This is a genomic window from Nonomuraea turcica (assembly GCF_030718205.1).
In the GTDB taxonomy this organism is placed as follows: domain Bacteria; phylum Actinomycetota; class Actinomycetes; order Streptosporangiales; family Streptosporangiaceae; genus Nonomuraea.
The window spans coordinates 225,354-282,371 of sequence record NZ_JAUZQF010000008.1 but is presented as its reverse complement, the minus strand read 5'-3'; the positions used below and the strand labels follow the sequence as shown (position 1 = coordinate 282,371).

The following is a 57,018-nucleotide window of genomic DNA, read 5'->3' as shown; positions in this document are numbered from 1 at the left end:
ACCGACGAGGGCCTGCGGGCGGCGCTGCGGGTCCGCCAGGCCCGCCCGGACTTCCCCATCCTGGTCCTGTCGCAGTACGTCGAGGAGCGCTACGCGGGCGACCTCATCGGCAAGGCCGTCGGCTACCTGCTGAAGGAGCGGGTGGCCGACGTGGCCGAGTTCCTGGAGGCGGTGCGGCAGGTGGCGGCGGGCGGCACGGTCATCGACCCCGAGGTGGTCGTGCAGCTGCTCAGCCGCCAGCGCCGCGGCGCCCCGCTCGACACGCTCTCCCCCCGCGAGCGCGAGGTCCTCGCGCTGATGGCCGAGGGCCGCTCGAACACCGCCATCGCCGCCCGCCTCGTCGTCACCGAAGGGGCGGTCGAGAAGCATATTTCCGGCATCTTCGCCAAGCTGGCCCTCGGGCCGGCGCCCGAGGACCATCGGCGTGTGCTGGCCGTGCTGACCTATCTCGGCCGCTAGTTACCTGACGTCCACGAACTCCTGGGGCGACAGCGAGCTCCGCGTCGTCTTCGTGCCGGGCACCCTGACCCGGAAGTAGCCGTCCTTCTTGGCCGTGTACGTCTTGGCGTACTTGCCGGTCGAGGTGGCCTTGGCGAAGCCCATGAGCTTGTACGTCTTGGTGCCCTTGGCCTTGAAGTACACCTCCACGATCTTGCCCTTGTACGCCTTCGTGCCGCGGTAGACCTTGCCGTACACCTTGAACGTCTTGCCCTTGGTCACCTTGTTCGGCGCGGCGATCGTGACCCGCGACTTGGCCTTCTTGGACGCGCCGCCCTCGGGCGCCACGACCGTGAACGCCGCCACGCCCTTGAGCGTCTCGCCGCCCTTGTGCGCGTACACCTCGAGGGTCCAGTCGCCGGGGGTGCTGTCGTCGGCGAAGTACGTGCTCCCGCGGTAGCGGCCGTCCGCCTCCTTGGCCAGGTCGCCCAGGTCGTAGAACTCGCCGCCCGCGTCGCTGACGAGCTTGGCCGACACCGTGGTCGCGTCCTTTACCGACGCCTCCACCGAGACCTGGACGTCCTTGCCCTTGACGAGCTGGACGGGGTTCGGGCTGACCTTCGCGCCGGTGATCCCCTGCTTGCCGGAGACCTTGACCACGAACGGCGTGGTATTGGCGCCGGTGTCGCGGGTGACGACGACGCTCAGTTTCCACTCGCCGGCCGGGTCGTCCTTGCTGATCGGCCACTTGCCGGTGAGCTTCTGCGTCGCCGCGGTGTCGCCCGTCCTGAAGTCGAACGTCACCGTTTTCGCCGCCTTGCCCGGCGGTTCGATGGAGCCGGTGACGCCGGAGACCTTGGACGGCTCCTTGAGCGTGAGCGTCACGACGCCTTCGACGTCGTTCTGGAGCGGGATGGACGCGCTGGCGGAGGCGTCCCCCGTGAAGTCGTCGGCCATCGTGGCGGCGGCGCTCACACCGGTGCCCGCGAGGAGAACGGCGGCCCCCATGGCGATCGCGAGCAGCGATCGCACCCTTCTCTTCATGCCTGGGATCCTTACCAAAGTGAGGGATGGTGGCAGGGAGCCTAATGTGACATTCGGACCTCTGCTGCGTAGATCGCGGGGAATGTCCGATGGCCTGGGATGGTTCGACGATCTGGCACACTGGTAGCTGACCGTTTTGCGGTTCCGGTTCCCGCCATGCATGAAGGCGACCCGGCGGCCGCGCCCCGAAAGGACAGCGATGAAGCCCGACATCCACCCTGACTACAACGTGACGCAGGTGACCTGTTCCTGCGGCAACACGTTCACCACGCGCAGCACCGCCAAGAACGGCGTGATCCACGCCGACGTGTGCTCTGCCTGCCACCCGTTCTACACCGGCAAGCAGAAGATCCTCGACACCGGCGGCCGGGTGGCGCGCTTCGAGAAGCGCTTCGGCAAGAAGGCCACGGGCAAGTAGCTTCACTCACGCCGGCCCGGACGCTCGAGCGAGCGCCGGGTCGGCGTTGTTGGTGAAGAACCCGAAACGACTGAAGGACGCACGGTGAACCTCGACGAGTTGCTCAAGGAGTATTCCGAGCTGGAGCTGCAGCTCGCCGACCCCGCCGTGCACGCTGACCAGAGCAAGGCCCGCACCCTCGGCAGGCGCTACTCCCAGCTCACGCCGATCGTCGGCACCTACCGCGAGCTGGAGTCCGTCCGCGAGGACCTGACCGCAGCCAAGGAGCTGGCCGGCGAGGACGAGTCGTTCGCGGCGGAGGCCGCCGAGCTCGAAGGGCGCGTTCCTCAGCTGGAGGAGCGGCTCAAGCACCTGCTCATCCCGCGTGATCCCAACGATGACAAGGACATCATCATGGAGATCAAGGCGGGCGAGGGCGGCGAGGAGTCCGCGCTGTTCGCGGGTGACCTGCTGCGGATGTATCTGCGCTACGCCGAGCGTCTCGGCTGGAAGACCGAGGTCATCGACTCCCAGCCGTCCGACCTGGGCGGATACAAGGACGTCACGGTCGGCATCAAGGCCAAGGGCGACGAAGGCGTGTGGTCCAGGCTCAAGTTCGAAGGCGGCGTGCACCGCGTGCAGCGGGTGCCGGTCACCGAGTCACAGGGCCGCATCCACACCAGCGCCGCGGGCGTGCTCGTCTACCCGGAGGCGGAGGACGTCGACGTCCAGATCGACCCCAACGACCTGCGCATCGACGTCTACCGCTCCAGCGGCCCCGGCGGCCAGAGCGTCAACACCACCGACTCCGCGGTCCGCATCACCCACCTGCCCACCGGCGTGGTCGTCTCCTGCCAGAACGAGAAGAGCCAGCTGCAGAACAAGGAGTCGGCGCTGCGCATCCTGCGGGCCCGGCTGCTGGTCATGGCGCAGGAGGAGGCCGACGCCGCCGCGCAGGCGGAGCGCAAGTCCCAGGTGCGCACGGTCGACAGATCGGAGCGCGTCCGCACCTACAACTTTCCGGAAAACCGCATTTCCGACCATCGTGTCGGCTTCAAGGCGTACAACCTCGACCAGGTTCTCGACGGCGAGCTCAACGCCGTGACGCAGGCCCTCATCGACGCCGAGATGGCGGAGAAGCTCGCACAACACTCATGACATTTCTGCTGGACGAGATCGCCCTCGCCACCGCGCGGCTGGCCGAGGCTGGCGTGCCCTCACCGCGCACCGACGCGGAGGAGATCGCGGCCTTCGTCCACGGCGTGCGCAGGAGCGAGCTCCACACGGTCAAGGACGGCGACTTCGACGCGTTGTTCTGGGAGGGCGTGGCCAGGCGCGCGGCCCGGGAGCCGCTGCAGCACATCACCGGGCACGCCTACTTCCGCTACCTGGAGCTCTCGGTCGGGCCGGGCGTGTTCGTGCCGCGGCCGGAGACCGAGGTGATGGCCGGCTGGGCGATCGAGACGCTGCGCGAGATGGACGTGACCGCTCCGCTCGTGGTCGACCTCGGCACCGGGTCCGGCGCCATCGCGCTCTCGATCGCCCAGGAGGTGGCGCTGGCCGAGGTCCACGCCGTGGAGGTCGACCCCGCGGCGTACACGTGGGCCAAGCGCAACATCTCCGAGCACGGCCAGGGCCGTACGCACTTGCACCCCGAGGATCTCGCCGAGGCGCTACCCGAGCTCAACGGCAAGGTGGACCTGGTGATCTCCAACCCGCCCTACATCCCGCCCGGCGGGATCCCGCGCGACCCCGAGGTGCGCGACTACGACCCCACGCGGGCGCTCTACGGCTCCGGCGACGACGGGCTCGGCGAGGTGCGCGCGGTCGAGCGCACCGCCCGCCGCCTGCTGCGACCCGGTGGCTGGGTCGCCGTCGAGCACGCCGACGAGCAGGGCAGGGCCGTCTATCTGACTTTCCCCGAGGACAACGGCTGGCGCGACGTGCGGCTACGCCAAGACCTCACGAGAAGAGATCGTTTCGTCACCGCAAGGCTGGGCCAGGAATAGGATTCTTGCCGTGGGAAGACGTTTTGACTGCTCAGACCCCGAGCAGCGGGCCGAGGGCCTGCAGGAGGCCGCCGCTGCCGTGCGCAGGGGCGAGCTCGTGGTGCTGCCGACCGACACCGTCTACGGCATCGGCGCCGACGCGTTCACGCCGTCGGCGGTGACCGCGCTGCTGGACGCGAAGGGGCGCGGCCGTGACATGCCGCCGCCCGTTCTCGTCGGCACCGTCAGAGCCGCCACAGCGCTCATAGACGACATGGGAGCCTACGGCCAGGACCTGATAGACGCCTTCTGGCCTGGGCCGCTCACGCTCGTCTGCAAGGCCAACAGGGCCCTTTCCTGGGACCTGGGGGACACCAAGGGCACGGTGGCCGTGCGCATGCCGCTCGACTCGGTCGCGCTCGAGCTGCTCAAGGAGACCGGGCCCATGGCGGTCTCCAGCGCCAACCGCTCCGGCGCCCCGGCCGCCACGACGGCTGAGGAGGCCGAGGAGCAGCTCGGTGAGTCGATCGCGGTCTACCTCGACGGCGGCAAGACCACCGACAACACGCCGTCCACCATCCTCGACCTGACCACGGCCGTGCCCAGGATGTTGCGTCGCGGCGCGATCCCGGTGGAGAAGCTCCGCGGCATCATCGGCTACGTCGCCACTGACGACTGATCGGTTGACCCGGCAGGCCGACGTATACCGTCTGCTTATCCCGGCTGCGGCCGCGCTCCTCCCAAGATTACGGTGAGGCCCGGAGCGGCTATTGGTCCGGGGAGTGGTTCATGGGCAAGTTCGATGGCATGGATCCCAAGCTGGTCCGTGATCTGCTGTCCGAGGTGAAACACGCGGCCACGCAGATGCGTACGGCCGAGGATCGGGTCAGGTTCGAGTTGAACCGGGCCGGGTTGTCCGCCCAGACCACGCACCGTCCCGTCCAGATCGCCGACGCGGCCGAGGAGATGGTCAGGGATGTGAACAAGCGGCTCGAGGTCCTGGAGAAACGGGTCGACGAGCCGCGGGGGACAGGGGACGCACCTCGGTCCGGGGGCGGGGCCACGGACGACGACGAGCCCAAGGACGTGCGCGGGGAGCAGGACAGGTACGAAAATCCGCGCGCCGGTGAGAAGCCCGACGAGGTGACCCCCAAGGACGATGACGTCAAAACGGGCGAGGAACCCAGGACCGGGTCGGACGGCAAGACGGACGCCGACGGTAAGACGGGTTCGGACGGCAAGACCGATGCCGACGGTAAGACGGGTTCGGACGGCAAGACCGATGCCGACGGCAGGACGGGCTCGGACGGGGAGACCGGCTCCGACGGGAAGACGTGCGACGACGCCGACGACACTGGGATCGGCAAGGACACGGGGACGGGCAAGGACACCGGCGTGGACGCGGACTCCAGGAGCGACGGAGGCGTAGGCACTGGCGGGGACGCGGGCACCGGTGGGGACGTCGGCACTGGCGGCGACACTGGCACCGACGACATTGGGACTGGTGGGGACGTTGGCACCGGTGGGGATCCCGGGACTGGCGGGAATATCGGTGAACAGCCCGCCGATCAGCCCAAGGATGACGATCTGGACAGTCGGCGCGAGCGCGGGGCCGAGGCGGACGGCGGTGGGACGGACACGGGTGCCGCGGCGGACACCCCGGCCAAGGACCACCCCGACGACACCGATGCCACCAAGCCGCAGGTCGTGGTGGTGGACGGCGTCAAGGTCCTGCAGATACCCCTCGACCCGCCCACGGCCGAGCAGATAGAAGACCTGCTGGAGAACACCGACAAGGTCCAGCCGGCCGAAATGCCGAAGATGCCGGCCGACGCCACCGCCGCCTCGAACGTCAACGCCTGGGCCAACGACGGCAGCGACGTCGTCTCCGCCGACGCCACCCCGCCCAACCTGGACGCGCTGAAGACGGTGATCGAGAACCACCGCGACATCCCACCCCTGGACATGCCGGGGGTGGAGGTTCCGGCGGGTGAGTACGGCAAGGGCCAGTGGGCCGAACGCGAAATCCGCCCGGACGGCGACCCGGGCTCCATCGCCCACGGCGGGCCGCCCACGGCCATGGGCGACCAGGTGACCCTCCCGCCGACGTCATCGGCCTCGGACGGCACCGGCCTGACGGCCACATCGGGCGCAGGCGGCTCCGGTCCGTCCGCCACGGGCGGCGGCACGACGGGCGCCTATCCGGCGGACGGGTACGGTTCGGTGGGCATCACGCCGATCGATGATCCCTCCTCGGCCTCGCAAGCCGACGATGCCTGCGACTCCGCCGCGGGCACCACGCCGGATGGCACGGGCACCACGCCCGACGGTAAGGGCACCACGCCCGACGGTAAGGGCACCACGCCCGACGGTAAGGGCACCACGCCCGACGGCAAGGACACCACGCCTGGGGCCACGGGCACACGGTCCGGGGATGCGGATGGCACACCGGGCGGCACCGGGACGACGCCCGGTGGCACCGGCGCGACGCCGGGCGACACCCCGTCGGACAGCGACACCGGCGTACGGATCCCGCCCACGCCACCCGCTGGCGATGCCGGCGCGAACCCGGGAGCCGCCGGCGACGCCCCCGGCGCGGGGACAGCCGATGAGCCCCGCACCACGACACCGGACATGCGGCCCGATGCCGGTGGCACCACGCCGAGCGGCGCTCACGGCACCACGCCGGACGGCATCTACAGCGGTGGGCCGGATGGGGTGCACGGCGCCACGCCGGACGGCATCTACAGCGGTGGGCCGGAGGGCGTTCACAGCGGTGCGCCGGATGGCGTGCACGGTGGCGCGGTGGCCGACGCTTACGGTGACCGGCGCGCCGAAGCCGATGGTGCGATGTCGGCGGGCGGGTACGACGTGGCGGCCGTCGCCGAGGCAGGCGGCGAGGCCGAGAGCCGGTCGGGGGTCGAGGCGTGGGCGAGCGACGACAGCGACGTGGTCTCCATAGACGTCCCCCCACCCCACCTCGAAGCCCTGACGACAGTGATCGAGAACCACCGCGACATCCAGCCGCAGGAGATGCCCTCTGTGCAGATCCCGCCCGGCGAGTACGGCAAAGGCGAGTGGGCGCCTGAGGACATCCGCCCGGACGGCCCGCCGGGTGCGGTCGATCCCAGCACGCCGGAAAGGAGCTCCTGATGTACGTCGATCCTCCTGCCCCCAAGGCCTGGACCAACAAGTCCCGCCCTCCGGAGGAGACCGCCGGATCGCTGGCGACCCCGCCGGGCGCCCACCGGTACAACCCCGAGTACGAGCGGCTGGTCGACGCATGGAACGCCGTCATGCCCCAGCTGAATGCGCTCAAAACGGCCCTGGACAAGGCCTACAGCCTGGCCAGGAGCCCCCAGACGTGGGACGCCCCGGTGGGCGAGCGCTATGTCCAGGACATCCGCGAATGGCGCACCAGGCTGGCGGCCTACCGCCATGCGGTGCTGACGGCGATCAGCGACCGCGCGGCGGACACTCCACAGTGGCTGCCGGCCTCGGCAGTCATGCCGCGCTACCCCGGGTAACCCCACCTTGTGGGCGAACCGGACATCAGGGCGTACATTGGGGAAATGGGTACGCCACCCTATTACGGCCCGGATTTCGGGCTGCTGCAGAAGCAGGATCCCGAGCTCGCGCAGGTGCTGCTCGACGAGCTCGACCGCGTGCGTGGCGGGCTCCAGCTGATCGCGAGCGAGAACTTCACCTCGCCCGCCGTCCTGGCCGCTTTGGGTTCCACGCTCACCAACAAGTACGCCGAGGGCTACCCAGGCCGCCGCTACTACGGCGGCTGCGAGGTCGTCGACCGGGCCGAGCGGCTGGCGATCCAACGCGCGAAGAAACTCTTCAACGCCGAGCACGCCAACGTCCAGCCGCACTCGGGCGCCTCCGCCAACCTGGCCGCCTACGCCGCGCTCCTGCAGCCCGGCGACACGATGCTGGCCATGGCACTGCCGCACGGCGGCCACCTCACCCACGGCTCGAAGGTGAACTTTTCGGGAAGATGGTTCGACGTCGTGTCGTACGGCGTGCGCCGCGACACCGAACTCATCGACTACGACGAGGTCAGGGATCTGGCCCTGCGGCACCAGCCGAAGCTGATCGTGTGCGGTGCGACGTCGTACCCGAGGCTGATCGACTACGGGACCTTCCGCGGCATCGCCGACGAGGTGGGGGCGTGGCTGATGGCCGACGTGGCGCATCCGATCGGGCTGATGGCGGGCGGCGCGATCCCCTCGGCGGTGCCGTACGCGGATGTCGTGACGTTCACCACCCACAAGGCGCTGCGGGGGCCGCGTGGCGGGGCCATCCTGTGCACGGAGGAGCTGGCCAAGAAGATCGACCGGGCGGTGTTCCCGTTCGTCCAGGGCGGGCCGCTGATGCACGCGGTGGCGGCAAAGGCGGTGGCGTTCGGGGAGGCGATGCGGCCGGAGTTCGCCGACTACGTCAACAAAGTGATCGTGAACGCCCGGGCCCTGGCCGAGTCGCTGAGCGGGGAGGGGATGCGGGCCGTCTCCGGCGGCACGGACACGCACCTGGCGCTGATCGACCTGCGTGACGTGGGGGTGTCGGGCGCCGAAGCGGAGCAGCGGTGCGCGGCGGCGGGGATCACGCTCAACCGCAACGTGATCCCCTACGATCCGGAACCGGCGTCCATCACGTCAGGTATCCGGGTGGGCACACCGTGTGTCACTACGCAGGGGATGGGGCCCCAGGAGCTCAAGGAGGTGGGGACGCTGGTGACCAGGGCCGTGCGCCATCCGGGGAGCGCGAGGGAGGTCAGGGAAAGAATTGCGGCGCTTCTGGCCATCCATCGGCCATATCTCAGCGAATATTAAGCTGGTCTGTGTCGTTTTCCGGTCACAGTCGGCCGGAGCATCCGGGAAACTAGGTCCGTGCGCGAATACCTGTTCATGGCGCTCATCTCGGCAGCCGTGACCTATCTGCTGGTTCCGCTGGTGCGCCGCTTCGCCATCCGCATCGGCGCCATGCCGGAGGTTCGCGCGCGTGATGTGCACACCACGCCGACGCCCAGACTGGGCGGTCTGGCGATGTACGGCGGCCTGGTCGTGGGCCTGCTGGTGGCCAGTCAGCTCACGCACACGGGCAAGGCGCTGACGCACACCGAGGCCGACGCGGTGACGGCGCTGATCGTGGCCGGCGGGCTGATCACGATCACCGGGTTCCTGGACGACTGGTGGGGCATGGACGCCTTCATCAAGCTCGGCGGGCAGATCGCGGCGGCAGGCGTGCTGGTCTTCTTCGACCTGCGGCTGCTCTACATCCCGCTGCCGCAGGACTGGGGCGGCTCCACCAGCCTCGACTACACCCTCAGCACCGTGATCACCATCATGGTCGTGGTCGTGACCATCAACGCGGTCAACTTCGTCGACGGGCTCGACGGCCTGGCGGCCGGGATCGTCTGCATCGCCGGCATGGCCACCTGGGCCTATTCGATCTTCCTCGCCGAGAACATCAGCGGCGGCCGCATCACCACCACGGCGGCCATCGCGGCCATCCTCATCGGCACCTGCCTGGGGTTCCTGCCGCACAACTTCCACCCGGCGAAGATCTTCATGGGCGACACCGGGGCCATGCTGATCGGGCTCGTGCTCGCCTCCTCCATCGTCACCGTGACGCCGGTCGACCCCGGGATCATCGAGGGCATGAACAAGGTCCCGGTGCTGCTGCCGCTGCTCCTGCCGGCCGCCGTGCTGATCCTGCCGCTGGTCGACCTGATCACCGCCGTGGTGCGCCGCACCTCACGCGGCCTGTCGCCGTTCGCGCCCGACCGCGGTCACCTGCACCACCGGCTCATGGATATCGGCCACTCGCACCGCAGGTCCGTGCTGATCATGTACGCGTGGGCGTTCCTGTTCGCCTTCGGCATCGTGGGCATGTCCACGATCGGCGTGCCGGTGCTGCTGTTCCCCGTGGTCATCCTGCTCGCCCTGGCCGTGCTCGTGCTGATGGCCCTGCCGCGCTGGCGGGGCAGGGGCGGCGCGCACGCCGCCTCGCGCGGCAAGCAGCCCGACGACGACGGCCCGCCCACCGGGCCCATGCCGCCGATTCCGCCGGAGCCCGAGGTCAGACGACGGATGCCACCGGGGGACGGCCCTTCGCGCGAACGTGCATCGGCCGAGGGAAATCCGGTCATTCCAGCCTTTCCTAGCCGTTCTTGATCGCGAACTAGAAACGGCAGGTAAAAGCGGTCTTCCGTGAGCTTGTGATATCTTTCACGAGCAGGGACCTTCAGACGCAGATGCTCTGGGGGTAGCAAACGCTCGCTTGATAACACGCTGATGGAGCACCAATGCAGGCCAACGACGTGCGCGTACTCAAGAGCGCCGCGATTCCGACCCTGACGGTCGGGGTGGTCGCCGTGGTTGTCTCGCTCCTGATGGCAGGCGGCAAGGGAGCTCTGGGCGCCGCGCTCGGCACCTTGCTGGTCGGGGTTTTCTTCAGCATCAGTGTGGTAGCGGTGTCCTATGCCGCACGGGTGTCTCCCCAGATGATGGCGATCGCGGCGATGGTGAGCTATCTCGTCAAGGTCGTCGCCATCATGATCGTGCTGACCGCGTTCCGCGACACCACGGTCTGGAACACGCTGGCGTTCGCCTGGTCGGTCGTGATCTGCACGCTCGTGTGGACCGGCTTCGAAGTGCGCGCCTTCATGAAGACCAAGATGCTTTACGTCGACCCTGAGGCCCGAGTCCCCGGAAAGGGCGACTCATGAGGCTGGTGTACGGGCAGGGTCCGATATGACTAGTCCTCTACTCGCCTGCTATCGTCAGGGCCGCGATGAGCGCACAGGAACGCCGACCGGAAGAAGACGGTCGCGACTTCGCCGATGCCATGTGGTCGGTCCCCAGCTATCTGCTCGCGGGGATGGTCTTCTACGGCGGTCTCGGCTGGTTGCTGGACCGCTGGTTGGACATGTCCGCGTTCTTCCCCATAGGCGTCGTCCTGGGGGTCGTGCTCGGTGGCTATCTGGTCTACCGGAAGTTCGGTCGCTAGCCGACGCAGCGATCGCTTCGCTGAGGAAACCCTTGTGAACTACTACGACGTTGAAGGGAACGCCGCGTGAGTGCGCTGACGCTCCTCGCTCCACCAGCCGACCAGTTCGGGGCGCCTACGCCTGAAGAGCTGTTCAACCTGCCGCCCATCATTCCCGGGGTCGAATGGTTCACGAAGCCGGTTCTGCTCGCGCTGCTGAGCGCGGTGTTCGTGATCGGCCTGTGCTGGGCAGCCTTCGCCAACCCCAAGGTCGTCCCAAGGGGTGTGCAGAACGTCGTCGAGTACGGCTACATGTTCGTCCGCGACCAGGTCGCCCGGCCCTTCCTGGGCAAGGACGCCGACCGGTGGATGGGCCTGCTGGTGACGCTCTTTTTCATGGTCCTGGTCTGGAACCTCATGGGCGTCATCCCGGTGCTCCAGTTCCCGGTGGCCTCGCACATCGCCTTCCCGGCCGTGCTGGCGCTCTCGATCTACGTGCTCAAGGTCTACCTGGGCATGAAGCACCAGGGCCCGTGGGGCTACTTCAAGAACATGATGTTCCCGCCGGGGCTGCCGAAGCCGATCTACGTGCTGCTGTCGCCGATCGAGTTCCTGTCCAACCTGATCATCGCGCCGTTCACGCACGCGGTCCGACTGTTCGCCAACATGTTCGCCGGCCACATGCTGCTGGCCTTCTTCAGCATGGTCGGCTTCTGGTTCCTCTTCGAGAAGCTGTCGCCGCTGGGCGCCCCTGTGGGTGTCATCGGCGTGGTCATGACGATCATCCTCACGGGCTTCGAGATGTTCATCCAGTTCTTGCAGGCCTTCCTGTTCGCGATGCTGGCCGCGATGTACATCGGCGGCTCGCTGCACGCGGAGCACTGAGAACCACATACCGGAATATCCATGACCGGTGACACCCGAGTCGCCGGCCGTCCAGTAAAGGAATAACAGCAATGGGCATTCTCGCTGAGGTCTCCGGCAACGTCACCGCCATCGGTTACGGTCTTGCCGCCATCGGCCCCGGCATCGGCGTCGGCATCATCTTCGGTCAGGGCGTGCAGGCCATTGCGCGCCAGCCCGAGGCCTACGGCCTGATCCGCCAGAACATGCTCCTCGGCTTCGTTCTTACCGAGGCCCTCGCCCTGATCGGTCTGGTCGCGCCGTTCATCTTCCAGGGCATCTGATAGACCGCCCTTCTGACGAAAGGCTGCACTCATGACGTACATGGCAGCTACGCTCCTCGCCGCGCCGGAAGAGCACGCCAATCCGCTCATCCCGCACACGTACGAGCTCGTCGTCGGCATCTTCGCGTTCGCCGTCGTCTTCTTCGTCGTGGGCAGGATGCTCATCCCGCGTATCCAGAAGACGCTGGCCGAGCGGACCGACGCGATCGAGGGCGGCATCAAGAGGGCTGAGGAAGCCCAGGCCGAGGCCCAGGCTCTGCAGCAGCGTTACGCCGAGCAGCTGGAGGAGGCCCGTCGGGACGCGGCCAGGCTGCGCGAGGAGGCTCGCGAGCAGGCCGCGCAGATCAAGGCCGAGCTCCGTGAGGAGGCGCAGGCCGAGGCCCGCCGCCTCGTCGAGGCCGCGCACGCGCAGATCGAGGCCGACCGCCAGGCGGCGTTCGCACAGCTCCGCGCCGAGATCGGCCGCCTGTCGACCGACCTGGCCGGCCGCATCGTCGGCGAGTCCCTGCAGGACGAGGTCCGCCAGAGCCGCATCGTGGACCGGTTCCTCGACGAGCTGGAAGCCGGCAGCGCGCAGGCGGTGCGCTGATGCGTGGTTTGAGCAGGACGTCGCTGGCCGAGGTCGAGGAGCGATTCAACGCGGTCGCCGGCAGTGCCGACCTCGGTGCGCTCTCCGACGAGCTGTTCGCGGTCACGGATCTGCTCGACCGTGAGCACGGCCTGCGCCGGGCCCTGTCCGACCCTGCCAGGTTCGCCGAGCAGAAGACGGGCACGGTGGGCGCGCTGCTCACCGGCAAGGTCGCTCAGGCCACGCTGGACACCGTCGAGGCCGCGGTCTCGGCCAAGTGGTCGCGCGCGGGTGACCTGCCCGACGTGCTCGAACGGCTCGGCGTCGTCGCCGCGGCGGCGGAGGCCGAGAGCCAGTCCAGGCTCGACGAGGTGGAGGACGAGCTCTTCCGCTTCGGCCGCATCGTCGCCGCCAATGCCGACCTGCGTCTCGCGCTGACCGATCCGGCGGCGCCCGAGGAGGGCAAGCGGCAGCTGCTGCGCGACCTGCTCGGCGACAAGGTCGCTCCGACCAGCCTGCGCCTCATCTCGCAGCTGGTTGCGCACCCGCGAGGGCGTAGCCTGGAAACAGGCCTGGAAGAGGTCGGTCAGCTCGTGTCCGCGCAGCGCCAGCGCCTTGTGGCGGTGGTGCGCAGCGCCGTCGAGCTGACCGAGGAGCAGAAGCGCCGCCTGACGGCGTGGCTGCGCACCTCATACGGTCGCGACGTGCACCTGAATGTCGAGGTGGACAAGCGAGTGCTCGGTGGGTTCTCGGTCCGCATCGGCGACGAGATCATCGACACCACCATTGTGGGACGAATCGAAGAAGTCCGCCGCCGGTTGGCCGGCTAAGGCGAATAGGGAGACAGAGTAGAGATGGCGGAGCTTACGATCCGGCCGGACGAGATCCGGGACGCGCTTGAGCGCTTCGTCCAGGCGTACGAACCGGAAGGCGCCGCGCGCGAGGAGATCGGGACCGTCGTCGACGCCGGCGACGGCATTGCCCATGTCTCCGGCCTTCCCTCGGCGATGGCGAACGAGCTGCTCGAGTTCGAGAACGGCACGCGCGGTCTGGCACTTAACCTCGACACCCGCGAGATCGGTGTCGTGGTCCTGGGCGAGTTCAGCGGCATCGAGGAGGGCCAGACGGTCCGCAGGACGGGCGAGGTCCTGTCCGTGCCCGTCGGCGACAACTTCCTCGGCCGCGTGGTCGACCCCCTCGGCAACCCGCTCGACGGCAAGGGCGCCATCGAGTCCGAGGGCACGCGTGCCCTCGAGCTCCAGGCCCCTTCGGTCGTCCAGCGGCAGCCGGTGAAGCAGCCGCTGCAGACCGGCATCAAGGCGATCGACGCCATGACGCCGATCGGCCGCGGCCAGCGCCAGCTGATCATCGGTGACCGTGGCACCGGCAAGACCGCGATCGCCGTGGACACCATCCTCAACCAGCGCGAGGCCTGGGCCTCCGGCGACCCCGAGCAGCAGGTCCGCTGCGTCTACGTCGCCATCGGCCAGAAGGGCTCCACGATCGCGCAGGTCAAGGCCCGCCTCGAGGAGGCAGGCGCGCTGGAATACACCACCATCGTCGCCGCCCCCGCCTCCGACCCGGCCGGCTACAAATACCTTGCCCCCTACACCGGCTCGGCCATCGGCCAGCACTGGATGTATCAGGGCAAGCACGTTCTGATCATTTTCGACGACCTGACCAAGCAGGCCGACGCCTACCGCGCCGTGTCCCTGCTGCTGCGTCGCCCGCCGGGCCGCGAGGCCTTCCCCGGCGACGTCTTCTACCTCCACTCCAGGCTGCTGGAGCGCTGCGCCAAGCTGTCGGACGACATGGGCGGCGGCTCGATGACGGGTCTGCCGGTCATCGAGACCAAGGGCAATGACGTGTCGGCGTTCATCCCGACCAACGTCATCTCCATCACCGACGGGCAGTGCTTCCTCGAGACCGACCTGTTCAACGCGGGCGTGCGCCCGGCGATCAACGTCGGTATCTCGGTCTCCCGAGTCGGTGGCTCGGCGCAGGTCAAGGCGATGCGCAAGGTGGCGGGCACGCTGAAGCTGTCGCTGTCCCAGTATCGCGACCTGGAGGCGTTCGCCGCGTTCGCCTCCGACCTCGACGCGGCCTCCCGCGCCCAGCTCGACCGCGGCCAGCGCCTGGTCGAGCTGCTCAAGCAGCCTCAGTACTTGCCGTTCGCGGTCGAGAAGCAGGTCGTGTCGGTGTGGTCCGGCACCACCGGCGAGCTCGACGAGGTGCCGGTCGAGGACGTCCGCAGGTTCGAGACGGAGTTCCTCGACTACCTGCAGTCCTCGCACAAGGGCATCCTCGACACCATCCGGGAGACCAAGGAGCTGCCCGACGACACGGTGACCGCTCTCAAGGACGCCATCACGGAGTTCAAGAAGGGCTTCACCACCTCCTCGGGCGAGCTGCTGGTCAAGGACGAGCCGGTGGCGCCGCTCGAGGCCGGCGAGGTCGGCCAGGAGAAGATCAAGAAGGTCGTCCGTCCGGCGGAGAAGAAGTAGGACATGGGTGCCCAGCTAAGGCTGCTGCGGCGGCGGATCAACTCGGTCAAGTCGACCGCGAAGATCACGCGCGCCCAGGAGCTCATCGCCTCTTCACGGATCGTGAGGGCGCAGCAGCGGATGCAGGCGGCGCTGCCGTACGAGCGTGAGATCACTCGCGCCGTCACCGGCGTCGTCAGCAACGCGGCCAGCGTCGACCATCCGCTGACCGTGGCGAAGGAGAACCCCGCCAAGGCGGGCGTCCTCATCGTCACCAGCGACAGCGGGTTCTGCGGCGGCTTCAACGCCAACGTGCTGCGCGAAGCCGAGGCTCTGCGGGGGTTGCTGGAGAGCCGAGGGCTGACCGTGCTGCCGTTCGTCACGGGGCGCAAGGGTGTCACCTGGCACACCTTCCGCCAGCGGGAGATGGGCGGCAGCTGGGTCGGGTTCTCGCGCAAGCCGGCCTACGCCGACGCCAAGGAGATCGCGACCACGCTGATCGACTCGTTCAAGGAAGACGGCGGGATCGACGAGATCCACATCGTCTCGACCGAGTTCGTCTCGATGCTCACGCAGAACGTCGTGGTCAAGCGCGTTCTGCCACTGGAGGTCGAGGAGACCGAGGCGACGGAGACCACCGCGATCCCGCCGTACTTCGAGTTCGAGCCGACCGCGGGCGACGTGCTGGAGTCGCTGCTGCCGCGCTACGTGGAGTCGCGTATCTTCACGGCGCTGCTGCAGTCGGCGGCCTCCGAGGAGGCCGCGCGGCGGCGCGCGATGAAGTCCGCGACCGACAACGCCAACGAGCTGATGCGGGTGCTCACCCAGCAGATGAACCAGGCTCGCCAGGCCGAGATCACCCAGGAAATCAGCGAGATCGTCGGTGGCGCCAACGCGCTGGCTGACGCCGCAGCGGGGAAAGAGTGAAATGACTGCAGAGGCTGTTGAAACTGTAGAGGCCGCGGCGGCCGGCATCGGCCGCGTGGCACGCGTCACTGGCGCCGTCGTCGACGCGGAGTTCCCCGTCGATGCGATGCCCGAAATCTATAACGCGCTCAAGGTCGAGGTGACCCTCGGTGGCGAGACCAAGACCCTGACGCTCGAGGTCGCCCAGCACCTGGGTGACAACCTCGTCCGGGCCATCTCCATGCAGCCCACCGACGGCATGGTCCGCGGCCAGGCCGTGACTGACACGGGCGGCCCGATCTCGGTGCCGGTCGGCGACGTCGTCAAGGGCCACGTGTGGAATGCGCTGGGCGAGACGCTCGACGTGCCGACCGCATCGCTCAAGATCGACGAGCGCTGGGGCATCCACCGACCGTCCCCGGCCTTCGACCAGCTCGAGTCCCGCACCGAATTGCTGGTCACCGGCATCAAGGTCATCGACCTGCTCACCCCCTACGTGCAGGGTGGGAAGATCGGCCTGTTCGGCGGTGCCGGCGTCGGCAAGACCGTCCTCATCCAGGAGATGATCCGCCGGGTCGCCCGCAACTTCGGTGGCACCTCGTGCTTCGCCGGTGTGGGCGAGCGCACCCGTGAGGGTAACGACCTCTGGCTGGAGATGGAGGAGGCGAACGTCCTCAAGGACACCGCCCTCGTCTTCGGTCAGATGGACGAGCCGCCGGGCACCCGTCTGCGGGTCGCGCTGTCGGCGCTGACCATGGCGGAATACTTCCGTGACGTGCAGAAGCAGGACGTGCTGCTCTTCATCGACAACATCTTCCGCTTCACGCAGGCCGGTTCTGAGGTCTCCACGCTGCTCGGCCGTATGCCGTCCGCCGTGGGTTACCAGCCCACGCTGGCCGACGAGATGGGTGTGCTCCAGGAGCGCATCACCTCGACGCGTGGTCACTCGATCACCTCCATGCAGGCGATCTACGTGCCCGCCGACGACATCACCGACCCGGCCCCGCACAACGCGTTCGCGCACCTCGACGCGCAGACCGTTCTGTCCCGGCCGATCTCGGAGAAGGGCATCTACCCCGCGGTGGACCCGCTCGACTCCTCCTCCCGGATCCTCGACCCGCAGATCGTGGGCGAGGAGCACTACCGGGTGGCCCAGGAGACCAAGCGGATCCTGCAGAAGTACCGCGAGCTCCAGGACATCATCGCGATCCTCGGTATCGACGAGCTCTCCGAGGAGGACAAGGTCACCGTCCAGCGGGCCCGCCGCATCGAGCGCTTCCTGTCGCACCCGATGTACGCAGCCGAGGCCTTCACCGGCCAGCCGGGCGAGACCGTGCCGCTCGACGAGACCATCGCCTCCTTCAAGGGCCTCTGCGCGGGTGAGTACGACCACCTGCCCGAGCAGGCGTTCTTCATGGTCGGCGGCATCGAGCAGGCCATCGCGAAGGCCAAGGAACTCGAGCGTCGCTAATCGCCCCACGGTGATGGCGCGGCCTGCGAAGCCGCGCCATCACCTGATCGGAAAGGACCTACACAAAGTGGCGAAGCTACGCGTAGGGGTTGTCTCACCCGAGCGTGAGATCTGGTCGGGCGAGGCCGACATGGTGATTGCCAAGACCGTGGACGGCGAGATCGGTATTATGCCGCAACACGCACCTGTTCTCGGCGTCCTCGTCGAGGGCGGCGTGCTGCGCGTCAAGCGGGAAGGCGAGGGCGATCTCGTGGCGGCGGTCCACGGCGGATTCATCTCCGTGGCCGACAACGAGGTCTCCGTGCTCGCCGAGGTGGCCGAGCTCGGTTCCGAGGTCGACGTCGCGGCTGCCCGCGACGCTCTCGACCGGGCCCAGGCCTCGATCGAGGCCAACCAGGAAGACGCCGACGCGGCGATCGAGGCCAAGCGGGCCAGGGCCCGGCTGCGCGCCGCAGGCGAAGAGGTATAGCAGAACACGTTTCAGGGGGCGGCATGGTAGCGACGGTTGTGACTTTCCTGGTGCTGCTCGCCGCCCTCGTGGTGTTGCGCGCTCTCATGCTGGTCCGCTCGCGCGGGAGCGTACCCTGTCGCCTTCGGGTAGGGGGCCGCGCCTGGCGCAGCGGGGTGGCCCGCTATGCCGACGGGGAGCTCCATTGGATTCCCCTCCTGGGCGTCCGACTGAGGCCGCGCCACGCGATTGCGAGGCGCGGCCTTGTTGTATCCGCCCGTCGCGAGCTCGGCGACGGGCTCTATGCGGTGGACTTCGGCGGGAGCACGCAGGATGTGTCGCTCGCGATGAGCGCGGACGCGCTGACGGGCTTCCTGGCCTGGCTGGAGTCCGCACCGCCCAGCGCGTATTTGGATGTGGCTTAGCGCGTCCCTCCGGGCTTCCAGAGGATCTCGTTGCCCGCGTGCGCCACCCGGCACGCGATGAACAGCAGGTCCGACAGGCGGTTGAGGTATTTCGCCGTCAGCGCGTTCATGTCGTCGTGCACCTGCAGCGCCGCCCAGGCCGAACGCTCGGCCCTGCGGACGGTGACCCGCGCCACGTGCAGCGCCGCGGTGGCCGGATCCCCACCGGGCAGGATGAAGCTGCGCAGCGGCTTGAGGCCGGCGTTGAAGCGGTCGCACTGCTCCTCCAGCCGGTCGATGTACGGCTGCTCCACCCGCAGCGGCGGAAACTCCGGGTCGTCGACGACCGGCGTGGCCAGGTCGGCCCCCAGGTCGAACAGCTCGTTCTGGATCCGGACCAGGACCTCCACCAGATCGGCGGGCAGCGTCCCGTGCGACATCGCAACGCCCAGGTGGGCGTTGGCCTCCTCCACGTCGGCGTAGGCGGCCAGCCGGGGATCGGTCTTCGAAGCGCGGCTCATGTCGCTCAGCGCGGTGGTGCCGTCGTCGCCGGTGCGGGTGTAGATGCGGGAGAGGACCACCGGCTTGTCCTTGTCGGCGCGCGTCATGGCATCAGCGTACTCATGACAAATGTCATCCGGATCGGACGCGAGATCCACATCGGGCCCGTGATTTCCGCGACTACCAGGGCAAACCGCCCAACGCCACCATGGATCCATGACGAAGGAGAGGACCTGATGCTCGAGATCAGCGAGCTGCGCAAGCGCTTCGCGGGCGGCCCCGACGCCCCCGGCGGCAAGGTCGCCCTGGATGGGATCAGCTTCACCGTGCGCCCGGGAGAGATGTTCGGGTTCGTCGGCGCGAACGGCGCCGGCAAGACGACGACGATGCGCATCGTCATGGGCGTGCTCCAGGCCGACTCCGGCGCGGTGAGCTGGCAGGGCAAGCCGCTCGACTACGACGGGCGGCGGCGCTTCGGCTACATGCCGGAGGAGCGCGGCCTGTACCAGAAGATGCGAGTGGCCGAGCAGATCGAGTATTTCGGGCGCCTGCACGGCCTGAGCGCGGAGGCCGCCAAGAAGGCCACCGACGACCTGCTGGAGCGGCTCGGGGTGGCCGAGCGCAGGAACGACGCGGTGCAGGCGCTCTCGCTGGGCAACCAGCAGCGCGTGCAGCTGGCCGTGGCGCTGGTGCACGACCCCGAGGTGCTGGTGCTGGACGAGCCGTTCTCCGGGCTCGACCCGATCGCGGTGGACGCGCTGGCCACGGCGCTGCAGGAGCGGAGCAGGGGCGGAGTGCCGGTGATCTTCTCCAGCCACCAGCTGGAGCTGGTCGAGCGGTTGTGCGACTCGGTCGGCATCGTCTCGGCGGGCCGGGTGGTGGCCACGGGCACGGTGGCCGACCTGCGGGCGGGCGAGGGCAGCACGCTGCGGGTCGTCGTCCGCGATCCCGCCCCGGGCTGGGCGGACGGCCTGCCGGGCACGGTCACCGTGAGCGGCAACCGGCACGTCCTGCGTACGTCGGACAGGGTGCCGGACTCGGGCACGTCGGACAGGGACGACCAGGAGATCCTGCGCCGCGCCATGAAGGCGGGACACGTGGAGCACTTCGGGGTCGAGCAGCCGACCCTCACCGAGATCTTCAAGGAGGCCGTGGCGTGAACGGGTTGATGCTGGTCGCCCGCAGGGAGATCGTGACGCAGGTCCGCACGAAGGCGTTCGTCATCGGCCTGGTCATCACGGCCTTGCTGGTGGCGGCGGTCTCCTTCGCACCCAAGCTGCTGGGCGGCTCCGACTCCTACACCCTCGGCACCGTCAACTCCCAGCAGCTGCCGCTGCAGGCCGCCGCGCCGGAGGCGACGTTCGAGTGGCGCTCCTTCCCCGACGAGGCGGCGGCCACGCAGGCCGTACTCGATGGGGACGTGGACGCGGTGCTGGTCAACGGCACGAAGGTGCTCACGGACGGAGAGATCGACGGCCAGCTCGGCGTGCTCATGCAGAGCGTCAACCGGGAGGTGCGGCTCGGCGCCGTGGGCGTGTCGATCCCGCCGCTGCAGATGGAGTCCGTGGGCGCGGACACCCGCTACGAGTCGGCGCGCACCGGGATCGCCGTGGTGCTCGTCGTCGTGCTCTTCATGATGCTCTTCGGCCAGGTCATGATGGTCGCCATGGGCGTGGTGGAGGAGAAGGGCAGCAGGATCGTGGAGATCCTGCTCTCCACCCTGCGGCCGTGGCAGCTGCTCGGCGGCAAGATCATCGGACTCGGTGTGGTCGGCCTGATCAACCTGGTCACCATCCTGACCGTCGGCCTCGGCGCGGCCGTGTTCTCCGGAGCCGCCGCGGACTTCCCGCCCGGCATGGCGGGGCTGGTGGCCGGGGTGATCGTCTGGTTCGTGCTCGGATACGCCTTCTTCGCCACGCTGTCGGCCGCGTTCGCCTCGCTGGTCTCGCGCCAGGAGGAGGTCAACACCGTGATGACGCCGCTGACCATGCTCATCATGGCCACCTACTTCGTCGCTTTCTACGCCACCAGCGATCCCACGGGCACGTTCGCCACGGTCGTGTCGTACGTGCCGCCGTTCTCGTCGATGATCATGCCGGTGCGGATGGCCGCGGCCGAGGTGCCGCTGTGGCAGGCGGGGCTCTCCATGGCCGGCATGGTCGTGGCGGTGGTGGCGGTGCTGGCCTTCGGCGCCAAGGTGTACGAGCGGGCCGTGCTGCGGACGGGCGCCCGGGTGAAGCTCGGCGACGTATTGCGCGCCCGGTAGATGGACGAGATCGCGCGGGCACGGCGCCTCACCTGGGTGACGCTGGTTCTGGGCCTCGCCCTCATGTGGTTCCTCATCGCGGCCGGGGTCCTCGCCGGCGTCGGCGAAGGGAAGCTCCAGTGGTGGCGTCTCGTGCCCGCGCTGATCGCCACGGTCTGCTTCACGTGGCTTGGCCGGCGCATCATCGACGCCGTGCTGGACCGCCGCTATCCCACCGAGGAGGTGGTGTGGGCGGCGGTCCTCGCGTTGATCGCGGCCGGCGTGGGCGGAGCCGACCCGTTCGGCTTCGGGTTCGCGCCGATGTGCTGGCTGTATCTCGCGACGCTCGGCGTCTCCAGACGGACGGTCCTCCTCCAGTCGCTCGGGACGCTCGTGGCGTGCGTCGCGCTGGGCATGCTCGGCGTGGCGACGGGGGTGAGCGTCATGGCCCTCGACGTTCCTGTCCTCGGGACACTGATCTACTACGTTCTGCTGTACGGGATCTGGTGCGTGATACTGCCGCCGTCCGGCCGGATGTGGGTGTGGATCTGGAGGCTGGCCGTGCAGGCTCACGAAGGCCGTGAGGCGCACACGCGGCTGGCGCTGGCCGAGGAGCGGTTGCGCTTCGCCAGGGACCTGCACGACCTCGTGGGGCATCAGCTGTCGGCCATCGCGGTCAAGACCGAGCTGGCCGTGCGCCTGTCCGACGCCGAACCGGCGGCGGCCAAGGCCGAGATGGCCGAGATCAACACACTGACCAGGACGGCCCTGCGCGAGCTGCGCGAGGCCGTACGCGGCTACCGCGAGCTCGACCTGGCCGCCGAGCTGAACAGCGTGAAGGGCGTGCTCGAAGCGGCCGGTGTCCGCTGCGAGGTGCACCTGCCCTACCGCGATCTGCCCGATGGTGTGGCCCCCGTCTTCGCCTACGTGGTGCGCGAGGCGGCCACGAACGTGCTCAAGCACAGCACCGCCACGTTCTGCGACATCACCATCCGCTTCACCGAGGACGAGGCGGAGCTGCGCGTACGCAACGACGGCGTGGCCCGGCGGCAGGCCGATGACCTGGGGACCGGCCTGACGGGCATGGGGGAGCGGGTGGCCGCCGTGGGCGGCAAGCTGGCCGCCCATCCGACGGGCGACGGAGAGTTCCTGCTCACGGCGGTCGTGTCATTGCCGCTGCGTGGGTAGAGGTGTCATGCAGGGGGTCCATCTCGGCGGGTGCATCACGCGGGGGTGTGGTCACGTTGTGTGTGTGAATGAGGAGGTGGCATGCGCGTCCGTGGCAATCCGAGGGCTCAGGTGGTGCGGATCGGGGCCAGGCTCGACGCCGGCACGTCGGCGGGGGTGCGCGAGCGGCTGCACCAGGCGCTCGACTCCGGTGAAGGCGACTTGATCCTGGATCTCTCCAAGCTGGAGATGATCGACGCGACCGGTCTCGGGGTGCTTGTGGGAGCGCATCGGCGCGCGCTGAGCGTGCAACGTCGCCTTGTTCTTCAGGGGGTGCCACCGCGGATCATGCGGATCCTGGCGGTGACCCGGCTGAATCGGGTGCTGCATGTGGAGGCTCCGGCGGCCGCGGTGGCCTGAGATGACATATCGGAGCGGGCGACGATCAGCCGTTGCCCGCTCTTTCCCGACTTAGACAAAATGTAGATTACGGGTGGTACGCATCTGTGAGCTATGACACTGAAAACAACATCGAAAGCGGATTTATCCGCTGCGTGTATGACACATAACGCCCGGCGCATCAACCGGCTGTGTCGGGGGTGCTCAAGCTCCGGATGAAGATGTGCACGGCCGTGTCCACGAGTTCGTCGACGGGGGGCTGGTCGTCGGTGAGCAGCCATTCGATGAGCAACTCTTGTAACGCGCCAACGACGCCGAGCGCGACGAGCCGCCGATTCAGCGGCTCGGCCGAGGGGAAATCGGCCGAGGCCTCCTGCACGAGCCGGGCGAAACCCTCTATGGCCCGCTGGCGCGACGTCGTCAGGATGTCTCCTGACCTGCGTACCTCCACGTGCATGATGAGGGCCCGGCGCCGGTCGGCCGCGATGAACTCGATATAGGCGCGAATCCCCGCCGTGACCCTTCCGTCGAGCGTGTCCGGCGCTTCCTGCACCGCTTTGGTCACGACGGCCAGGCTTTCCTCCACGCACCGCTCGTGGACCGCCTGAAGCAACTCCTCCTGGCTGCCGAAACATTCGTAGAAGGCGCGGTTGGAGATCCGCGCCTCCGCACACAGCCTTTCGATGGTCGTCGCCGCGAAACCCGGCTTCGCGTATAGCGTGTAGGCGGCCGTCATCAGCCGCTCCCGTCTGTCCGCCAGCCTTTGCTCAGCCGACATTCCCCGGTAAGACCGGTTCACTATCCACCCGTCCAACATGATCGTGGCCCCCAGAGCACACAATTATGGACGGATCGATCCGTTTTGGGAAAGGGTAAGAAGATTATCTTTTACGTCGGCCGTGCAAGAACGTGACGAGCCTGATCAGCCGGTCAAGCTCGGCGGGCCCTCTCGCGAACGATGTCAGGTTCATTCCGGGCATCGCGAACCGCTGCCGGGAGATCGCTTTGGGCCTGGCGAACTCGCGCAGACCGTCGGCTCCATGAATCCGCCCGAACCCCGAATCGCCCACGCCGCCGAACGGCAGGGCCGGGACACCGGCGAAGGAGATGACCGAGTTGATGGCCGTCATCCCGCTGCGCATCATGCGGGCCAGCTCCATGGCCCGGCGCGCGTTCTTCGAGAAGACCGTCCCACCCAGGCCGTAGGCGGAGGCGTTGGCCAGCTGGAGCGCCTCGTGGGCGTCGCGGGTGCGGCGGACGGTGATCGTCGGCCCGAACGTCTCCTCGCGGACCGCGGGGGAGTCCTCGGGCACGTCCTCGACGATCACCGGGTCCACGTACGGCGCACGCACGGAGGCGGGGCCACCCGCGATGACCTTGCCCGACTTGGCGGCGTCGTCGATGTGCCGCTTGATGATGTCCACCTGGCCCGGCATCGTGATCGGCCCGTAGTCCTCGCCGGCCCGCACCTTGGCCACTCGGCCGGACAACTCGCGCATGAAACTTTCATAGACCGCGTCCACCACGTAAACACGTTCCACGCCCACGCACGTCTGCCCGGCGTTGGACATCGCGCCCCACAGGCAGGCGTCCGCGGCCCTTGCCACGTCGGCGTCGGCGTCCACGATGAACGCGTCCTTGCCGCCGCACTCGGCCACGATCGGGGTGAGGTTCTCGGCGCAGGCCGCCATGACCCGCTTGGCCGTGGCGGTGGAGCCGGTGAACGCCACTTTCCGCACCCGCGGATCGCCCGCCAGCGCCGCGCCCGTCTCACCCAGCCCGGTGACGGCCTGGAACACCGGGTGCTCGGGCACCGACTCGGCGAACAACTCCGCCAGCCGCACGCCCACGCCGGGGGTCAGCTCGCTCGGCTTGAAAACGACCGCGTTGCCCGCCGCGAGCGCGTACGCGATGGAGCCCATGGGGGTGAAGACAGGGTAGTTCCACGGGCCGATCACGGCGACCACGCCCAGCGGCAGGTATTCGAGCGTGGCGGCCAGGTTGAGCCCGATCATCCCGGTGCCGACCCTGCGGCGGCCGAGCACCTTCCGCGCGTTGCGGGCCGCCCAGTCGATATGAGTGATCGCCAGCACGATCTCCAGCGTGGCGTCGCCCACCGGCTTGCCGGTCTCCTGGTGCACCAGCGTGGCGAGCTCTCTCAGATGCTGGGTAACCACGGCCTTGTAGTCGAGCAGACGGCGTCGGCGCTCCTCATGCCCCAGCCCGGCCCACCAAGCCGCCGCCTCATCGGCCCGTCCGACGGCCTCGTGAACGGCGTCGGACCCCTGGTTGGGGTGGCTGCCGACGACCGCGCCGGTCGCCGGATCGAATGAGTCGAACGTGAGCGTGCCCATGGCGCCACGATAGACGGGTAAGCCCATGCTTACTAGTTCCGGGTCAAGGTGAACCCCGCACCCGGTGACCATGGGCTCGCGTAACGGCGAGTCACCACTGAAGGGTCAGAGGCCGTTCCCCTGGAGGGCCCTCAGCCAAAGTACGGCGTTTGGCGGACCACGTCACCGCGTAAAAAATCAAAAGAGGGTTGGGTTTTCGGGTTCGATGCCGCGGAGGGTGTCGTAGTCGAGCGTGACGCAGTCGATGCCGCGATCGACAGCGAGCACCTTCGCCTGGGGTTTGATCTCCTGGGCGGCGAAGATGCCGCGGACGGGGGCGAGCAGCGGGTCCCGGTTGAGAAGCTCGAGATATCGGGTGAGCTGCTCCACACCGTCGATCTCCCCGCGCCGCTTGATCTCCACCGCCACGGTCGCACCCAGCGCGTCGCGGCAGAGGATGTCCACCGGCCCGATCGCCGTCATGTACTCCCGCCGGATCAGCGAATATCCCTCGCCCAGCGTCGTGATGTGCTCGGCGAGCAGCTCCTGCAGGTGCGCCTCCACGCCGTCCTTGATCAGCCCCGGGTCGACGCCCAGCTCGTGGCTGGAGTCGTGGAGGATCTCGGCCATGGTCAGGACCAGCTTCTCGCCGGTCTTGCCGTGGGTGACCGTCCAGGTGCCGCCGTCCTCCTTGAGCTTGCACGGCGGGTTCATCCAGTTGAGCGGCTTGAAGGCGCGGTCGTCGGCGTGAATGCTCACGCTGCCGTCCGCCTTGATCAGAACGAGCCTCGGCGCCATCGGCAAGTGCGCCGTGAGCCGTCCAACATAATCCACGCTGCATCGCGCAATGACCAGCCGCATGACGACCCACCTTAGCGGCTCTGGAAAACTGGACGCATGGCGTTCGAACGGTCTGCATACGGCACAGGATGAGCCCTCGACGGGCCCGCCGCAGGGAGTCCTCCCGCCCTTTCGGCTTCCCGACCGGCCTGGACAAGGTGGAGGAATGGCCGGACGGCGAGTGGAAGGTCCGCATGCTCAACGGCGCCTCCTCGACCAAGGACTACCGCTGTCCCGGCTGTGACCAGGAGATCCGCCGCGGTCAGCCGCACCTCGTGGCCTGGCCCGCCTGGGCGGGAGGCGACGAGGATCGCCGCCACTGGCATCAGGCATGCTGGCGCAAGAGACTGGACCGCGGCCCCGGCCGCAGTCGCTATTGAAAGGGACCCCCAAGAGGTGGAAATTCGTGCGGCGAGCGTGCTGCCGGCCAGGCGTGAGCCGATCGAGTTGCACACGGGTGACGGCCTGACCCTGGTCGGCGAGCTGGCCCTGCCGGAGGACCGGCCGCCCGTGGCGACGCTGGTGACCCTGCACCCGCTGCCCACTCACGGCGGCTTCATGGACAGCCACGTCTACAAGAAGGCCGCCAACCGCCTGCCGGCGCTCGCCGACCTCGCCGTGTTGCGCTTCAACACCCGGGGCACCTCGTCGGAGCGCGGCACCTCGGAGGGCACGTTCGACGGTGGTGAGGGGGAGCGGTTCGACGTCGCGGCGGCGCTGGAATACGCCGAATACCACGACCTGCCGCACGTCTGGGTGGTCGGCTGGTCGTTCGGGACCGAGCTGACGCTCAAGTGGGCCCACGACCCGCTGGTCGAGGGCGCGATCCTGCTGTCGCCGCCGCTGCACAGGGCCACAGACGACGATCTGGACGCGTGGGCGCGGTTCGGGCGGCCGCTGACGGCACTGGTTCCGGAGTTCGACGACTACCTGCGACCTGAAGAGGCCCGCAGGCGGTTCGCGCGGGTGCCGCAGGCCGAGGTCGTCGGGGTGGACGGGGCCAAGCACCTGTGGGTCGGGGAGCCGTACGTGCGGATCGCGCTGAACGAGATCGTCAAGCGCGTCAATCCGGCGGCGTGGCCGCTCCCGACGGCGGTCTGACGGATATTTCCGCCTAAATCGGGGCGTTGAAGGATTTTTTGAGCAGAATGCGCAAAACTCTGGACCGCTGCCGTGACCGGAGTGACAATCCGATCGTCAACCGAAGATCGTGGAAACGCCGGGCGGTCCTCCGTCCCGCGCGTAACCCCAGCTCACCATGGGCGAGGACAGATGCGGGTTGTGCGTGTTCTGAGTGCGGCGGCGTTGGCGTTCCCGATCGTGATGATCCCCTTAGCACCGGTCGCCGCCGCGGACACGCCGCCGGCCACTGTCGTCTCGCCGGAGCGGGACGCCGCGGCTCTGGCCCGGCGGGACAACCGGCCCGTCGAGGTGGCGGCGCTGACGAGCGAGATCCGCCAGGTCTTCGCCAGGCCCGACGGCACCTACACCCTGGAGCAGCACGTCCGCCCGGTACGCGTCCGCCAGAACGGCCGGTGGACCCCTGTCGACACCACGCTCCGTCGGCGCCCGGACGGGGCGGTGGAGCCGGTCGCCGCGGCCGTTGGGCTGAGGTTCTCCGGCGGCGGCGACGCCAGGCTCGCCCGGCTGTCGCGCGGCGCCAAGGCCTTGGAGATCGGCTGGCCGGGCACGCTGCCCGTGCCGACGCTCAACGGCGACACCGCCACCTACCCCGAGGTGATGCCGGGCGTGGACCTCCAGGTCACCGCGGACGTGGACGGCTTCTCCCACGTCCTGGTGGTCAAGTCGCGGGCCGCCGCGGCGAGCCTGACCGAGCTGACGTTCCCGCTCTCCTCCCACGGCCTGTCGGTGAAGTCGGACAAGGCGGGCAACCTTGAGGCCGTGGACGCGAAGAGCGGCACGATCTTCGTCGCGCCCACCCCCAAGATGTGGGACTCCGAGGGCATCACGAGCCCGCAGGCGCTCAAGGAGGGCCGCTCCCCGGAGGCTCGCGAGGCCGCGATGGGCGTGGAGGTCTCAGGCCGGCACCTGAGGCTCAAGCCGGATCAGAGGATGCTGGCGGACCCGAAGACGAAGTTCCCCGTCTATCTGGACCCGTACTTCTCGGCCGCCCGCGGCTCGTGGACGGCGGTCTGGAGCAACTGGCCCAACTCCAACTACCTCAACTCCAGCGACGTCGCCCGCGTCGGCCACATCAGCTCCACCCAGACGAATCGCTCGTTCTTCCAGATGGCCACCGGCTCTACCATCCACGGCAAGCAGATCATCAAGGCCACACTGCGCACGTACGAGACTTGGTCGTACTCGTGCAGTGCCCGCAAGGTGGAGGCCTGGGGGACCGGCGCGATCAGCAAGAGCACTACCTGGAACAACCCGCCGGCCAAGTCCAGGTTGCTCTCCACGGTGAACGTGGCCAAAGGCTGGGGCTCGGCCTGCCTGCCCGGCGGCGTGGAGTTCGACGTCACGTCGTGGATCGCCGACGCCGCCGCCAAGAAGTGGCCCACCGCGACCATCGGTCTCTATGCCACCAGCGAGACCGACGTCTACGCCTGGAAGAAGTTCAGGAACAACCCGAGCCTGGTCATCGAGTACAACTCCATCCCCACCGCTCCCCTCGCCGCCGACGCGTGGTCCGACCCGGGCGGCGCGTGCGGCTCGGGCGACACGCGGCCGATCATCAGCACCACCACGCCGAAGCTCTGGGCCAGGCTGAAGGACGCCGACAACTCGGTCAAGGGCCACTTCGAGTGGTGGTCGGCCGCAGGGGTGAAGCTGGGCGAGTACGTCACGGCTCTGGGATCGAGCGGCACCGCGTTCTCCGCGACCGTCCCGCAGGGCGCGTACGCCGACGGCGCGTTGATCCGCTGGCGGGTGCGCGCGCAGGACGGCAAGGCCGACAGTGCGTGGGGCCCGTGGTGCGAGGCCACCGTGGACGCCACCGCGCCCGGCAAGGAGCCGCAGGTCACCTCGTCCCAGTACGCCGAGAACACCTGGAGTGACGGCGTGGGCCTGGCGGGCGCGTTCACGTTCGCGCCCAACGGCGTCACCGACGTGGCGGCCTACGTCTACGGGCTCGACACCACGCCCGCCACGCAGGTGGCACCCGGCCCTGACGGCACCGCCACGATCCAGCTCACGCCCCGCCACGACGGCCCCAACGTCCTGTCGGTGCGCAGCAAGGACCGCGCGGGGCAGCTCGGCCCGATCCGCACGTACGTGTTCAACGTCAACGCGGGCACGGCTCCGAGCGGCCACTGGGCCCTGGACGAGGGCGGGGGCACAGTGGCCGGCGACGCCGCGAACGCCAATCCCGCCACGCTGTACGGCGCCACGTGGACGACCGGCAAGACCGGTGCGGGACTCAAGCTGGCCAACGCCTATGCCCAGACCGCCGGTCCCGTCGCCGACACCGCGCGCAACGTCACGGTCACCGCCTGGGCCCGCCTGACCGCCACCACCGGCTCGGCCACGGTCGTCACCCAGGAAGGCGGCAGGGCCGGGGCGTTCGCGCTGCAGTACTCCAAGGCCGACGACCGCTGGGCCCTGACCCGTCCCACCGCCGACGCGGACGGTGCCGCGACCGTGCGCGCCCTGTCGGCCGCCGCGCCGCGGCTGAACGAGTGGACCCACCTCACCGGCGTCTACGACGCGGCGGCCGGCCAGATCTCGCTCTACGTCAACGGCCGCCTGGAGTCCACGGTGGCCTTCACCCAGCCGTGGAACGCCACCGGCCCGCTCACGATCGGCCGTGGCAAGGTCAACGGAGCCGCGGCCGAGTTCTGGCCGGGCGACGTCGACGACGTGCGGATCTACGGCCGGGCCATGTTCGCCGACGAGGTCGCCGACCTGGTCAACAGCGCCGCCACGCTGGTCGGCCACTGGAAGCTGGATGAGGAGTCCGGCTACTCGGCCGCCGACTCCTCCGGCCGGGCCACGCCGGCCGCCCTGGTGGGCGGCGCCTCGTGGACGGCCGGCTGGCTGGACGGCGCACTCGCGCTCGACGGCGTCAACGGCGCCGCCGAGGCGGCCAAGCCCGCCGTGTCCACCGGGACCGGGTTCACCGTCGCCCTGTGGACCCAGCTCGACTACCTGCCTTCCGGTGACGCCGCCGCGGTCGCCCAGACGGGCACGAGGGCCGCCGGGTTCCAGCTGGGCTACGACAGCGCGCAGGGGCGGTGGGTGTTCGGGATGGCGGCCGACGACACCGACGCGGCGGCCCTCGTGCGGACCCGCTCGGACGCCATCCCGAACCCGCTGGAGTGGACCCACGTGGCCGGCGTGTACGACCCACTGGCCGGCCAACTCCGCATCTACGTCAACGGCCGCCTGTCCACCACGACCGTGACCAGCCACGTCAGCAAATGGAGCGCCACTGGCCCGCTGCACGTGGGCCGTACCAAGTCCGCGGGCCTGCTCACCGGCTACTGGCCGGGCGCCGTCGATGACGTCCGCACCTACGACGGCGTGCTGAGCGCCGAGCAGATCGCCCAACTAGCAGCCCAGTAATCGGGCCCGGTAATCGGGCCCCGTAACAGCAGCCCAGTAGTTCCCGACCAGCACCCCCGACTGGGAGAGGTTCATGGACCTGCCGAGTGAGTTAGAGCTGCCCGAATCCCGTTGGAACCGACCTCATCAACCCGACGAACCCGACCTTCCCGACTCCTCCTGGAACCGATTCCGGGAAGCCAAGCCCGAATCCCCCTGGCCGCGCCGGCTGGCGGCCGTCCTCTCGATCGTCCTGGTGGTGCCCCTGGCGTACGCGATGCCCGCCTCGGCCGCCTCCCGCCCGGCCCCCTCGACGCAGAAGGAAGCCCCCGTCAAGGGCACGAAGGTGCCGGTCCTGCCGCCGATCGCCGATCCCGTGCAGAAACAGGCGTGGAAGGCGCCACCAGGCATCACCTGGCCCAGGCAGCAGAAGGCGGAGCTGGGCGGCGCCTCCGCCACCACTCTGGCGGACGGCTTCCCCGTCCGGCTGGCCCCGCAGAAGGGCGAGGCCAAGGCCGCGGCCGACCCGGTGAGCGTGGAGCTGCTCGACACCGACCGGCTCGGCCTGGCGATGCGCGTGTCGCCTGGCCAGGGCGTCGCGGCGGCCAAGGCGGCGGCGAAGACCCGCCTGGAGATCGACTACTCCGGCTTCCGCTACGCCTACGGCGGCGACTACGGCGCCCGCCTCCGGATGGTCAAGCTGGCGGAGTGCGGGGTCAAGGCCGCCACCGCCACCGCGGACTGCCCGCAGCCGGAGCCGGTGAAGAGCGAGAACAACCCCAAGAACGGCACGCTGACCGCCGAGGTCGAGACCGGTGCCGTCTACGCCCTGACGGCCGCCGCCTCCGGCCCCTCCGGCGACCACTCGGCCACCTCACTGGCCCCCTCCGCCGACTGGAGCGTCGGCACCCAGAGCGGCGACTTCACCTGGGGCTACGACCTGCGTACGCCACCCGCGCTGGGCGGTGACGAGCCGGAGCTCTCCCTCGGCTACTCCTCCCAGAGCGTGGACGGCCGCACCGTCTCCACCAACAACCAGGCGTCCTGGGCCGGTGAGGGCTTCGAGCTCAACCCCAGCGGCTACATCGAGCGCCGCTACAAGTCCTGCATGATCGACGGCAAGAAGACCGGCGACCTGTGTTGGGACCAGGACAACGCCACCCTGTCGCTCGGCAACTCGGCCATCGAGCTGATCAAGGACGCCACGACCAAGCAGTGGCGTCCGAAACGCGATGATGGCACCAGGATCGAATACCTCACCGGTGCCACGAACGGCGACAACAACGGCGAATACTGGCGCGTCACCACCGCCGACGGCACCCAGTACACCTTCGGTCTGAACCGCCTGCCCGGCTGGGCGAGCGGCAAGCCGGAGACCAAGTCGGTCCAGACGGCGCCGGTGTTCGGCAACAACAGCGGCGAGCCCTGCTACTCCAGCACCCCGGCCAACGCGTGGTGCCAGCAGGCCTACCGGTGGAACCTCGACTACTCCGTCGACACCCACGGCAATGCCACTACCTACTGGTACGAGCGCGAGACCAACTACTACGGCCGCAACATGAAGCCCGAGCTGGGCACCTCGTACGTACGCGGCGCCTACCTCACCCGTATCGACTACGGCTACCTGCAGAACGAGCTGTTCACCAAGGCCCCGGCGGCCCGCGTGGTGTTCGAGGTGGCCGAGCGCTGCCTGCCCAGCGGCACCATCACCTGCGCCCCCGACCAGCTCAAGAAGGAGACCGCGAGCCACTGGCCGGACGTGCCGTTCGACCAGATCTGCAACGCCGGCACGACCTGCACCGACCGGCTGGCGCCGACGTTCTTCACGCGCAAGCGGCTGACCAAGGTCACCACGCAGATCAACAACGGCTCCGGCGTGTACAACCCGGTGGACTCCTGGACGCTGACCCACCAGTTCCCCGCGACGGGCGATGGCCTCAGCCCCTCGCTGTGGCTGGCCTCGGTCCAGCAGACCGGCCACGTGGGCGGCACGATCACGCTGCCCAAGGTCACGTTCGCAGGCGTCCAGTTGCCCAACCGGGTGGACGCCAATGAGGGCCGCGCCCCGCTGGTCAAGTGGCGCGTCCAGGCCGTCAACAACGAGTCCGGCGGTGAGCTGCGCGTGAACTACGCCCCCGCCGACTGCAAGCCGGGCGACGTGCCGACGGCCGACAAGAACAACCGGCTGTGCTTCCCGCAGCGCTGGTCGCCGCCGGCCGAGCCGGAGGTCACCGACTGGTTCCACAAGTACGTGGTCGCGCAGACCATCGAGGTGGACCGCGTCGCGGGCTCGCCCGGCGTGGTCACCAGCTACGAATACCTGGACGGCGCCGCCTGGCACTACGCCGAGAACATCCTCGTCAAGCCCGAGCACCGCACGTGGTCGGACTTCCGGGGCTTCGGCCGGGTGCGGGTCCGCGAGGGCGACGGGCAGGACACCAAGCGCACGCTCACCGAGTTCCGCTACTTCCGCGGCATGCACGGCGACAAGCAGGCCGACGGCTCCAAGCGCACCGCGCAGGTGGCCGACTCCGAGGGCGGCACGGTGGACGACCTCGACCAGTACTCCGGGCTCGAGCGCGAGGAGATCACCTACGACGGGGACGGCGGCGCCATCCTGACCGCGACCGTCGAGCAGCCGTGGTCGCTGAAGACCGCCGAGTCCACGCAAGGGGGCGTGACCAAGGTCGCGCACCTGGTCGAGCCGAAGTCCATGGTGACCCGGACCGCGATGGCCGGTGGCACGTGGCGGCGTACCGGCGAGGAACGCGCGTACGACGCCAAGGGCCTGCTCACCCAGGTCGAGGAGAAGGGCGACCTGGCCACTGCCGACGACGACCAGTGCGTCCGCTACACCTACGCCCGCAACGACGCCAGCTGGATGCTCGACTACACCAGCCGCATCCAGAAGGTGTCAGCGAGCTGCGGCACCGCCGTGTCCACGCTGGCCGCCGGCGAGGTGATCTCCGACGAGAAGGTCGGGTACGACGGCCAGGCGTTCGGCCAGGCCCCGAGCAAGGGCGACGTGACCTCGGTCCAGCAGCTCGTCTCCGGGGACGGCGCGACGATCACCGACAGCACCCACACCTATGACGCCTATGGCCGCGAGACCAGCGAGACCGACGCGGTCGGCACCAAGTCCACCACCACCTACACCCCCGCCGCGGGGGCGCCGCCGACCGAGATCACGCAGACCAACCAGCTCGGCCACATCGAGCGCACCCTGGTCAACCCGGCCTGGGGCGAGCCGGTCGCCGAGGTTGACGCGAACAACCGCCGCATCGACCTGGAGTACGACGCGCTCGGCCGCCTGACCAAGGTCTGGCAGCCGGACCGCAGCAAGGCCGCCAACCAGTCGCCCAGCACCGAGTATTCCTACGTGATCCGCACCGACGGCCCCAGCGTCGTCACCACCAAGACGCTGAACGCCGACGGTACCTACTCCGCCAGCCACGAGCTGTACGACGGCCTGATGCGCGAGCGCCAGACCCAGGAGCCCGCGCCCAGGGACGACCAGACGCAGGACCCGGCGCTGCGCGACGGGCGCACGATCACCGACACCTTCCACAACTCGCAGGGCCAGCAGAGCAAGGCCAACACCGGCTACTTCGCCACCGGCGTCCCGTCCACCGACCTGCTCGCGGTCGCCGACGCCGCCGTGCCCACCCAGGTCGTGTCGGCCTTCGACGGCACCGGGGACGTCAACGCCCAGATCCTCAAGGCGAAGGGCGTGGAGAAGTACCGGGTCAGCACGGTGCAGGAAGGCGACCGGATCCACGTGACGCCGCCGCCCGGCGGCACCGCCACCACCCGCATCGGGGACGCCGAGGACCGGCTCATCGAGCTGCGCCAGTACAAGGGCGCCACCCCGACCGGCGAGTACGAGTCCACCAAGTACACCTACGACCACGCCGGACGGCTGTCCACGGTGACCGACCACGCCGGCAACGTGTGGCGCCACCACTACGACCTGCGCGGGCGGCAGATCAAGGCGGAGGACCCCGACAAGGGCGTCACCACCATGACCTACAACGACGCGGACGAGCTGGTCAGCACCACCGACGCCCGCGGCAGGACCCTGTGGTACGTCTACGACGAGCTGGGCCGCAAGAAGGAGCTGCGTGACGGCTCCGCGACCGGGCCGCTGCTGGCCGAGTGGACGTACGACGGGCTGGCCAAGGGCCACATGAACGCCAGCATCCGCTATGTGGGCGGGCAGGCGTACAAGGCCGAGATCAACGCCATCGACTCCCACTACCGCACGCTGCGCCAGACGGTCACCATCCCCGAGCGGGAGGGCAAGCTGGCCGGCTCGTACATCCTCAACACCCGTTACACGCTCGACGACCAGGTCCAGTCGGTCAGCTTCCCGGCGGGCGGCGGCCTGGCCGAGGAGTCGGTCGTCTACACCTACGACGAGCAGAGCCAGCCGACCAAGGTCACCGGCCTGTCGTCGTACGTGACCGCGACCCGCTACTCCAAGCTCGGCGAGACCCTGCAGTACGAGCTGGGCACCGGCGGCAGGAAGACCTGGCTCACCTACACCCACGACGAGACCACCCGCAGGCTGACCAGCATGCGGCTGGACCGGGAGGCCGCCGCCGCGACCGACCTCGACCTCGCCTACACCTACGACGCCGTCGGCAACATCACCAAGATCGCTGACCGGGCGAGCGGCCAGGACACGCAGTGCTTCACCTACGACCACCTGCGCCGCCTGACCTCGGCCTGGACCGCAACCGACGACTGCGCGAGCGGCAGCCCGCAGTCGGACAAGATCGGCGGCGTGGCCCCGTACGCGGTCGGCTACGCCTACGACTCCACCGGCAACCGGATCAAGGAGACCAGGCACGCCTGGGGCGGCGCGGGCCAGACCGTGCGCGACTACACCTACCCCGCGCCGGGCGCCAAGCAGCCGCACGCGCTGCAGAGCGTCGGGTCGGACCTGTTCGCGTACGACGCGGCAGGCAACACCACCAGGCGCAAGATCGGCACCTCGGACCAGAGCCTGGTCTGGGACGCCGAGGGCAACCTGGAGTCGGTGACGGAGGCGGGCAAGACGACGTCGTTCGTCTACAGCGCGGACGGCGACCGGCTGATCCGTAAGACGCCGGCCGATGCCACGCTCTACATCGACGACATGGAGCTGCGCTTCGACTTCGCCAAGGACGCCGTCGAGCAGACCCGCTACTACACCATCAACGACCAGGCCATCGCGGTACGCACGCCGGACAACCAGGTGTACTTCCTGGCCGGCGACCACCAGGGCACGGCCCAGGCGGCGGTGAACGCCGGGACCGGCGAGCTGGCCGTACGCAGGCTGACCCCCTTCGGTGAGAACCGGGGCTCGCCACCGGCGTTCTGGCCCGGGCAGCGCGCGTTCGTCGGAGGCACGCAGGACCCGACGACCGGGCTCGTCCACCTGGGCGCCCGCGAGTACGACCCCAAGCACGGGCGATTCCTGTCGGTCGACCCCGTGATCGAGGAGTCGGAGCCGCAGCAGCTCAACGCCTATGCCTACGCCAACAACAGCCCCGTCACCATGACCGACCCCGACGGGCAGCTGTTCTGGTTCGCCGCCGCCATCGCGGCCAGGATCGCGGCCCAGATCATCGCCAGGAGACTGGCGATGGCCGCCGCCAGGCGGGCGGCCATCGCGGCGGCCCGGGCGGCGGCCAGGCGGGCCGCGATCGCGGCGGCCCGGCGGCGCGCTGCCGCCGAGGCCAGGAGGCGGGCGGCGGAGGCGGCCAGGAAGCGGGCCGCGGAAGCGGCGCGTAAGCGGGCCGCCGCGGCGGCCAGGAGGCGCCTCCAGGCGGAGGCCAGGAGAAAGGCGGCGGAAAGGGCCAGGAAGGCGGCCACGGCCAGAGCCCAGCGGCGGGCCGCGGCGGCGGCGAGAAGAGAGGCGAGGAGGAAGGCCGCCGACGCGCGGGCGGCCAGGCGGGCCGCGCAGGCGGCGAGGGCGCGCAACAGGCGGGCCGGCCGGATCCCCAGCGGGATCCAGCGGGCGCGGCAGCGTCCGGCGCAGCGGCCGACCAGCCACCGGGCCACCCAGCGGCAGACCCCGCCCAGGGACAGCAGGCAGCCGATGCAGCCACGGCCTGGGCAGGTCTACCGCAACGACGGCACCATTCAGCCGACTCAGTCCTACACGGTCTACCGGGACGGCCGGATGTACCCGGACGGTCCGCCGCCGCGGATGCGGCCCGGTGGCTCCGGCCAGGGTGAGAAGCAGATCTTCCGGCCGGAGAAGATCGAACCGGAGAACACGCGGACAGGCACGATCGCCGAGACGGGTGCCGGCGTCACCCGCTGGTTCGACAAGAGCGGTCTGGACGACTTCTTCGGCTTCTTCTTCTGAGCACGTGCCGGTGCGGGGGCGTGGGGGGCCCTCGCACCGGCACTGCCCTATCCCCGCGCTCGCATGGTTAGAATATTGTTCGGTTCTGGCCGGGATACTAAGGAGGCGGCGGCGTGGGCGCGTTCGATCTGAGTGGGAAGCAGGCCCTTGTCACCGGGGCGTCGAAGGGGATCGGGCGGGCCATCGCACTCGCCTACGCCGAGGCGGGCGCCGACGTCGCGCTCGTGTCCCGGTCCGCCGAGAGCCTCGCCGAGGTCGGCAAGGAGATCGAGGCGCTGGGCCGGCGGGCCGTCGTCATCCCCGCCGACCTCACCGACCGCGACGCCGCCGCCGGCGCCGTGGCGGCTGCCGTCGACGCGCTCGGCCGCCTCGACATCCTGGTCAACAACGCCGGCGGCTCGAACTTCATGGTCGAGTTCAAGGACCTGCGGTTGTCCGGCTGGGACAAGCTCATGCGGCTCAACCTGGACTCCGCCATGGTCGTCTGCCACGCGGCCGCACCGCACCTGCTGGAGCGGGGCGGCGCGTCGGTCATCAACGTGGCGTCGGTGGCCGCGCTCGGCGCGCCCTTCCTCGCCCCCTACGCCGCCGCCAAAGCGGGGCTGGTGGCGCTCACCAAGACGCTCGCCGTGGAATGGGCGCAGGCCGGCGTACGGGTGAACGCCCTGTGCCCCGGCTGGACGGCCACGGAGCTCAACCGCAACCTCTGGGAAGACGAGGCGGCCAGTGCGGCCACGGTCGGCTCCGTGCCGATGCGGCGCTGGGGGACCGTGGAGGAGATGGCCCAGCCGGCGGTCTTCCTGGCCAGTGCGGCGTCGGCGTACATGACGGGCCAGATCCTGTTCATCGACGGCGGCGCCACCGCCATCTGACCGCTCCCCCGCTAAAGCGGTCCGCGTTATGGGGGTATATCGGCATATGACATTGAGTGCTCGCGGCCGCGAACCCGGCTACCGTGTGATCCGTGCAGCTCTACACGAGATCGGCCGGGACCGGACTCCCGCTTGTGCTGCTTCACGCGTTCCCGCTGTCGTCGGCGATGTGGCTGGCCCAGCGGGAAGGGCTGGCCAAGGTCTGCCGGGTCATCACCCCTGACCTGCGCGGTTTCGGCGGGTCGCGGCTGGGTGAGGACGAGCCGTCGCTCGACCTCATGGCCGACGACGTCGCCAGGCTGCTGGACGAGGAGGGCATCGACAGGGCGGTGGTCGGCGGGCTGTCCATGGGCGGCTACGTGACCATGGCGTTCTGCCGACGGCACCCCGACCGGCTGCTCGGCGCCATCCTGGCCGACACCAAGGCGAGCCCCGACCCGGCTCCGGCGAGGGACAACAGGGAGCGCATCGCACAGGCCGTGCTGTCCGACGGGAACGACGTGCTGGTCAGCGACGTGCTGCCGACGCTCATCGGGCCCACGACCAAGGAGCGGCGCGCCATGGTGTTCGGGCGCGTCAAAGGGCTGGTGCAGTCCGCGCCGCCGGGCGCCGTCGCCTGGGCGCAGCGGGCCATGGCGGCGCGGCCCGACTCGTTCGACACGCTGGGCGCGCTCAAGGTCCCCCTGCTGATCCTCGTGGGTGAGGAGGACGAGCTGTCGCCGCCCGCCGACGCCGAGGCGATGGCGCGGGCCGTGCCCGGCAACGGCCGGCTGGAGGTCATCCCCAAGGCAGGTCATCTGAGCGCGGTCGAGCAGCCGGAGGCGTTCAACGCGGCGGTGACCGAATTCCTCAGGACGGAGCTGGGCGGCGTACGGCCGTGAGTCACAGGCCTGAGGAGCGCTCAGGCCTGTGACTGGCGTGGAATGACGACTTCGCGGATGATCAGCGCGATCGCCGCGGCCACCGGGATGGCCAGCAACGCGCCGACGATTCCCAGCAGCGCGCCGCCGAACAACGCGGCGATCACCGTCACGGCCGGCGTCACGTCCACCGAGCGTTTCATCACCCTGGGGTAGATGAGGTAGTTCTCGACCTGCTGGTAGACCACGAAGAAGATCGCACAGGCGATGCCTGCGGGCAGCGACTGCAGCAGTGCCACGGCGGTCACGAGCACCGCGCCGATCGTGGCCCCCACCAGTGGAATCAGGTCCGTCAGCGCGACGACCAGGGCGAGCGCGAGCGCGTACTTGACCCCGGCGATGGACAGGAAGATCCACGTGAGCACGCCCGCGATGACCGAGATCAGCACGTTGCCGGCGACGTAGCCGCCGATGCCGGTGAGGATCTGCTCGCTGATCGCGCGGGTGCGTACCCGGCGCGAGGACGGCACCAGCTTGAGCAGGTAGTCCTTGATCGTGTGCAGCGAGCCGAGGAAGTAGAGCATGAGGACCAGCAACGTCACGGTCGTGAACACGCTGTCCAGCACCACCAGCCCCGCGCCCATGATCCCGCTGGCCAGCGACGGCCCCAGCGTGCCCGTGACGAACGTCGTGAGCTGCGAGATGATCTTGTATTCGGCGTCGAGCTGCCGCAGCGTCGGATGGTTCTGCAGCTCGTTGAGGTATCCGGGCACCGCCGCGACGAATTCCGTCAGCTCCTGGCTCACCGGCGGCACCACGGCCAGCCCGAACAGCGCGAACGCCACGATGACGCCGGCGAACACGATCGAGATCGCGCCCCGCCTGGCCAGGCCCTTGCGCTGCAGCGCCTCCACGGCCGGGTTGAGGCCGACGGCCAGGAACATCGCCACCACGACGAGGATGATCGTGCTCAGCGAGTTGACGACCATCTGGCCGATCGCGATCGCCGTCAGCACCCCGAGCCCGCCGACCAGCCCGAACAGGAACGGGCCGCGCGCCAGCGGCTTGCCGGGGATCCCGTACGGCTGCGCGGTCAGGTCCTCCTGACCCTCCGAGGTCTCCTTGGGGAGGCTCTCCGTCTCGGGCGCCCGCTCGACCTCAGGCGCGTCCCGCTCGACGTCGGGCGCGTCCCGCTCGGCAGCGGCCGTGGACTCGGCTTCCGTGGACAACAGGACTCCCCAGAACGTCGGCGACAAAGCATGACGGGTACGGACCCGACATCAAAGACAAAGAGAGAGCCTAGCGACCATCGAATCGCCAGGCTCTTCTCCCGCCGTCACTCAGCCCCCGTGAAGCGAGTGCCTACTCCTGCCACCACTCCGCGTCGTCCTCGGACCTGCCCTCGACCTTGGGAGCCGGCGCCGGCGCAGGGGCCGGTGCCTCGACCACGGGCGCGGGCGCGGGCGCGGCGATCGCGGGCTTCGGCGGGGCCGCCGCGACCGCGGGCTCGGGGTCCATGCCCGGCAGGGCGGCGCCACCGAGCAGCTGGCGCAGCTGGGCGAGGTGGCTGGTGATGCTGTCGCGCTGGCGGGTGAGCTCGTCGACCTGGCGCTGCATCGCCGTGCGGGTGCGGTCGGCCTCGGTCTTCGCCTCGGTGACGATCGTCTCGGCGCTCGACTTGGCGTCGGCCACGATGGTCTCGGCGCTCTTGCGGGCGTTGGCGACGAGCTGCTTGGCGTGCAGGTCGGCCTCGCGGCGCGTCTGCTCGGCCTGCTGGGTGGCCTTCGTGGCCCGCGACTCGGCCGTGGCGGCCCGCTGCTCGGCCTCGGCGACCAGCTTCTGTGTGTGGGCCTGGGCGGTGGCGTGGCGCTCGGCCTCCTGGCGCTCGGCCTCCTCCCGGCGGGCGGCGAGCTGGATCTCGAACTCCGCCTCGTCCTGCGCCCGCTTGGCCTCCGACTCCTCCAGCACCCGCTGAGCCTGGGCGCGCATCTCGTCGGCCTGCCGCTTGGCGGTGGTCAGGACCTCGTCGCGCTCGCGCTTGGTGGACGCGCGCAGCTGGGCGACCTCGCGCTCGGTGGTCGTGCGGAGCTTGGCGATCTCCCGCTCGGCGTCGGCCCGCTTCTCCGCCACCTCGTGGTCGGCCGTGGCCCGCAGCTTGGCGGCCTCGCGCTCGGTGGTGTTGGTCAGCTCGTCGGCCTCCCGGCGGGCGGTCGAGCGGATCTCCTCGGCGTCCCGGTCGGCGGCAGTGCGCATCTCGTCGGTCTCGCGTGTGGCCTGGGCGCGCTTCTCGGCAGCCTCGGCCTCGGCGGCGGCACGCAGGTCGGCGGCCTCGACCTTGGCGGCGGCCTTGATCTCGTTGGCCTCGGACCTGGCGGCCTGCACCAGCTCCGTGGCCTGCTCCTCGGCCAGGCGGAGCAGCTGCTCGATGCGGGCGCCGAGACCGGAGTAGGTCGGGCGCTCCTGCTCCTGCAGCTGACGCTGGGAGTCGGACAGATCGCGCTGCAGGCTGGAGAGCTGCTCGCGGGCCTGGCGCAGCTCTTGGTCGAGAGTCTTGAGATGATCGTGGACCTGATGCCGGTCGTAACCACGAAGCACCACGTCGAACTCGCGGGCTGGGGCGTCTTCGAAGAAATTATTGAGCTGGGCGTCGATGTCGGACTGCATGGAGGCTCGATCCTGGGTTGTCGAGACGGCTACACGGGCCGGACGGGGGGTTCGGGGCATCCGAGCCAGGAACCTGTGCCTCGCGGCAGGCTCCATGTCCGGGAAGGTCAAGCGTACTCCGCTGGTGCTGCCTGCGAAGCCCCGTCCAACTTTCTGCGTGACTAGTTACATATGAACGTTTTTCTGCGCTTACGGGTGGTTGGCGGCCTGGACCAACTCCGTCAGCATTCCCCCCACATCCTTGGGATGCAGGAAGGCGATCTGCGAGCCCATCGACCCGTGCCGGGGACGCTCGTCCAGCAGCCTCACACCCTTCTCGTGGATCTTATCCATGGTTTCCGTGACGTCACGTACACCGAAAGCAACGTGATGGACTCCCTCGCCCCGCTTGGCGAGGAATTTTCCCACAGGGGAGTCTTCGGAGAGAGGCTCTAGAAGCTGAATGTAGGAGCCCCCGCCTTCGCCGTCGGCGATGTGCAGCATGGCCTCCTTCACTCCTTGCTCCTCGTTGACCTCCCTGGCCACCACGGTGAGCTCGAAGGTCTCGGAGAAGAACGCGATCTTCTCCTCCAGGTCGCGGCAGGCGATCCCGATGTGGTCGATCCGCATGAACATGTGTGGCCCGCCTCCATAGCCAGCGTCATTCTCCTCGTGGGTATCGTGTCAAAGAAGCCGACGCGCGAGCACAGGAGGCCGTTGTCATGTCCAGGTCCGTCATCATCGCCGGAGCGCGCACGCCCGTCGGCAAGCTGCTCGGCGCGCTGTCCGGCCAGTCGGCCGTCGAGCTGGGCGGCATCGCCATCAAGGCCGCCCTGGAGCGGGCCGGAGTGGCGCCGGAGGCCGTCGAGTACGTCATCATGGGCCAGGTCCTGCAGGCCGGCGCCGGCCAGATCCCCTCTCGCCAGGCCGCCGTCAAAGCCGGCATCCCGATGACCGTGCCCTCGATCACGATCAACAAGGTCTGCCTGTCCGGCCTGGACGCGATCGCCCTGGCCGACCAGCTCATCCGCGCGGGCGAGTTCGACATCGTGGTGGCCGGCGGCATGGAGTCCATGACCAACGCCCCCCACCTGCTGCCCGGGCTGCGCAAGGGCGTCAAGTACGGCGGCGCCGAGGTGATCGACTCGATGGCTCACGACGGCCTGTTCTGCGCGTTCGACCAGTGCGCGATGGGGGAGTCGACTGAGCGCTACAACGCCAGGCTCGGCATCGGCCGCGAGGAGCAGGACGCCCTGTCGGCCCGTTCCCATCAGCTTGCCGCCGCCGCGATCAAGAACGGTCTCTTCGACGACGAGATCGTCCCGGTGGAGATCCCGCAGCGGCGCGGGGAGCCCGTGGTCGTCAAGGAAGACGAGGGCGTACGCGGGGACACCACGGTCGAGACGCTCGCCAAGCTCCGCCCGGCCTTCGCCGCCGACGGCACGATCACGGCGGGCTCGGCCTCCCAGATCTCCGATGGCGCCTGTGCCGTGGTCGTCATGTCCAAGTCGAAGGCCGAGGAGCTCGGCCTGGAGTGGCTGGCGGAGATCGGCAGGCACGGCAACGTGGCAGGCCCGGACGCCTCCCTCCAGTCCCAGCCGGCCAACGCCATCAAGCAGGCCATGGCCAAGCAGGGCGTGACGGCGGAGGACCTCGACCTGATCGAGATCAACGAGGCGTTCGCGAGCGTGGTCCTGCAGTCGGCCAAGGAGCTGGGCGTGCCGCTGGAGAAGGTCAACGTCAACGGCGGCGGCATCGCCCTGGGTCATCCGATCGGCGCGTCGGGCGCGCGGATCGTGCTGACGCTGGCGTACGAGCTGAAGCGCCGGGGCGGCGGCCTGGGCGCGGCGGGTCTGTGCGGCGGCGGCGGCCAGGGCGACGCCCTCCTCATCACCGTCCCCAAGTCCTGAGGCACCGAGTTCGGCGTCCAGCACGTGCGCGACCTTGCGGATGTAAAAAATTCTAGACATCGTGTCCGTGTTGCTTTACATTGCAAGCATGGCATCCGAAGAGAGACGCGCGTGGGTCATGCTGGTGGTCTCGGTCTGCGGCTACGGGGCTTACCTCGCGATCATTCTGGGCCGGGCGCGCACCACCCCCCTCACCGAAGTGCCCTATGTGGCCCCGTTGTTGTGGAGCATCGGCGGCGCGATGGTGGCGTCGATCCTGCTGGTCATCGTGGTGAGCATGGTCGCGCCCAGTGACGTCGGCAAGAAGGACCAGCGCGACCGGGAGATCAACCGGTACGGGGAGTACGCCGGCCAGTCGTTCCTTGTCGCTGGCGGCATCGCGGCGCTCGTGATGGCGATGGCCGAGTGGGACCACTTCTGGATCGCCAACACGCTCTACCTGGCGTTCGTCCTGCAGGCCGTGCTCGGCTCGATCGTCAAGATCGTCGCCTACCGGCGGGGGATCCCGTCATGGTGAAGCCCACGAAGGTCACGAACTCGATCCGTGCGCTGCGGTTCGCGCACGGCGAGATGACGCAGGCGGAGCTGGCCGATCGGGTCGGGGTGACCAGGCAGACCATCATCGCCATCGAGCAGGGCCGCTACTCGCCGTCCCTGGAGATGGCCTTCCAGATCGCGCACGTGTTCGGCGTACCGCTCGACGACGTGTTCCAGTATCCGAACGCTGAACTGGAGAAATGAACATGAAGGCCGTCATCCGCGACACATGCGGCCCGGCCGACGTCCTCCGGCTCGGGGAAGTGGAGAAGCCGGCGCCCGGCGATGACGAGGTGGTGTTACGCGTCCACGCGGCCGGCGTCGACATGGGCGTCTGGCACCTCATGGAGGGCGTGCCGTACCTCATGCGCCCCGCGCCCGGGTGTTCGGCACGTGTGACGGCGCCTTCGCCGAATTCGTCCGCACCCCGCAGGACAGGCTTGCGCCGATTCCGCAGAACCTGACGTTCGAGCAGGCCGCGGCGCTGCCGACGTCCGGAACGACCGCGCTGATGGCGCTGCGCGACGCCGGGAAGGTGCGGCCGGGGCAGCAGGTCCTGGTCATCGGGGCAGGCGGCGGCGTGGGGACGTTCGCGGTGCAGCTGGCCAAGGCCTTCGGCGCGGAGGTCACCGGCGTGTGCAGCACATCCAAGGTGGAGCTCGTCCGGTCGATCGGCGCGGACCACGTCGTGGACTACACGGTGGAGGACTTCACGGACGGTGAGCTCCGCTATGACCTCATCGTCGACACGGCGGGCAACCGTTCGCTGTCCCACTTGCGACGGGCGCTGACCCCGCGCGGCACGTTCGTCATCGTCGGCGGGGAGGAGGGCGGTCGATGGCTGGCCGGGATGGACCGGCAGCTCCGTATGGTCCTGCTGGGCCCGTTCACCCGCCGGTGGCCGCTGGTCGTCTTCGCCTTCCCCAAGCCGGAGCTGGTCGAGACGCTGGCGGAGCAGGGCAAGATCACGCCGGTGGTGGACAAGACGTTCCCGCTGAGCGAGGTGTCTGAGGCAGTCCGCGAGCTCGCGAGGGGCCACGCGCGAGGCAAGCTGGTCATCACCGTGTGACGGTGCTCTGGAGTCTGAACAGCGCGATGCCCCGGTCCGACCAGGAATGGACCGGGGCCCCGTAACGCGTGCTCGACGTCGTCGAGCGCCCCCTTACGGGGGTTGTTCAGCCCGGCCGCGAGGGAGGATGCGGCCGGGCTGCTTGTGGGCGGTCATGAGGCGAGGAGCTTGCCGAAGACCGAGCGGTGACGACGCTCGGACCGCGGGCCCTTCATGGCCTCCTGGACGCGCCGGTGCTCGGCGGCCGCCCGGCGAAGTTCGGAGGCGCGGTGCTGCATGATCGTGTATTCGAGTTCGGGGTTCATCCGAGTGCTCCTGTGTTGTGTGCGTTGCCTTTCGTCTGCACTCTTAAAACTCCTCCTAAGGCCCTCACCGGCACATCGGGCGTATGCCCTATCTCCGGACGTAAGAGCGCTAGGGAGGTACTTAGACGCGCGCACAGTGGCCTAAGGCGGCCGTGAGAGCGGCCTAGGGGTGGCCCGTCCTAGGGCTCGTCGGTGAACTTGACCGTGACCTTCGTGAAGCCGAGTGACTTGAGCAGGCCCGAGAGCATCGCCTTGGTGTTGGTGTCGGCCCTCGTCCGCAGGTCGCTCGCCACTGCGGCCTCGGAGATCTTCTTCTCGGCGAGCAGGTAAAGTTCGCGCTGGTCTCCGGGGGAGCCTGACAGGAAGTCCTGGACGCGGTCGAACAGGCCACGCTGCTGCGCGAACACGTACGAGCGGCTGTTGTCCAGGTTGGGCTTCTCCAGCTGGGCGCGCGGGAGCCGTACGGTCGCCTCGGTGCGGTCCGGCGAGACCGTCACCGCGTTCGTCGCCATCGCGGAGAAGTCCACGTACGCGTCGACGCCGCCCGCCCCGACGAACAACGTCCGGGTGCCCTTGATCGCGTCGGGCAGGAAGTTCGCGTCCTTCTCCAGGTCCACGACCACCTGGAAGTTCCCCGTCGCGGCCTCGAACCGGCTCAGATCTTTGATCGACTGCAGCAGCACCGGCTGGCTGCGGTCGATGGTCTGCTCGCCCATCGGGTTGAGCCAGGTCCAGGCCAGGCGGCCGGCCACCACGAGCAGAACCGCCAGGACCAGGAATCCGGCCACATATCGCCACCTGCGGCGCCGCCCGGGAATGACCTCGGGCGACGTCGTACGGGAAGTCGTCATGTCCGCATGACTACCCGCTGGCCGATCATCAGTGCCAGCCGTTTGGTGACATCTCCGATTCCGCCACGACGGCGGGTCCCCACCCGGCCCCGGACATGCCGGGCGCCCACCCGGCCTCGAACGCCGTCCACGATCCGCCGGCCTGCGATCCGCCGGCCTGCGATGCGCCGGCCTGTGATGCGCTGGCCTGTGATGCGCTGGCCTGTGATGCGCTGGCCTGTGATGCGCCGGTGTGTGATGCGCCGGTGTGTGATGTGCCGGTGTGTGATGTGCCGGTGTGCAATGCGCTGGCCTGTGATGCGCCGGTGTGTGATGCGCCGGTGTGTGATGCGCCGGTGTGTGATGCGCCGGTGTGTGATGCGCCGGTGTGCAATGCGCTGGCCTGTGATGCGCCGGTGTGCGATGCGCCGGCCTGTGATGCGCCGGTCTGCGCGCCGCCGGTCTGCCACCTGCGGCCCTGCCACCCACCGGCCGGCCCGCTCAGCACCCGACCGCCATCATCAGGCCCGCCGTGCGGGTCGCCGCCCTGTCCGTTGTGCGGGCCGCCCTGTCCGGTGTGCGGGCCGCCCTGCCGGCCGTGCGGGCTGCCACTCTGTCCGGTGTGCGGGCCACCGGACTGTCCGGTGTGCGGGCTGCCGCCTTGCCCGCGTGACGTGCCGCCCTGCCCGCCGTGTGGCCCGACGCCGTGTGACGGGCTCGATGCCCACCCGGCGGTCGGCGCGCCCGGTGTCGCCCATCCGGCCGCCACGGGCGTGACGCCGAGCGACGTGGACGGACCGGACGGCCGCGCCGTGCCGCCGGTCGCGGTGACCTGCTCAGGCGCCGGCCCGCCGTACGGCTGGCCGGGCGCCCATGGGGAGGAGGAGTGGGGCGGCGCCCACCTCACCGCGGTGCCGGGGCCGGGCACCATGCGCTCCACCACCGTGCCCTCGGGGTCCGGATACACCGGATACACGTGGGTGGACTCCGGCACCGGCTGCATCGACGACGGCGACGCGACCTGGGGCCGCGCCGGCCCGCCGCCGAAGTGCGTGCTCGACAGCCCGCAGTTCTGGAAGTCGCTGTAGAACATCCGCAGCCACTCCCGCCTCTGGTGCTCGCTCAGCCACGAGAACCACGACGCCGCGTATTGGTGCTCCGGCAGCGGCCCTCCGGGCAGCGGTTCCCCGCGCAACCAGGCCATCACGATCTCCCGGTAGCCGTTCGCCACGGTCCCCGGGCACTTGGCGGCCAGCGACTCGATGTACTCGTACGCCGCCTCCTCCGCGAACCCCGTGGAAAGATCGGGCACGTGGATCGGCGCGAGCCCGCTGGACGGCTTCAGCGCGTCGTCCAGCGGCCGCTGCTCCACCCGCGTGAACGCCGCCGGCGTTCCGGCCAGCCGCGAGGCGATCTGCGTGAACGCCGCCCCCAGCTCCGTCAGCCCCGCCCGCATCCCCGGATGCACGCACACCGTGATCGGCCACTCCTGGCAGCTGTACGCGATGTCCTCCGCCGCGGCCGGCTTGGTCTGCGTCAGCACGCGCGACACGCCCATCCCCGCCGCGAGCACCGCCAGCAGCGCGCACGCCAGCACCAGCGCCTGCCTGGTCACCAGCGCCGCCCAGCCGAGCAGCAGCGCCGCCGTGATGCCCAGCAGCCAGATCGTCTGGTCGAAGAACGGCGCCCCGCTCAGTCCCTGGAACAGGTCGTACGGCTCCCCGGTGCCGGGCGCCAGCTTGTCGGCCCAGCCCCGGTCGTCGGCCAGCCACGAGAACGCGCCGTAGCAGCCGAGCCCGGCCAGCGGCGGCGTGAACGTCCTGGGCAGCACCCAGCCGGCCACCCACCCGATCACCGAGTACAACGCCAGCCCCGCCATGCCCATGCCCAGCCCCGACAGGCTCAGCCGCCCCGCCTGGTCGGTCAGCACCGTCTTGATCGCCAGCACCAGCACGGTAGCCCCGAACGACCCCAGCACCACCACCACGATCGCCAGCGGCGCCTTCAGCGCTCGCCACGTCGTGAGGGGGCGGCCGCGCAAGGCCCGGCGCTTGCGCAACGCCACCCACGCGGCGAACGCCGCGGCCACGGGCCCGGTCAACCGGAGCGAGCCGATCACGGCGGCCACGATGTTCTCCCACGCGTCCACGCCTGGAATGAGGACGTTCCACGCCGCGACCAAGCCGACAGCCAGGAGCACGGCAACCGTCACGGCCGCGCTCTGCTTCAGCTCCTCTCGCGAAACGCCCGCGTGCTCACGCACCCGTTGTCCCGTTGCACTTCATCAAGCAACCCCCCGTGCCCCTCGGCAAGGCGGAAACGATCAGTCCGGCCGGTCCCCACAGGCTGATGAACTTGGTTTCCGCGTCACCATACGTACGAGCACCATAACTGAGCGTGATGATTGACGTCCGGATTCTTGGTCAACGGGGGAGGCCTGTCGCTCCAGGTAGTCGGACGAAACCGGGACGACCGGCGCGCTACCGTAGCGTTGTGTCACAGCCGAAGCCGCTCAACCTGCCGTTCGATCCCATCGACCGCGCTGCGGAGAGTTGGCGCGCGCACTTCGGGCCCTCCGCCGCCATGGCGGCCGTGACGTCGATCATGAGAGCGCATCAGATCCTGCTGTCGCAACTTGACTCGCTGCTGAAGCCTTATGACCTGACGTTCGCCCGATACGAGGCGCTGGTCCTGTTGACGTTCAGCAGGACAGGCGCGCTCCCGCTGTCGAAGATCGGCGAACGGCTCATGGTCCACCCCACCAGCGTGACGAACACCGTGGACAGGCTGGAGAAATCCGGATTCGTCTGCCGCCTGCCCAACCCTCGGGACGGACGCGGCGTGCTGGCCGAGATCACCGCCGCGGGCAGGGACGTCGTACGGCGGGCCACCCGTGACCTGATGGCCGCCGAATTCGGCCTCGGCATGTACGCCGAGAACGAACTCCACCAGATGTTCGACCAGTTGCGTACGCTCAGGGTCGCGGCGGGTGACTTCGCAGGCCCATCCATGCGGCAAGATGAAGAGCATGGCGGACTTCTCTAGGCCCGGGTCGCTCTACGGAGCGATAGATCTGGGCGCGCGCAAGCAGGCACTGGAGGCGCAGGCCCGGCGGGAGGCGACAGGTCCCCAGACGGGTGCGGCGGCCTCGATCGTCGACGTGACCGAGGAGACGTTCACGACCGACGTCATCGACCGGTCCATGAGGTTGCCGGTCGTCCTCGACCTCTGGTCTCCCAGGGCGCCCGGCAGCGCCCAGCTGAGCCCGGTGCTGGAGAAGGTCGTCGGCGACCTGGCCGGCCGGGCCGTGCTGGCCAGGGTCAACGTGGACGCCAGCCCGCAGATCGCCCAGGCGCTGCGGGTGCAGGCCGTGCCGACCGTGCTGGCCATCTTTCAGGGGCAGGCCGTGACCGGCTTCCAGCAGGTGCTGCCCGAGCAGGAGGTGCGCCGCTGGCTCGACGAGCTGATGGGTGCGGTCGAGCAGTTCTACGAGGCCAACCCCGGCGCCCGGCCGCCCGCGGCCGAAGAGCAGGAGGCGCCGGAGGGCCCGCCCACCGATCCCGACCTGGCCGCCGCCGAGCAGGCGATCGAGAGCGGCGACCTGGACGCGGCGGCGGCGGCCTACCAGCGGCTGCTGGCCCGCGTGCCCGGCGACGAGGACGCCAAGATGGGCCTGGCCGGCGTCAGCCTGATCAAGCGCACGGAGGCCGCCGACCCCGCCGACGTCCAGCGGCGCCTGCAGGACCCCGCCGACCTCGACGCGCAGCTGCTCGCCGCCGACTTCGAGATGTTGTCGGGCTCGGTGGACGAGGCGTTCGAGCGTGTCATCGCCGTGGTCAAGCGCACGTCGGGCGACGAGCGGGACAAGGCGAGGCGTCATTTGCTCGGCCTGTTCGACGCGTTGCCCGCCGACGACCCATCTTTGGCGAAAGCACGTAGAGCTTTGGCGAGCGCTCTGTTCTAACCTGGGGATATGCGGGTCGTCACCATATCGGCGACATACGGCACGGCCGGGAGCCAGATCGGCCCGGCCGTGGCCGAGCGCCTCGGCGTGCCTTTCGTCGACCGGGCCATTCCCAGTGCCGTCGCCCAGGAGCTCGGCTGCACGCTGGAGGAGGCGCTCGCGCACGACGACCGGGCCGAGCACGGCCTCGGCAGGCTCCTGTCCGGGGCGATGCGGCTACCGACGGTCACCTTCGGCGGCGTGGACATGTATGTTCCGGGCGTGATGCCGCTCGCGCCCGAGGAGTTCGTGCGCCGTACCGAGCGCATGATGAGGGAGACCGCCCGCACGCAGGGCGGCGTCTTCCTGGGCCGGGCCGGCGCCGTGGTCCTTGCCGAGCACCCCGGTGCGCTGCACGTCAGGCTCGACGCCCCGGTCAAACGCAGGATCCGGCAGACGGCCACGCTGGGCGAGGTCAGCGAGCGCGAGGCGCGCCGGACCATCGAGGACAACGACCGGGCCAGAATGGCCTATTGGCGCCACTTCTACCGCACGGATCCAGCGGACGCGTGTCAATATCATCTGGTCGTGGACAGCACCACGATCCCCGTTCCGACCTGCGTCGACCTGATCGTCACCGCTGCCGAGGCATTGGATTGACCTAACTCCCCCTAACATGGGAGGACTTCTTGGTCAGTCCCGAAGGAGCGATTGACGTGGCGACCGTCCCGAGTGTGTCCTACTCCATCACCGTGCGGCTCGAGGTGCCCGCAGGCGGCAAGGCCGTCAGCCAGCTCACCCATGCCGTAGAGACCGCCGGGGGCGTGGTGACCGCCCTCGACGTCACCACCGCCGGCCACGAGAAGCTCCGCATCGACGTGACCTGCGCCGCCAGGGACACCGACCACGCCCAGGCCATCGTCGACCAGCTCGAGGCCGTCGAGGGCGTGGTCATTCACAAGGTGTCCGACCGCACGTTCCTCATGCACCTCGGCGGCAAGATCGAGATGGTGTCGAAGGTGCCGCTGCGTAACCGCGACGAGCTGTCGATGGCCTACACGCCGGGCGTGGCACGCGTGTCGATGGCGATCGCGCGCAACAAGGAGGACGCGCGGCGTCTGACCATCAAGCGCAACACCGTGGCCGTCGTCACGGACGGCTCGGCCGTTCTGGGGCTGGGCAACATCGGGCCTGAGGCGGCGCTGCCGGTCATGGAGGGCAAGGCGGCACTGTTCAAGCGGTTCGCGGGCATCGACGCCTGGCCGATCTGTCTGGACACGCAGGACGTGGACGAGATCGTCAGGACCGTCCAGGTGATCGCGCCCGGGTTCGGCGGCATCAACCTGGAGGACATCGGCGCGCCGCGCTGCTTCGAGGTGGAGCGGCGGCTGCGCGAGCTGCTCGACATCCCCGTCTTCCACGACGACCAGCACGGGACCGCGATCTGCGTGCTGGCGGCGCTGACCAACGCGCTGCGTGTCGTCAACAAGAGCCTCGAGGGTGTCAAGATCACCATGGCCGGCGCGGGCGCGGCCGGAAACGCCGTGCTGCGGCTGCTGCTGGCGGCGGGGGCGCGCAACGTGATCGTGTGCGACTACCTGGGCGCCGTGCACAAGGGGCGCGACGACCTCGACGAGTCGCTGCGCTGGATCGCCGAGCACACCAACGCCGAGGGATACGCGGGGGACCTGCGGGGGGCGGTCAAGGGGGCCGATGTGTTCGTCGGGGTGTCCGCGCCGGGGATCCTCACCGGGGACGACATCGCGACGATGGCCGACGACGCGGTGGTGTTCGCGCTGGCCAACCCGGAGCCCGAGGTGTCGCCCGACGACGCGCGCGAGCACGCGGCCGTGGTGGCGACCGGGCGGTCCGACTACCCCAACCAGATCAACAACGTGCTGGCCTTCCCCGGTGTGTTCCGTGGGCTGCTGGACGCGCAGGCCGGTGGGGTGACACAGGAGATGCTGCTGGCGGCGGCCGGTGCGCTGGCCGCGGTCGTCACGCCCGAGGAGCTGGGGCCCAACTACATCGTCCCCAGCGTGTTCCACCCGGATGTCGCGGGCGCGGTCGCGGCGGCCGTGCGTGAATCCGCCGGCGGCCGCGTGCGCGGCTTCACCGAGGCATAGAGATTTTCTTTTACGCGGTGCCGTGGTTGGCCACTCGCCATACGTCGGCTGCCGGAGCGGCGAGCCTGGGGCGGAGAGCGGCAGCTTGCGTGACCAGCGGAGCCCCGTGCGAGCGCGACCATGAGCAGGGCCCTCCAGGAAACGGCCTCTGACCCTTCACAAGTCGCCCGCCGTTACGCGAGCCCGAGGTTGACCAGGGTCCGTGGTTCAACCTTGGGCGCCGCACGCCTTTGTCCGCGTGGGGGCGTGGCAGGCGTGAGGGTGTGCTCGGGTGTGGGTGGCTGTCAGGAGGGCGCGTCGGCTCGGTGGGCGATGGCGGGCATGAGACGGTAGCTTTCCTGGAAGACCAGGTTGTGGGCGTCGCCGGCGGCGATCACCCGGAGCGTGTCGATCTGCGCCTGGGCGTCCGCGGTATCGAAGATATTCATCGGCCAGTCACCGACGGTGTTGCCCCGTAGGTGCGGGTGGTGGAATCCGGCGCCGTAGTGGGCGACGACCGCGATGGGCTGGACGTGGCAGGCGCGCTGTTCGGGCCACGTCAGCGACCACATGGCGTTGAGCCCGCCCTCCTTCGATCGGGTGACCCCGCTGGCCACCACCTCGCCCGTGCCGAGCAGCAGGTCGGCGTTGAGCTCCTCCAGCGCCGTCTTCGCCACCGGGTCGAGCAGTTCGATCGCCGTGACGAACAGGCTCTCTTTGTCCTCCCGCGAGATGGCCTGGCCGTGGCTGCCGTCGCGCAGGTCGCGGAAGTGGCGGATCAGGGCTTCGTTCATGGGAGTACACATGCCTACCCCCTTCCCCGCGTATGGGTCAGGAGTCGTGCTCTCGCTGTTCCAGGCGGATGCGCACGAGCAGCTCTCATCGGCTGGGACCGGCCGCGAACAATTTGACGGTCCGTAGCGTCACACAAGCAGTGGGTGACAACCATGGCGTCACCCGAGGGAAGGGGAGCGGATGAGTGGCAGTTGGGGTCAACGCCGGTTCGAGGATTTCCTTAAGGAGTGGGCGCAAGACGATGCGGACCGGCACCGCCGCGAGAGACGTGAGAGGAGCAGCGGGAAGGCGGCGAGTAACCGTGGGCCGAAGGGCGCCTTCATCGTGATGGTGCTGATCCTCGGCGGGCTGCTGGTGACCGCGTCCCTCGGTCAGTCCCCAGCAGAGCTGTGGGACTGGGCGTGGACCACGGCCGAGCGACTCATCGATGCCTGGCTGGACGGCTAACAACGCATCCCCCGGGTCTCACAGCCCGCCCCCGCGCAGGTCCCCCGATCTCACCGCCCAGCCCCCCGGCGCGGGTATGCATCGCCTCCTCCGGCAGCAGGGGTGCGACTCTAGGGCTTCAGTGCCTGTCCGAGCAGCTGCGCGATCTTGGTGCGTACCTCGGGTGTGTCGAGGCCGCGTACGGTGAGCGTCGTGCGGCGGCGTACGACGTCGTCCACCGTGGCCGCCCACTCGTGGTCGCGCGCGAAGACCGCTTGGGCCCAGATGTCGGGCCCGTCCGGGTGGATGCGCTCGCCCAGCGCGGGTGTCTCGCGGATGAGCCTGACCAGGTCGAACGCGATCGACCCGTAGTGCGAGGCCAGGTGTCTGGCCACCAGCGGATCCATGCGGCCCCCCCGCTCCCGGTCCGTCCACAGCCGCATCGCGACCGCGTCCGGGCTGGCCAGCCCGGGCAGCGGCACGGCGGGCAGGATGTCGGCCAGGTCGTCGCCCAGCGGTCGCCCCGGCAGGTGGGCGAGCGTGTCGAGCACGTGCCTGCCGATGTGCCGGTAAGTCGTCCACTTGCCGCCCGCGACCGAGAGCATGCCGCCCTTGCCCCTGCTCAGCACGGTCTCCCGCTTGGCCGACGCCACCTGGCCAGGGCCGCCGGGGAGCACGCGCAGCCCCGCGAAGGCATAGGTGATGTCCTCGCGCTTGAGCTGCTCCTCGCGTACGGAATGCCCGGCCTCGTCGAGGATCTGCGCGATGTCGGCCTCGGTGGGGCGCACCTCGGCGGGGTCGCCCTCGTAGGCCTCGTCGGTCGTGCCGAGCAGCAGATGGTCCTCCCACGGGATGGCGAACGACACGCGGTATTTGTCGATCGGCGTGGTCAGCGCGGCCTTCCACGGCTCGTGGCGGCGCAGGACCAGATGCGCGCCCTTGGAGAGCCGGATGCTCGGGGCCGCGTCCGGGTCCTCCATCCGCCGCAGGTGGTCCACCCACGGCCCGGTGGCGTTCAGGACGAGCCGCGCGGACACCCCGAACTCGGTGCCGTCGAGCCGGTCGCGCAACTCGGCGCCGGTCACGGTGCCGCCGGTCTTACGCAGGTCCACGACCTCCGCGTGGTTGAGCACGATCGCGCCGGCGTCCACCGCGGCCCGCACGGTCATGACCGCCACCCGGCTGTCGTTCATCTGGTGGTCGCCGTAGACGGCGGCGGCCCGCAGGCCCTCGGTGCGCAGCGCGGGCACCTTGGAGACCGCCTGCTGCGGCGTGATCACCTTGCCCATGCCGTCGCCGAACACCGACAGCGCCGAGTAGAGGAACACCCCCGCGCCCAGCTTGGCGGCCCCGTGCGGCCCGCCCTTGTAGATGGGCACCAGGAACGTCAGCGGCTTGACCAGGTGGGGCGCGATGTCGGCGGCCAGGGCACGCCGCTCGCGGTGGTTTTCCGCGACCAGCCGGACGTTGCCGGTCTGCAGGTAACGCAGGCCGCCGTGGACGAGTTTGGAGGAGGCGCTGGAGGTGGCGCCTGCGAAGTCGCCCGCGTCCACCATCGCCACACGGAGCCCGGCCTGGGCCGCCATCCAGGTCACCGACGTGCCCAGGATGCCGCCCCCGATCACGAGCAGGTCGAAGGTGGCGCTGGACAGTTCCTCGCGGATCCGCGCGCGCTCGGTCCCCATCGCGATCATCATCGCCATACTCCTACTGCTCCACCCAGTCGAGGGTGCGGGCCACGGCCTTTTTCCAGTTGCGGTATTCCCGATCGCGGCCGGCCTCGTCGATCGCCGGTCGCCACTCGGCGGCCTTGTGCCAGTTGGCGCGCAGGCTGTCGATGTCCGGCCAGTAGCCGGTCGCGAGGCCCGCCGCGTAGGCGGCGCCCAGCGCGGTGGTCTCGGACACCATGGGCCGGATCACCGGCACCGCCAGCACGTCCGCGAGCGTCTGCATGAGCAGGTTGTTGGCGGTCATGCCGCCGTCGGCGCGCAGCGACGTCAGGTCCAGGCCCGAGTCGCCGTTCATCGCGTCCACGACCTCGCGGGTCTGCCAGGCGGTGGCCTCCAGCACGGCCCGCGCGATATGCCCCTTGGTGACGAACCCCGTCAGCCCGGCGATCACGCCGCGCGCGTCCGAGCGCCAGTGCGGCGCGAACAACCCCGAGAACGCCGGCACGAAATAGCAGCCACCGTTGTCGTCCACCGTCTTGGCCAGCGTCTCGATCTCGGCGGCGCTGGAGATCAGGCCGAGGTTGTCACGCAGCCACTGCACGAGGGAGCCGGTGACCGCGATCGCGCCCTCCAACGCGTAGGTGGCCGGGGTGTCGCCGATCTGGTAGCCGACCGTGGTCAGCAGGCCGTGCTTGGAGACGACCGGCTCATGGCCGGTGTTCATCAGCAGGAAGCTGCCGGAGCCATAGGTGCTCTTGGTCTCGCCGGGCGCGAAGCAGGTCTGTCCGAACAACGCCGCCTGCTGGTCGCCGAGCGCCGAGGCCACCGGGAAGCCGCCCGGCGTGCGGCCGTAGACCTCGGCGGACGGGCGGATCTCCGGCAACATCGCGCGTGGCACCCCCAGCGCGGCCAGGAGCTCGTCGTCCCAGGCCAGCGTGTGGATGTTCATCAGCATCGTACGGCTGGCGTTGGTGACGTCGGTGAGGTGGCGGCCGGTGAGGTTCCACAGCAGCCAGCTGTCCATCGTGCCGAACAGCACCTCGCCGCGCTCGGCCCGCTCCCGCAGTCCTGGGTGCTCGTCGAGCAGCCAGCGGATCTTCGGACCGGAGAAGTAGGTCGCCAGCGGCAGCCCGGCCTTCTCCTTGAACAGCTGCTCGTGCGCGGCCAGCGCATGGGTCAGCGGCGCCGTGCGCGTGTCCTGCCAGACGATGGCCGGGCACACCGGCTGCCCCGTCGCCCGGTCCCACAACACGGTGGTCTCGCGCTGGTTGGTGATGCCGAGCGCGGCGATCTGGCCGTCCAGGCCGCCGACGGCCTCCTCCAGCACCCCTTGCACGGCCTGCCAGATCTCGGCCGCGTCGTGCTCCACCCAGCCGGGCTTGGGGAAGATCTGGCGGTGCTCGCGCTGGGCGACGGAGATGATGTTGCCGGCCTGGTCGAAGACGATGCAGCGGCTGGACGTGGTGCCCTGGTCGATGGCGGCTACGTAATGCGGTCGAGGCACTGGCGGTTCCTCGCAGGTTCGGGTTCGACAATGTCGAACGACAGGAGAAATATTATTCGGTCGCCCGGGGGCGTTCAACTGTTTTGCTCAGCGGGTGAGATCGCGCGTGATCGCGCGGGCCGCGTCGCGGACGTATGAGACGTAGTCCATGTGCAAGCCCCCCTCCGGCGCCAGCCGCTCGACCGCGCCGCGGATGCCGATGGCGCCCACCACGATGCCGCGCGAGTCCTTGATGGGCGCGGCGATGGCCACCTCGCCCTCGGTCAGCTCCTCCATCTCGGCCGCCCAGCCGCGCGTCCTGATCAGCTCCAGCTCCGTCTCCAGGAGGCCGGGATCGACGATGGTCTTCTTGGTGTGCGGCTGCAGCGGCGGTGCGAAGGCCTCGCCGTACGGGTCGTAGGCGAGCAGGACCTTGCCCAGCGCGCTGGCGTGGGTCGGTAGATATGTGCCCACCTGCAGAGTCTGCATGCTGTCGTCGGGCCGGAACACGTGATGAATCACCAGGACGTGGCCCTCGTGCAGGGTGCCGATCCAGGCGCTCTCCCTGCTCCGTCCGGCCAGCGCGTCGGCCCAGTTGATGGCTCGGGTGCGCAGCTCGTTGACGTCGAGGTAGCTGCTGCCCAGATGCAGCAGCGTGGCCCCGAGGCGGTATTTCCCCGTGGTCTGGTCCTGCTCGACGAAGCCGACACGGACCAGCGTGCGCAGGATGCCGTGCAGCGTGCCCTTCGGCAGGCCCAGCGCTCTGGCCAGCTCGGCCACCCCGAGCTGACGGGGACCGGAGGCGAGCAGCCGCAGGATCGCGGCGGCCCGTTCGACCGACTGAATCGTCTCTCCCACAACCGGCACACTAGCGCAGTGCGGTTCGGTATT

The 57,018-nt window shown here is 69.4% G+C and carries 54 protein-coding genes (1 of these 54 cut by a window edge); 39 read left to right on the top strand and 15 right to left on the bottom strand.

Going from position 1 to position 57,018, the window contains the following annotated elements:
• Positions 1–459, top strand: partial view of a response regulator gene (locus Q9G87_RS22520; RefSeq protein WP_305918395.1) — the 3' portion only. The gene continues 177 nt to the left of window position 1, outside the view; only the last 459 of its 636 coding nucleotides appear in the window; its start codon lies off the left edge, out of view; its stop codon occupies positions 457–459.
• Here Q9G87_RS22520 and Q9G87_RS22515 read toward each other — a convergent pair whose 3' ends face one another.
• On the bottom strand, positions 460–1,482 hold the full coding sequence (locus tag Q9G87_RS22515; RefSeq protein WP_305918394.1) for a hypothetical protein: 1,023 nt from the start codon (positions 1,480–1,482) through the stop codon (positions 460–462).
• 199 nt (positions 1,483–1,681) lie between these two features.
• Here Q9G87_RS22515 and rpmE point away from each other — a divergent pair, with 199 nt between their 5' ends.
• The 19 genes from rpmE (at position 1,682) to Q9G87_RS22420 (ending at position 18,351) form a co-directional block, all read left to right on the top strand.
• Positions 1,682–1,900 (top strand): 50S ribosomal protein L31, encoded by a 219-nt coding sequence (gene rpmE, locus Q9G87_RS22510; RefSeq protein ID WP_305918393.1) that lies wholly within the window; start codon positions 1,682–1,684, stop codon positions 1,898–1,900.
• 84 nt (positions 1,901–1,984) lie between these two features.
• Entirely contained in the window at positions 1,985–3,037 is a 1,053-nt protein-coding gene (gene prfA / locus Q9G87_RS22505) for a peptide chain release factor 1 (protein WP_305918392.1), read from the top strand.
• Complete coding sequence (gene prmC / locus Q9G87_RS22500; RefSeq protein ID WP_305918391.1) at positions 3,034–3,888, top strand: peptide chain release factor N(5)-glutamine methyltransferase; 855 nt, start codon at positions 3,034–3,036, stop codon at positions 3,886–3,888. The genes prfA and prmC overlap by 4 nt, the downstream gene beginning before the upstream one ends.
• 10 nt (positions 3,889–3,898) lie before the next feature.
• Complete coding sequence (locus Q9G87_RS22495) at positions 3,899–4,546, top strand: L-threonylcarbamoyladenylate synthase (protein WP_305918390.1); 648 nt, start codon at positions 3,899–3,901, stop codon at positions 4,544–4,546.
• Positions 4,547–4,656: 110 nt separating this feature from the next.
• Complete coding sequence (locus Q9G87_RS22490) at positions 4,657–7,020, top strand: hypothetical protein (RefSeq protein WP_305918389.1); 2,364 nt, start codon at positions 4,657–4,659, stop codon at positions 7,018–7,020.
• Positions 7,020–7,394 carry a hypothetical protein gene (locus Q9G87_RS22485; RefSeq protein WP_305918388.1) on the top strand — a complete coding sequence of 125 codons (375 nt, stop codon included), beginning with the start codon at positions 7,020–7,022 and terminating at the stop codon, positions 7,392–7,394. The genes Q9G87_RS22490 and Q9G87_RS22485 overlap by 1 nt, the downstream gene beginning before the upstream one ends.
• Before the next feature lie 45 nt (positions 7,395–7,439).
• Positions 7,440–8,705 (top strand): serine hydroxymethyltransferase, encoded by a 1,266-nt coding sequence (locus Q9G87_RS22480; protein ID WP_305918387.1) that lies wholly within the window; start codon positions 7,440–7,442, stop codon positions 8,703–8,705.
• A 57-nt stretch (positions 8,706–8,762) separates the two neighbouring features.
• A complete protein-coding gene (locus Q9G87_RS22475; RefSeq protein WP_305918386.1) occupies positions 8,763–10,049 on the top strand; it encodes a glycosyltransferase family 4 protein in 1,287 nt (428 codons plus the stop codon).
• 131 nt (positions 10,050–10,180) lie between these two features.
• The gene (locus Q9G87_RS22470) at positions 10,181–10,603 is read left to right on the top strand and encodes a hypothetical protein (RefSeq protein WP_305918385.1); all 423 of its coding nucleotides are present in this window, start codon (positions 10,181–10,183) and stop codon (positions 10,601–10,603) included.
• A gap of 65 nt (positions 10,604–10,668) precedes the next feature.
• Entirely contained in the window at positions 10,669–10,884 is a 216-nt protein-coding gene (locus Q9G87_RS22465; protein WP_305918384.1) for an AtpZ/AtpI family protein, read from the top strand.
• 66 nt (positions 10,885–10,950) lie between these two features.
• Positions 10,951–11,748 (top strand): F0F1 ATP synthase subunit A, encoded by a 798-nt coding sequence (atpB, locus tag Q9G87_RS22460; RefSeq protein ID WP_305918383.1) that lies wholly within the window; start codon positions 10,951–10,953, stop codon positions 11,746–11,748.
• 71 nt (positions 11,749–11,819) lie between these two features.
• Positions 11,820–12,050 (top strand): ATP synthase F0 subunit C, encoded by a 231-nt coding sequence (atpE, locus tag Q9G87_RS22455; protein ID WP_305918382.1) that lies wholly within the window; start codon positions 11,820–11,822, stop codon positions 12,048–12,050.
• Between the two features lie 31 nt (positions 12,051–12,081).
• Positions 12,082–12,639, top strand: a complete 558-nt coding sequence (locus Q9G87_RS22450; protein WP_305918381.1) for a F0F1 ATP synthase subunit B — start codon at positions 12,082–12,084, stop codon at positions 12,637–12,639.
• Positions 12,639–13,448 (top strand): F0F1 ATP synthase subunit delta, encoded by an 810-nt coding sequence (locus Q9G87_RS22445; protein WP_305918380.1) that lies wholly within the window; start codon positions 12,639–12,641, stop codon positions 13,446–13,448. The genes Q9G87_RS22450 and Q9G87_RS22445 overlap by 1 nt, the downstream gene beginning before the upstream one ends.
• Positions 13,449–13,472: 24 nt before the next feature.
• Positions 13,473–15,122: a F0F1 ATP synthase subunit alpha gene (gene atpA / locus Q9G87_RS22440; protein ID WP_305918379.1), complete on the top strand. Its 1,650-nt coding sequence runs from the start codon at positions 13,473–13,475 to the stop codon at positions 15,120–15,122.
• A gap of 3 nt (positions 15,123–15,125) precedes the next feature.
• Positions 15,126–16,028, top strand: a complete 903-nt coding sequence (locus tag Q9G87_RS22435) for a F0F1 ATP synthase subunit gamma (RefSeq protein WP_305918378.1) — start codon at positions 15,126–15,128, stop codon at positions 16,026–16,028.
• A 1-nt stretch (position 16,029) separates the two neighbouring features.
• Positions 16,030–17,478: a F0F1 ATP synthase subunit beta gene (gene atpD / locus Q9G87_RS22430; RefSeq protein WP_305918377.1), complete on the top strand. Its 1,449-nt coding sequence runs from the start codon at positions 16,030–16,032 to the stop codon at positions 17,476–17,478.
• Between the two features lie 67 nt (positions 17,479–17,545).
• Positions 17,546–17,947, top strand: coding sequence for a F0F1 ATP synthase subunit epsilon (locus Q9G87_RS22425; RefSeq protein WP_138666580.1), 402 nt, complete (start codon positions 17,546–17,548; stop codon positions 17,945–17,947).
• 23 nt (positions 17,948–17,970) lie between these two features.
• Positions 17,971–18,351 (top strand): DUF2550 domain-containing protein, encoded by a 381-nt coding sequence (locus Q9G87_RS22420; protein ID WP_305918376.1) that lies wholly within the window; start codon positions 17,971–17,973, stop codon positions 18,349–18,351.
• On the opposite strand, the gene Q9G87_RS22415 is transcribed toward Q9G87_RS22420, so the two are convergent.
• Entirely contained in the window at positions 18,348–18,938 is a 591-nt protein-coding gene (locus Q9G87_RS22415; protein ID WP_305918375.1) for a cob(I)yrinic acid a,c-diamide adenosyltransferase, read from the bottom strand. The genes Q9G87_RS22420 and Q9G87_RS22415 overlap by 4 nt on opposite strands.
• Positions 18,939–19,067: 129 nt before the next feature.
• Here Q9G87_RS22415 and Q9G87_RS22410 point away from each other — a divergent pair, with 129 nt between their 5' ends.
• From Q9G87_RS22410 to Q9G87_RS22395, 4 genes are all read left to right on the top strand, one after another.
• On the top strand, positions 19,068–19,991 hold the full coding sequence (locus Q9G87_RS22410) for an ABC transporter ATP-binding protein (protein ID WP_305918374.1): 924 nt from the start codon (positions 19,068–19,070) through the stop codon (positions 19,989–19,991).
• On the top strand, positions 19,988–21,097 hold the full coding sequence (locus Q9G87_RS22405; RefSeq protein ID WP_305918373.1) for an ABC transporter permease: 1,110 nt from the start codon (positions 19,988–19,990) through the stop codon (positions 21,095–21,097). The genes Q9G87_RS22410 and Q9G87_RS22405 overlap by 4 nt, the downstream gene beginning before the upstream one ends.
• Positions 21,098–22,264, top strand: a complete 1,167-nt coding sequence (locus Q9G87_RS22400) for a sensor histidine kinase (protein WP_305918372.1) — start codon at positions 21,098–21,100, stop codon at positions 22,262–22,264.
• An 81-nt stretch (positions 22,265–22,345) separates the two neighbouring features.
• Complete coding sequence (locus Q9G87_RS22395) at positions 22,346–22,663, top strand: STAS domain-containing protein (protein ID WP_305918371.1); 318 nt, start codon at positions 22,346–22,348, stop codon at positions 22,661–22,663.
• Between the two features lie 160 nt (positions 22,664–22,823).
• On the opposite strand, the gene Q9G87_RS22390 is transcribed toward Q9G87_RS22395, so the two are convergent.
• From Q9G87_RS22390 to nucS, 3 genes are all read right to left on the bottom strand, one after another.
• Positions 22,824–23,378, bottom strand: coding sequence for a TetR/AcrR family transcriptional regulator (locus tag Q9G87_RS22390; protein ID WP_305918370.1), 555 nt, complete (start codon positions 23,376–23,378; stop codon positions 22,824–22,826).
• A 145-nt stretch (positions 23,379–23,523) separates the two neighbouring features.
• Positions 23,524–24,996 carry an aldehyde dehydrogenase family protein gene (locus Q9G87_RS22385; RefSeq protein ID WP_305918369.1) on the bottom strand — a complete coding sequence of 491 codons (1,473 nt, stop codon included), beginning with the start codon at positions 24,994–24,996 and terminating at the stop codon, positions 23,524–23,526.
• Positions 24,997–25,173: 177 nt separating this feature from the next.
• The gene (gene nucS, locus Q9G87_RS22380) at positions 25,174–25,836 is read right to left on the bottom strand and encodes an endonuclease NucS (protein WP_305918368.1); all 663 of its coding nucleotides are present in this window, start codon (positions 25,834–25,836) and stop codon (positions 25,174–25,176) included.
• A 68-nt stretch (positions 25,837–25,904) separates the two neighbouring features.
• Between nucS and Q9G87_RS22375 the strand changes: the two genes are divergently transcribed.
• The 6 genes from Q9G87_RS22375 (at position 25,905) to Q9G87_RS22350 (ending at position 38,432) form a co-directional block, all read left to right on the top strand.
• Complete coding sequence (locus Q9G87_RS22375; protein ID WP_305918367.1) at positions 25,905–26,195, top strand: ATP/GTP-binding protein; 291 nt, start codon at positions 25,905–25,907, stop codon at positions 26,193–26,195.
• Between the two features lie 16 nt (positions 26,196–26,211).
• A complete protein-coding gene (locus Q9G87_RS22370) occupies positions 26,212–26,916 on the top strand; it encodes an alpha/beta hydrolase (protein WP_305918366.1) in 705 nt (234 codons plus the stop codon).
• A gap of 171 nt (positions 26,917–27,087) precedes the next feature.
• On the top strand, positions 27,088–30,342 hold the full coding sequence (locus Q9G87_RS22365) for a LamG-like jellyroll fold domain-containing protein (RefSeq protein WP_305918365.1): 3,255 nt from the start codon (positions 27,088–27,090) through the stop codon (positions 30,340–30,342).
• A 73-nt stretch (positions 30,343–30,415) separates the two neighbouring features.
• Positions 30,416–36,679, top strand: coding sequence for an RHS repeat domain-containing protein (locus Q9G87_RS22360; protein WP_305918364.1), 6,264 nt, complete (start codon positions 30,416–30,418; stop codon positions 36,677–36,679).
• Positions 36,680–36,792: 113 nt separating this feature from the next.
• Entirely contained in the window at positions 36,793–37,551 is a 759-nt protein-coding gene (locus Q9G87_RS22355) for an SDR family NAD(P)-dependent oxidoreductase (RefSeq protein WP_305918363.1), read from the top strand.
• 92 nt (positions 37,552–37,643) lie between these two features.
• Positions 37,644–38,432 carry an alpha/beta fold hydrolase gene (locus tag Q9G87_RS22350; RefSeq protein WP_305918362.1) on the top strand — a complete coding sequence of 263 codons (789 nt, stop codon included), beginning with the start codon at positions 37,644–37,646 and terminating at the stop codon, positions 38,430–38,432.
• A 20-nt stretch (positions 38,433–38,452) separates the two neighbouring features.
• Here the strand turns inward: Q9G87_RS22350 and Q9G87_RS22345 are convergent, their stop codons facing one another.
• The 3 genes from Q9G87_RS22345 to mce all read right to left on the bottom strand — a co-directional run bounded on the left by Q9G87_RS22345 (position 38,453) and on the right by mce (position 41,690).
• On the bottom strand, positions 38,453–39,640 hold the full coding sequence (locus Q9G87_RS22345) for an AI-2E family transporter (RefSeq protein ID WP_305918361.1): 1,188 nt from the start codon (positions 39,638–39,640) through the stop codon (positions 38,453–38,455).
• Positions 39,641–39,773: 133 nt separating this feature from the next.
• Complete coding sequence (locus Q9G87_RS22340) at positions 39,774–41,075, bottom strand: DivIVA domain-containing protein (protein WP_305918360.1); 1,302 nt, start codon at positions 41,073–41,075, stop codon at positions 39,774–39,776.
• 189 nt (positions 41,076–41,264) lie between these two features.
• A complete protein-coding gene (mce, locus tag Q9G87_RS22335) occupies positions 41,265–41,690 on the bottom strand; it encodes a methylmalonyl-CoA epimerase (protein WP_305918359.1) in 426 nt (141 codons plus the stop codon).
• Between the two features lie 86 nt (positions 41,691–41,776).
• Between mce and Q9G87_RS22330 the strand changes: the two genes are divergently transcribed.
• From Q9G87_RS22330 to Q9G87_RS22315, 4 genes are all read left to right on the top strand, one after another.
• A complete protein-coding gene (locus tag Q9G87_RS22330; protein ID WP_305918358.1) occupies positions 41,777–42,964 on the top strand; it encodes an acetyl-CoA C-acetyltransferase in 1,188 nt (395 codons plus the stop codon).
• 88 nt (positions 42,965–43,052) lie between these two features.
• Positions 43,053–43,481 carry a hypothetical protein gene (locus Q9G87_RS22325; protein WP_305918357.1) on the top strand — a complete coding sequence of 143 codons (429 nt, stop codon included), beginning with the start codon at positions 43,053–43,055 and terminating at the stop codon, positions 43,479–43,481.
• Complete coding sequence (locus Q9G87_RS22320; protein ID WP_305918356.1) at positions 43,475–43,705, top strand: helix-turn-helix transcriptional regulator; 231 nt, start codon at positions 43,475–43,477, stop codon at positions 43,703–43,705. Before Q9G87_RS22325 ends, Q9G87_RS22320 begins: the two co-directional genes overlap by 7 nt.
• A gap of 178 nt (positions 43,706–43,883) precedes the next feature.
• Entirely contained in the window at positions 43,884–44,570 is a 687-nt protein-coding gene (locus Q9G87_RS22315; protein ID WP_305918355.1) for an NAD(P)-dependent alcohol dehydrogenase, read from the top strand.
• Between the two features lie 152 nt (positions 44,571–44,722).
• Here Q9G87_RS22315 and Q9G87_RS22310 read toward each other — a convergent pair whose 3' ends face one another.
• From Q9G87_RS22310 to Q9G87_RS22300, 3 genes are all read right to left on the bottom strand, one after another.
• Complete coding sequence (locus Q9G87_RS22310; protein ID WP_305918354.1) at positions 44,723–44,875, bottom strand: hypothetical protein; 153 nt, start codon at positions 44,873–44,875, stop codon at positions 44,723–44,725.
• 179 nt (positions 44,876–45,054) lie between these two features.
• On the bottom strand, positions 45,055–45,726 hold the full coding sequence (locus Q9G87_RS22305; protein WP_305918353.1) for a DUF4230 domain-containing protein: 672 nt from the start codon (positions 45,724–45,726) through the stop codon (positions 45,055–45,057).
• Between the two features lie 28 nt (positions 45,727–45,754).
• Entirely contained in the window at positions 45,755–47,968 is a 2,214-nt protein-coding gene (locus Q9G87_RS22300; RefSeq protein WP_305918352.1) for a hypothetical protein, read from the bottom strand.
• 230 nt (positions 47,969–48,198) lie between these two features.
• Here Q9G87_RS22300 and Q9G87_RS22295 point away from each other — a divergent pair, with 230 nt between their 5' ends.
• The 4 genes from Q9G87_RS22295 to Q9G87_RS22280 are packed head-to-tail and all read left to right on the top strand — an operon-like array spanning position 48,199 to position 51,774.
• Complete coding sequence (locus tag Q9G87_RS22295) at positions 48,199–48,750, top strand: MarR family winged helix-turn-helix transcriptional regulator (protein ID WP_305918351.1); 552 nt, start codon at positions 48,199–48,201, stop codon at positions 48,748–48,750.
• Positions 48,734–49,669: a tetratricopeptide repeat protein gene (locus tag Q9G87_RS22290; RefSeq protein WP_305918350.1), complete on the top strand. Its 936-nt coding sequence runs from the start codon at positions 48,734–48,736 to the stop codon at positions 49,667–49,669. Before Q9G87_RS22295 ends, Q9G87_RS22290 begins: the two co-directional genes overlap by 17 nt.
• 9 nt (positions 49,670–49,678) lie before the next feature.
• Complete coding sequence (locus Q9G87_RS22285; protein WP_305918349.1) at positions 49,679–50,308, top strand: cytidylate kinase-like family protein; 630 nt, start codon at positions 49,679–49,681, stop codon at positions 50,306–50,308.
• Positions 50,309–50,364: 56 nt separating this feature from the next.
• Positions 50,365–51,774, top strand: coding sequence for an NAD-dependent malic enzyme (locus Q9G87_RS22280; protein WP_305918348.1), 1,410 nt, complete (start codon positions 50,365–50,367; stop codon positions 51,772–51,774).
• 284 nt (positions 51,775–52,058) lie between these two features.
• Here Q9G87_RS22280 and Q9G87_RS22275 read toward each other — a convergent pair whose 3' ends face one another.
• Positions 52,059–52,547, bottom strand: coding sequence for a hypothetical protein (locus tag Q9G87_RS22275; protein WP_305918347.1), 489 nt, complete (start codon positions 52,545–52,547; stop codon positions 52,059–52,061).
• A gap of 325 nt (positions 52,548–52,872) precedes the next feature.
• Between Q9G87_RS22275 and Q9G87_RS22270 the strand changes: the two genes are divergently transcribed.
• Complete coding sequence (locus Q9G87_RS22270; protein ID WP_305918346.1) at positions 52,873–52,995, top strand: hypothetical protein; 123 nt, start codon at positions 52,873–52,875, stop codon at positions 52,993–52,995.
• 110 nt (positions 52,996–53,105) lie between these two features.
• Here the strand turns inward: Q9G87_RS22270 and Q9G87_RS22265 are convergent, their stop codons facing one another.
• From Q9G87_RS22265 to Q9G87_RS22255, 3 genes are all read right to left on the bottom strand, one after another.
• Complete coding sequence (locus tag Q9G87_RS22265) at positions 53,106–54,671, bottom strand: glycerol-3-phosphate dehydrogenase/oxidase (RefSeq protein WP_305918345.1); 1,566 nt, start codon at positions 54,669–54,671, stop codon at positions 53,106–53,108.
• A gap of 10 nt (positions 54,672–54,681) precedes the next feature.
• Positions 54,682–56,148, bottom strand: a complete 1,467-nt coding sequence (gene glpK / locus Q9G87_RS22260) for a glycerol kinase GlpK (protein ID WP_305918344.1) — start codon at positions 56,146–56,148, stop codon at positions 54,682–54,684.
• Between the two features lie 87 nt (positions 56,149–56,235).
• On the bottom strand, positions 56,236–56,985 hold the full coding sequence (locus tag Q9G87_RS22255; RefSeq protein ID WP_305918343.1) for an IclR family transcriptional regulator: 750 nt from the start codon (positions 56,983–56,985) through the stop codon (positions 56,236–56,238).
• Positions 56,986–57,018: the final 33 nt, after the last annotated feature.

Bases quoted from the DNA above. Each gene is read 5' to 3' on its own strand.
- Q9G87_RS22310 (WP_305918354.1), bottom strand. From the start codon at position 44,875: ATGAACCCCGAACTCGAATACACGATCATGCAGCACCGCGCCTCCGAA.
- Q9G87_RS22415 (WP_305918375.1), bottom strand. From the start codon at position 18,938: ATGACGCGCGCCGACAAGGACAAGCCGGTGGTCCTCTCCCGCATCTAC.
- Q9G87_RS22275 (WP_305918347.1), bottom strand. From the start codon at position 52,547: ATGAACGAAGCCCTGATCCGCCACTTCCGCGACCTGCGCGACGGCAGC.
- Q9G87_RS22400 (WP_305918372.1), top strand. From the start codon at position 21,098: ATGGACGAGATCGCGCGGGCACGGCGCCTCACCTGGGTGACGCTGGTT.
- atpE (WP_305918382.1), top strand. From the start codon at position 11,820: ATGGGCATTCTCGCTGAGGTCTCCGGCAACGTCACCGCCATCGGTTAC.
- Q9G87_RS22480 (WP_305918387.1), top strand. From the start codon at position 7,440: ATGGGTACGCCACCCTATTACGGCCCGGATTTCGGGCTGCTGCAGAAG.
- Q9G87_RS22470 (WP_305918385.1), top strand. From the start codon at position 10,181: ATGCAGGCCAACGACGTGCGCGTACTCAAGAGCGCCGCGATTCCGACC.
- Q9G87_RS22360 (WP_305918364.1), top strand. From the start codon at position 30,416: ATGGACCTGCCGAGTGAGTTAGAGCTGCCCGAATCCCGTTGGAACCGA.
- atpA (WP_305918379.1), top strand. From the start codon at position 13,473: ATGGCGGAGCTTACGATCCGGCCGGACGAGATCCGGGACGCGCTTGAG.
- Q9G87_RS22375 (WP_305918367.1), top strand. From the start codon at position 25,905: ATGAGCCCTCGACGGGCCCGCCGCAGGGAGTCCTCCCGCCCTTTCGGC.
- prmC (WP_305918391.1), top strand. From the start codon at position 3,034: ATGACATTTCTGCTGGACGAGATCGCCCTCGCCACCGCGCGGCTGGCC.
- Q9G87_RS22490 (WP_305918389.1), top strand. From the start codon at position 4,657: ATGGGCAAGTTCGATGGCATGGATCCCAAGCTGGTCCGTGATCTGCTG.
- Q9G87_RS22320 (WP_305918356.1), top strand. From the start codon at position 43,475: ATGGTGAAGCCCACGAAGGTCACGAACTCGATCCGTGCGCTGCGGTTC.
- Q9G87_RS22420 (WP_305918376.1), top strand. From the start codon at position 17,971: ATGGTAGCGACGGTTGTGACTTTCCTGGTGCTGCTCGCCGCCCTCGTG.
- Q9G87_RS22485 (WP_305918388.1), top strand. From the start codon at position 7,020: ATGTACGTCGATCCTCCTGCCCCCAAGGCCTGGACCAACAAGTCCCGC.
- Q9G87_RS22410 (WP_305918374.1), top strand. From the start codon at position 19,068: ATGCTCGAGATCAGCGAGCTGCGCAAGCGCTTCGCGGGCGGCCCCGAC.
- Q9G87_RS22395 (WP_305918371.1), top strand. From the start codon at position 22,346: ATGCGCGTCCGTGGCAATCCGAGGGCTCAGGTGGTGCGGATCGGGGCC.
- Q9G87_RS22465 (WP_305918384.1), top strand. From the start codon at position 10,669: ATGAGCGCACAGGAACGCCGACCGGAAGAAGACGGTCGCGACTTCGCC.
- nucS (WP_305918368.1), bottom strand. From the start codon at position 25,836: ATGCGGCTGGTCATTGCGCGATGCAGCGTGGATTATGTTGGACGGCTC.
- Q9G87_RS22330 (WP_305918358.1), top strand. From the start codon at position 41,777: ATGTCCAGGTCCGTCATCATCGCCGGAGCGCGCACGCCCGTCGGCAAG.
- Q9G87_RS22390 (WP_305918370.1), bottom strand. From the start codon at position 23,378: ATGACGGCCGCCTACACGCTATACGCGAAGCCGGGTTTCGCGGCGACG.
- Q9G87_RS22365 (WP_305918365.1), top strand. From the start codon at position 27,088: ATGCGGGTTGTGCGTGTTCTGAGTGCGGCGGCGTTGGCGTTCCCGATC.
- Q9G87_RS22265 (WP_305918345.1), bottom strand. From the start codon at position 54,671: ATGATGATCGCGATGGGGACCGAGCGCGCGCGGATCCGCGAGGAACTG.
- Q9G87_RS22450 (WP_305918381.1), top strand. From the start codon at position 12,082: ATGACGTACATGGCAGCTACGCTCCTCGCCGCGCCGGAAGAGCACGCC.
- rpmE (WP_305918393.1), top strand. From the start codon at position 1,682: ATGAAGCCCGACATCCACCCTGACTACAACGTGACGCAGGTGACCTGT.
- Q9G87_RS22385 (WP_305918369.1), bottom strand. From the start codon at position 24,996: ATGGGCACGCTCACGTTCGACTCATTCGATCCGGCGACCGGCGCGGTC.
- Q9G87_RS22445 (WP_305918380.1), top strand. From the start codon at position 12,639: ATGCGTGGTTTGAGCAGGACGTCGCTGGCCGAGGTCGAGGAGCGATTC.
- Q9G87_RS22515 (WP_305918394.1), bottom strand. From the start codon at position 1,482: ATGAAGAGAAGGGTGCGATCGCTGCTCGCGATCGCCATGGGGGCCGCC.
- atpD (WP_305918377.1), top strand. From the start codon at position 16,030: ATGACTGCAGAGGCTGTTGAAACTGTAGAGGCCGCGGCGGCCGGCATC.
- Q9G87_RS22290 (WP_305918350.1), top strand. From the start codon at position 48,734: ATGGCGGACTTCTCTAGGCCCGGGTCGCTCTACGGAGCGATAGATCTG.
- mce (WP_305918359.1), bottom strand. From the start codon at position 41,690: ATGTTCATGCGGATCGACCACATCGGGATCGCCTGCCGCGACCTGGAG.
- Q9G87_RS22325 (WP_305918357.1), top strand. From the start codon at position 43,053: ATGGCATCCGAAGAGAGACGCGCGTGGGTCATGCTGGTGGTCTCGGTC.
- Q9G87_RS22285 (WP_305918349.1), top strand. From the start codon at position 49,679: ATGCGGGTCGTCACCATATCGGCGACATACGGCACGGCCGGGAGCCAG.
- Q9G87_RS22435 (WP_305918378.1), top strand. From the start codon at position 15,126: ATGGGTGCCCAGCTAAGGCTGCTGCGGCGGCGGATCAACTCGGTCAAG.
- Q9G87_RS22305 (WP_305918353.1), bottom strand. From the start codon at position 45,726: ATGACGACTTCCCGTACGACGTCGCCCGAGGTCATTCCCGGGCGGCGC.
- Q9G87_RS22340 (WP_305918360.1), bottom strand. From the start codon at position 41,075: ATGCAGTCCGACATCGACGCCCAGCTCAATAATTTCTTCGAAGACGCC.